The organism is Pseudarthrobacter defluvii (assembly GCF_030816725.1).
Lineage (GTDB): Bacteria > Actinomycetota > Actinomycetes > Actinomycetales > Micrococcaceae > Arthrobacter > Arthrobacter defluvii_A.
The window spans coordinates 2,057,178-2,114,848 of sequence record NZ_JAUSYG010000001.1 but is presented as its reverse complement, the minus strand read 5'-3'; the positions used below and the strand labels follow the sequence as shown (position 1 = coordinate 2,114,848).

Below are 57,671 nucleotides of genomic sequence, written 5' to 3'. Positions count from 1 at the left end.
GACGGCTACCCCGACGTCGCCCTGGAGCTGGTGGAAAGCCGGACGTTCGACGGGCGCCTTCAGCTGCTCGAGTACATCCCCCATGTGATTGGCGGTCCGCCGGGGACCAGGCCATGAAGCCTCCGGGCAAGACGGATCAGCGCAGTACCACCACTTCGGTTTCGTAGGCCTGGGAGGAGCGCATGCTGCCACGGAACCAGCAGACAGCGTGGACCGTGGCGTCTCCGGGCGCCACGATCGGCCGGAGGTTGTCCATCCTGGAACCGGAGGTCACTGCCTCCCACTCCCACGTGGCGCCGCCGTCCCCGGTCCGGCCGCGGTAGATCTCATAGTGGGCTGTGGCCTCACCGGACCGGGGATCAACAGGGGTGGAGACATACACCTGGTCCAGGTCGTTGGGGTCCACGGCACCCAGGCCGGTGTAGTCCTGTTCGTGCGGCAGCAGGGCAGGGCCGGCGACGGCGAGCGGGTTCAGCCTCCAGTGCGTCCCGTCAAAGCGGGCGTAGAGCAGGCGGTGATCATCGACGTCGAGCACCTGTTCGCGCCTCAGCACACCATTGGTGTCGTTCGCCCGGCAGCTGATAATGGCGGCCAGGTCCGTTCCCCGGCCCCGAAGGTCCACTGTCCAGCCGTGCGTGAGGACGTCCCCGTCCAGTTCCGCACCTGCCCGGAAGACGGTGGTCAGGGACGCCTGGTCGATGCCGGGCGAGCCGATCAACGGCTTGGAAACCACCTTCCCCTGGGAGTCATGCAGGGTGTTGTCCCGGATGTAGCCGTGATAGATGCTGTTGTTGAAGTCGCGGGGGTGGTGGTCCGTGGTGATGAGGTCGATCCGGTCCTGACCGTTGCCGGAGTAACGGGTGTAGCCGTTCACGTACCCCACCTTGGGCCGGGTGAAGAGTTTGCCGCCGTAGCGCCAGGAGGTGCCATCGTTGTCGGACACCATCAGGCTGGGGTCGTCGTTGATGGCACGGACAAAGTTATAAACCCGGCACTCGGCGTCCAGCCGGTGCAGGTTGGAGTAGGTTGCGCCGCGTCCGGCTGCAAGTTCCGTCCAGTCGAAACACTGTTCCGGTCCCCACTCTGAGGCGTCGTGGGGCCGGACCGAGATCCGCCAGCGCGAATAGTTGTCCGTCTTGTGCTTGGCATACATGGCCAGGTAGCGGCCGTCGGGCCTGATCAGCAGGGCAGGGGCATTGTGGTCATCGGCTTCCAGCTGCCGGTGCAGGACGTGAACCCTGCTGTTTCCGGTGGCCAGGTCCAGGACAGCGACTTCGATGTTGCCGCCCCTGCTGTCGCCGCCGGGGCCCTGCGGCGCGGCCACTGAACCGACCAGCAGTGTGTTGGCCACGGGATCGACCAGTGCACGCTCGTCCTGGAACCAGCACCATGCGCCGTTGTCATTGATGGTGATCGGCTCCGTGGGCATGGCACTCCTGGTGTGGGGGTAGGAAAGGGTATTCCCACATCCTCACCCATGCCTCTTCCGGGGTCAACGGTTAGGGGCCAGGTTGGCCGCATCCGATCAGCAGGCGCTTTATGCGCCGGACCCGCCTGCTGCTCGGATGACCCATTCCATGTCAGGATCAAGGTATGCCCCAGCGCCTCATGCTGCTCGACACTGCCTCCCTTTACTTCCGTGCCTTCTACGGTTTGCCGGACACCATCCGCCACCCGGACGGAACGCCGGTCAACGCCGTCCGCGGGCTGCTGGATATGATCGCCCGCCTCACCACCGACTACCAGGCCAGCCACCTGGTGGCATGCTGGGACGACGACTGGCGGCCCCAGTGGCGGGTGGACCTGCTCCCCACGTACAAGGCCCACCGCGTGGCCCAGGCAGTACCGGGCGGCACCGACGTGGAAGTGGTGCCGCAGGGCCTCGAAGCGCAGCTGCCCATGATCCGCCGCGTACTGGAGCTGGCCGGCATCGCCATAGTAGGCGCGGCAGAACACGAGGCCGACGACGTCGTGGGCACCTACGCGAGCCAGGCCGCCTTCCCCGTGGACGTCGTCACGGGCGACCGCGACCTTTTCCAGGTCTGCGATGACGGGCGCGGGGTCCGGGTGATTTACACAGCCCGCGGCATGAAGAACCTGGAAGTCATCACGGAGGAAACCGTGGTGGCCAAGTACAAGGTCCTGCCCCAGCAGTACGCCGACTATGCAACCCTGCGCGGGGATGCTTCCGACGGCCTTCCCGGTGTAGCCGGCATCGGCGAGAAAACCGCGGCCTCCCTGCTGCTGAAGTACGGCACCCTTGAGCGGCTGCTGGCGGCGGCGGAACAGCCGGGCGGCGGGGTGCCCGGACCTGTCCAGGCCAAGCTCGCCGCCGCCGCCGCGTACCTGGAAGCAGCCCCCGCCGTCGTCCGGTTGGTGCGGGACCTGGAGCTGCCCACCCTTGACCAGGCGGGCGCGCTGCTGCAACCGGTGACAGGTGACCGGCGCCGGGAACTGGAACAGCTGGCCACCGACTGGAACCTGGGCGGATCCGTACGCCGGCTGCTCGCCGCTTTGGACCAGCGGGTGTAGCCGGCGGGCCCAAGCGGCGCCGACGCACCCTTCCTAAGTCTTGCCTCAGGCCCATCAGGTAGTAAGCTTGCTGAGCATTACTAGTAAGCTTGCTGATTAAATGGGAATGGGAGCAGGAGCCATGGGCGCAATTTTCGGTACGGCCCTGTCACTGGTGCTGACCGTTGGCGGCGCGGCCGTCGCCACAGAGGGTGGCCCCGGCGCCGCACAGCACTATCTCGCCGGGCATGTGCTGCTCGGAGTGGGCATCGGCTTATTGATCGCCACCCTCATGCGGGCAGGAGTCCGGATGCTCCTGGCGCGGGCCTCCTCGCAGTCCCGGAAGCCCACGTCAGCGCAGCCGGAGGCCAGCCCGGCCACTGTCACCATGCTGCCCGTCCGCTCCACCGCCCCCGCGCCAATGAGGGGCAGGCATGCCGCATAGGGTTGAACCCACAAGGGCGCCGGGGTTGACCGCCGGGGCAGTGGCGGTGTCTCCGGCAGCCCCGCGCCGCCGGCGGGCCCATGCACTCATTGTCCTGTGCTGCACCCTCATTGCCGCTGCCCTCGTTGCCGGCGCCGCCGGTGTCCGTTCCACTGACGACGAAAACGTCCTCCGCGGCTTCCAGATCCGCGTATTGAGCATCAGCCAGGCCGCGGCCGAAAACAGGATGGACGGAGCACTGGCAGCCCTGCAGGCACTCGAGAAGGACCTGGGCGACGCCGCAGCAGCAGGCCGCCTTTCGGCAGCGCGGTACCGCGGCATCGAGACCGCGGTCTCGGCCGTGAAGTCCGACATCACCAGGCGGGTGGCCGCTGCCGCGGCGCCCGCCGCCCCAAAACCTGAACCCAGCGAGGCGGCGCCCGCCGTTGCCGGCACTGCCCAAACCCAACCCGTCCCCGCGCCGGTGGAACCGGCCGTTCCTGCTGCTGTCCCCGCCCCGGCGCCGGCCCCGGTCATGGAGGTTCCCGGATCACAGCGTGCAGATACTGCCAAGGACGCCAAGGACGCCAAGGACAAGAACAAGGGCAGGGACAAGGGCCAGGGGAAGCCCTGATCCCGTCCGGAAGGTGCCGCACCGTCAGGGCAGAATGGATGGATGAGTTCATCTGACGGCCCACCGGCTGTCGACGCCTTCAACCTGGCGGCCATCGGCGCCGGTCTCGCCTTCGCAGGTTCCCTTCCTGCTTTGCGGGACGCGCTGCTCAGCGGAAACCCGGCGGGCGCGGCGGTCGTGCAGGCGCCGCCGGGAACGGGCAAGACCACGCTGGTCCCGCCGCTGCTGGCGGATCTGTACGGCCGGCACGGGCGCGTCGTTGTCACGCAGCCGCGGCGGGTTGCCGCGCGGGCCGCTGCGCGCCGCTTGGCCGCACTGGACGGCGGCAGGCCGGGAGGCCGCGTGGGCTACACGGTGCGCGGGGAACGGCAGGCAGGCCCGGGGACCAAGGTCGAGTTTGTCACCCCGGGCATCCTGTTGAACCGCCTGCTGGCCGATCCCGGGCTCGGCGGGACCGCCGCCGTGGTGCTGGACGAAGTCCACGAACGCGGGCTGGAAACGGATCTCCTGGTCGGGATGCTCGCCGAGGTCCGTGCGCTCCGGAGCGACCTGGCCGTCGTCGCCATGTCCGCAACGCTGGATGCCCCGCGGTTCGCCGCCCTGCTGGGGGATTCCGACGGCGGCGGGCCGGCACCTGTCGTGGACTGTCCTTCCGTGAACCATCCCCTGGAAGTCCAGTGGCTCCCCGCGCCGGCCGCCCGGCTGGACGCCAGGGGAGTGGGCCGCTCCTTCCTGGACCATGTGGCCGCGGTCGCGGCGGACGCCCACACCCGCGCCGTTGCCGCGGACAACTCGGTGGATGCACTCGTTTTCCTCCCCGGCGCCAGGGAAGTGTCCTACGTTGCCGGGCTCCTCCGCACCCGGGCGGCCGGCGCCGTGGACGTCCTGGAACTTCACGGCCAAGTGGGCGCAGCGGAACAGGACAGGGCGGTGTCTGGGCGGACCCCCGGGGATCCGCCCCGGATCGTCGTCTCCACGGATCTTGCCGAGTCCTCCCTCACGGTGCCTGGCGTCCGGCTGGTCATCGACTCCGGGATGGCCCGGGAGCCGCGCCGGGATTCAGGCCGGGGCATGAGCGGGCTGGTGACCGTTTCCTGTTCCCGGGCGTCCGCCGACCAGCGGGCGGGCCGCGCCGCCCGGCAAGGACCGGGGACAGTGGTCCGCTGCTATCCGCAGCAGGCATACGGGGCCGCTCCGGCGCACCTGACGCCGGAAATAAGCGTCGCGGACCTGACCGGCGCCGCGCTCACCCTCGCCTGCTGGGGTGCGCCTGGTGGAAACGGGCTGGCTCTGCCCGATGCGCCGCCCCGCGTGGCCATGGAGGACGCCATCGAGGTGCTTCGGGAGTTGGGGGCCGTGTCCGGCGACGGCAAGGTGACGAAGACAGGACGCGCCCTTGCAGCGATACCCGCCGATCCACGGCTGGCCCGGGCCTTGCTCGACGGCGGCGCCTCCTTTGGCCAGGAGCTTCCCGCCGAGGTGGTCGCCGCACTGTCCGGGGACCACCGTGCTCCGGGAGCTGACCTGCCCCGCCTCCTGTCCCAGCTCCGTGCGGACCGTGGCCCGGCGGGACGCCGCTGGGCGGAGGAGGCCAGGCGGCTGGCCGCGCTTGCCCGGCGGCAAGAGGCCGGTGCGGGGGCCGGCTCCGTCCTGCCTGCTGCCGGCGGCGAAGCTGTAGGCGCCGTCGTCGCCCTCGCCTTTCCTGACCGGGTGGCCCGCCGCGTCCCCGGCAGCGGGGGCGCAGGGCAGTACCTGCTGACCTCCGGCACCAGGGCGGGGCCTGCCCTCGGGCAGCACCTTGTCCGGCGAGGAATGGCTGGCCGTGGCCGAGGTGTCCCGGGCGGAAGGCCGGGACGCCGCCGGCACCGGCGCCGTGATCCGCGCTGCGGCGCCGCTTTCCGCTGCGACGGCCGAAATGGCAGCGGCACACCTGCAGGCTGACACAGTGGACGCGGAATTCAGCGGGGGCCGGGTCAGCGCGCGGAGGACCAGGCGGCTGGGGGCCATCGTGCTGTCCGCCACGCCGGTCCGGCCAACGCCGGGTCAGGGCAGGAGGGCTGTGGCGGCGGCGCTGCAGTCCGGGGGGCTCGAGGCCCTGGCCTGGTCGACGGCGGCGTCCGCCTTCCGGCGACGGCTCGCTTTCCTGCATCGTGAGCTGGGAGCGCCCTGGCCTGATGTGTCGGACGCCGCCCTGCTGGCGCGGCTGGATGAGTGGTTGGGGCCTGAGCTGGAGGAGCTCGCCGCCGGCAAGCCCGTCACGTCGCTTGACCTTGGCCAGCCGCTGCGCCGCCTGCTGCCATGGCCCGAAGCGGTGCGGCTGGACGAGCTGGCTCCGGAAGTTCTTGAGGTGCCCAGCGGTTCCAGGGTGCGGATCGACTACCCGGAGCCCGGCGGCGGCGCCGCAGCTCCCGTGGTGGCGGTAAAACTGCAGGAGTGCTTCGGCCTGGCCGAATCCCCGCGTCTTGTTGGCGGCCGCGTACCGGTCCTGTTCCATCTGCTCTCCCCGGCCCGCCGCCCCCTCGCCGTCACCAATGACCTGACGTCATTCTGGTCCGGGCCGTACACCCAGGTCCGCGCCGAAATGCGGGGCCGCTACCCCAAGCATCCGTGGCCCGAGGATCCGTGGTCGGCCCCGGCTACCTCACGCACCAAGCAGCGCAAGTAACAGCAGCGCCCGGACGCGGCCCGGCGGTGGAGGCGTGCTGGGGATCAGGAGCGGGCAGCAATGAATTCGGCCACGGGGACGGACATTGATGCGCCCACCTCGTCGGCGGGCCGCTTCTTTCCTGCCACCGCAAACGAATGGTCGCCGCCCTCCACCCACTGCAGCACGGCATTGGGGCCGATCCGGGACACGACGTCCGCCAGGATGCCGGAAGTGGCAAACGTGTCCCGGGTTCCCTGCAGGAACAGCATGGGCACGGCAAGCCCGTACAGGTGTTCGTCCCGCAACTTCTCCGGCTTGCCGGGAGCATGCAGCGGGTAGCCCAGGTAAACAAGGCCTGCAGCATCCATGCCGTCCGCCACGGCCATGGACGCCATCCTTCCCCCGAACGACTTGCCTGCCGCCCACACGGGGCCGCGGTCATGATTGGCTGCCGCCTGTCCACGGGCAGTGTCCATGGCCGCCCGCCAGGCGGCAATGGCCCCGGGAGGGCGGTCAGGGAACTTCCGTCCTGCCTCCATATACGGGAAGTTGAAGCGCAGGGTGGCCAGGCCCAGGCTGTTCAAGGCATCGCTGAAACCGCGGAGGAACGGGTGCTCCCTGCCGGCCCCTGCGCCGTGCGCCACCACGACCGTTGCGGTGGGATCCGCGGGGCGGGCGTATACGGCGGAAAAGGCGGCGTCACCTGCGGTGACGGTGAGGAGTTGGTCGGATGCCGGCATGTGTCCATCATGCCCCAGCCCTGCCGGATGTTCCGGTCCCGGAAGGGTGCCGGGTGTAGGTTGTCCCCATGGCGAGTGAACAGACCACCATCACGGTCCAGGGTCCCCACGGACCGCGGGAGATGCGCATTTCCAGTCCCGGCCGCGTCCTCTGGCCGGACCTGGGCCTGACCAAGCTGGACCTGGCGAACTACATCTGCGACGTGGGGGAGGCGTTCATCGCCGCCAACGGCGAACGGCCCGTGTCACTCCAGCGGTATTCCGGCAACATCGAAGGTGAGATGTTCTTCTCCAAGAACCCGCCGAAAGGCACACCGGACTTCATCCGTTCCGTCAAAGTGGTCTACCCCAGCGCACGGTCCCACCCGCAACTGGTGTTCGACGAGCCGGCGGCCGCCGTCTGGGCCGTCCAGATGAACACGGTGGTGTTCCACCCCTGGCCGTCGCGCGCCGGGAACACGGACAACCCCGACCAGCTGCGCATCGACCTGGACCCTCAGCCAGGCACCGACTTCGACGACGCCGTCCCGGCCGCCCTGGTGCTGAAGGAGGTCCTCGCCGAGGCAGGGCTCACCTGCTTCATCAAGACCTCCGGAAACCGCGGGCTCCATGTCTACGCGCCCATCGAGCCCACCCGCGAATTCCTGGATGTGCGCCACGCCGTGATCGCCGCTGCAAGGGAGGTGGAACGCCGCATCCCGGACAAGGTGACCACCGCCTGGTGGAAGGAAGAACGGGGCAGTCGCGTGTTCCTGGACTTCAACCAGGCCAACCGGGACCGCACCATCGCCGGCGCATACAGCCCGCGGGCCCTCCCGCATGCCCCCGTCTCATGCCCCATCACCTGGGACGAGCTGGAGCAGGCGGATCCGACGAACTTCACCATCCTCACCGTCCCGGACCGGCTGAAAACCCTGGGGGACCCCTGGGCCGACTTCAATACCAGCCCCGGCACCATCGATACGCTGCTGGAGTGGTGGGACCGCGACTGCAAGGCCGGCCTGGGCGAGCTGCCCTTCCCGCCCGACTACCCCAAGATGCCGGGCGAACCGCCCCGGGTGCAGCCCAGCAGGGCGCGCAAGCAGGACTGAGCCGCAACGCCGCAAAGGGGCAGATCGACACGGACACGCCGGCCGCCGTCGTAATGCACGACGGCGGCCGGCGGCAAAGTGCCCCGCGACGGGCTGCGCGCGGGCCGCGGTTATTCGAACCTTGCCGGATCGCCCATGCCACGGCGGACAATTTCAGCCGTCCCGCTGGAGAAATCCACCACGGTGGTGGGCTCGGCGCCGCAGTCCCCGGCGTCAATCACGGCGTCCACCTGGTGGTCCAGCCGCTCCTTGATCTCCCAGCCCACGGTCAGCGGTTCCTCCTCATCCGGCAGCAGCAGCGTGCTGGACAGCAGCGGCTCGCCCAGTTCAGCCAACAGCGCCTGCACCACCCGGTTGTCCGGGATGCGCACCCCCACGGTCTTCTTCTTGGGATGGAGCAGCCGCTTGGGGACCTCCTTTGTGGCAGGCAGGATGAAGGTGTAGCTGCCGGGGGTGACGGCCTTGATGCTGCGGAAAACGTCATTGCCGATGTTCACGAACTGCCCCAGCTGCGCGAAGTCCCGGCAGACCAGGGTGAAGTGGTGCTTGCTGTCCAGGTGGCGGATGCTCCTGATCCGGTCCAGGGCCTCACGGTTGCCCATCTGCGCGCCCAGGGCGTAGCAGGAGTCCGTGGGGTAGGCGATCAGGCCGCCGTCGCGGATGATTTTCACTGCCTGCGCAATCGCGCGGGGCTGGGGGTCGTGGGGGTGGACATCAAAGAATCGGGCCATGCCCCGAGCCTACGTTCCCGTGGGCCGCACCGCACCCTGTTCCCAGGGGATGGGCAGGGGAGTGTCCCCCTACCGGGCCGGAGTCTCATGGGGCAGGATGTTGTCTGCCCCATTCCGGCCGGTGCGGTTCCGGCCCCTGAAAAGGAGACGCTGCATGCCAACAGTCCTCAATCCCTACATCAGCTTCCGCGACAATGCCCGTGAGGCAATGAATTTCTACCAGTCCGTGTTCGGCGGCGAACTGACGCTCAGCACCTTCGGCGAGTTCCAGGCCAGCGAGGACCCCGCGGAAGCGGAGAAGATCATGCACGCCATGCTGACCACCACACAGGGCCTGGTGCTCATGGGTGCCGACACCCCCAACGGCATGGAATACCATCCGGGCTCCTCCATTTCCATTTCCCTCAGCGGCGAGGTTGAGGTGGAGCTTCGCGGCTACTATCAGAAGCTGAGCGCCGACGGGGGAGCGGTGACTGTCCCCATGGAAAAGGCGCCGTGGGGCGATGTCTTTGGCATGTGCACCGACCGGTTTGGTGTTTCCTGGCTGGTCAATGTCAACGCCGCCCAGGCAACGCCGGCGACCTGACGTCCGGGGCCCCTGCCGGCCATGCTGCCGATCTTCGCTCGCTCCTTGAGGCCGGGCCCCGCCACTGCGAGGATTAACTGGTGAGCCCACTCATGGAGTTTCTCTCCGACAAATGGTGGATGGTATTTCCGCTGATGGCGGTGGCCGGCCGCTGGGCCGGGGGATGGCGGCTGGCCGGCGAACGCCGGCACCGGCGCCGGGTTGAACTGTACAAACTCAGGAACGAGGCGCGGGAAGCCGAGATGGCGTCCATAGCCGAGGTGCAGGCGCTGATGGCGACCCATGACGCCACCAATCGGCGGTGGCTGGACTATGAGCTCGATGTGGGCAAGCTCATCGACTTCCCCATGATGACCGACGTCCGCGAACCGCTCACTGTGGCCTTCCTTCGCGCCAAGCGGGAAGCGGACGGCCAGCGTCCTGCCTCCGCCGCAGACCTCCGGTCCGTGTCCGGCCTGAAGGCCTACCGGCAAGTGGTCAACAACTTCGCGGTGGCGCTTGACGTGGCCGAGCGCGAAGCCCGGCGCGTCAGGGACAGCAGGTTCAGCGGACCTGAACGCGAACGGCTGGCCACGGCCCGGAAGCTGCTCATGATCGCCGAGAACGACGCCGCCACCCCGGCCGAACGGCAGGCTGCCTACAAGCGGGCGCGGCGTGAACTGGACGGCCTCATCGTCCTGCCCGACGTCACCCTGGCGGTTCTAGAAGGGAAAATCGCGCCCGAACTGGACTCCGGACCGCGGCCGCCCCAGTTACACCAAGGCTGAACCCCTGCAGGGGCGGCATGGCACGCACGCTCTATTTGGACGTGGACGGGGTGGTTTGTCCGTTCGGACCGGAGGGAACCACCGGCTGGGGTTCGGCCTGGCAGCGCGCCGAGGCCGGACTGTTGCCCGTGGCCTTCGCAGCCGAGCTCGTGGCCGGGCTCAATGCCCTGGCCCGCACGCCCGGTCTCCGTTGTGTCTGGCTTACCAGCTGGGAGGAGCTGGCGCCCCAATACCTGTGCCCCGCCGTCGGCCTTGTCGGCACGGACTGGCCGTACCTCGCCGCGGTGGGCCCCGGTAGCGGGACCGGCTGGTGGAAGCTGCGTGCCATCCAGGCGGACGTCGAAAACACGGGGCCGGGCGCGTTCGCATGGGTGGACGACCAGCTGGCTTTCGAGGCTGAGGCGCAGCAGTGGGCACGGATCCTGGGCCGCCGGGTCCTTACCGTCTCACCACATCCCCGGCACGGAATAACGCCTGCGGAACTGAACCGGCTCCGGTCTTTCCTGGCCCAGCCCGTGTTTTGACCTCATGCCGGGGACGCGTACGATCGATAGGGTTTCCCGCCGGTTGTGCCGTCACCGTAAGTCATTCCACGCAAACAGCTGGTGAACTATGCTGTGCAAGGCAGCCTGGTAAGAGAAACTGCTGAACGTCGTCTCTGCAGATTGGGCAACAGGTGGATATCACCTTCATGGTGGCGCTGGTCATCGCACTGGCACTATTTTTCGACTTCACGAACGGTTTCCACGACACCGCGAACGCCATGGCAACGCCCATCGCGACGGGGGCCATCAAGCCCAAGACTGCGGTGGCATTGGCAGCAATCCTGAACCTCGTGGGCGCGTTCCTGTCCACCGAAGTGGCCAAGACAATCTCCGGCGGCATCATCCGGGAGGGATCCGACGGCGTACAGATTACCCCGGACATCATCTTCGCCGGGCTGATGGGAGCCGTCCTGTGGAACATGATCACCTGGCTGAAGGGTTTGCCGTCCAGTTCATCCCACGCACTTTTTGGCGGACTGATCGGCGCGGCAATCGTCGGCGCAGGATTCAGCTCAGTCAACCTTGAGACGCTGCTCCAGAAGGTCATTCTCCCGGCCGTCTTCGCACCGCTGATCGCGGGCGTTGCCGCCTATGTCTGCACCCGCCTGGCCTATGCCCTCACCTCCCGGCACGACCCCGAGACGGGCAGCAAGCTCACCCAGAAGCGCGGCGGCTTCCGCAACGGCCAGGTCTTCACGTCCAGCCTGGTGGCCCTGGCGCACGGGACCAACGACGCCCAGAAGACCATGGGCATCATCACGCTGGTCCTGATCGCCGCCGGAAGCCAGGCGCCCGGTTCCGGTCCCCAGTTCTGGGTCATCTCCGCCTGCGCCCTCGCCATCGCCATCGGCACTTATTCCGGCGGCTGGCGCATCATCCGCACCATGGGTTCGGGCCTGACGGAAGTCAAGCCGGCCCAGGGCTTCGCGGCCGAGACAAGCACTGCGTCCGCCATCCTCGCCTCTTCGCACCTTGGCTTCGCCCTGTCCACCACGCAGGTGGCGTCCGGTTCAGTGATCGGCTCCGGAATGGGACGCCGCGGGACCACCGTCCGCTGGAACATGGTGGGCAGGATCGCGCTGGGGTGGCTCTTTACCCTGCCGGCCGCCGGCGTTGTCGGCGCCCTGACAGCGCTCCTGGTGAAGACCGGCGCCGTGGGCATCCTCATTGCCGCCGTCGCAGGCAGCGCCGCCATCCTGTTCATGTTCTTCTACTCACGCAAGTCTTCCGTGAGCCACCAGAACGCCGTTGAGGTGGAGGAGGCGGGCCAGGCGGTCCGGTTCGCCAAGAAGAAGGCCCGGGCCGAGGCCAAGGCGAAAGCCAGGGCCGAGGCAAAAGCCAGAGCCGAAGCAAAAGCAAACAACACCAAGGAGAATCGGCGATGAAGTGGTTGGAACTCCTGACCGTTGCCGGCGCCACCCTCATATCCGCCGCCACAGTGGTGACCCTCTACTCACTTGGCGTCCGGCTGACGGCCATTGCCGCTGACGCGCAGCAGACGTCCCCCGGAGTGAAGCGGTCCCTCGCCTACATGTGTTTCGGCCTGTGCGGCGTCGCTGTCCTGGTGGGGCTGTACCTGATCATCCCCTACTTCTCCAAGTAGCACTCTCCCGCTGGCCGGGGTCTGGGCAGCGCGCAGGCCGATAGCTAGGCTAGGGCCATGCCGCGTATCCAATACTTTGTGGCCGCGTCCCTTGACGGCTTCATCGCCACCACCACTGACGACCTCGGCTGGCTGCTGCAGTTCGACGGCTTCGAGGGCGGGGCGGACAGCTACAACGACTTCATGTCCGGCGTGGGCTGCATCGTCATGGGCGGGGAAACGTTCGCCTGGCTGATGGAGCACGAGCCGGGCAAGTGGCCGTACCCGGGCACACCCAGCTACGTCTTCACCCACCACGAATACCGCGCCCCGGATGGTGCGGACATCACCTTCGTCCGCGGGGGCATCCAGGAATTCATTGCGGACTTCCGGCACGCCGCCGGGGACAGGAACATCTGGGTGGTGGGCGGCGGGAACCTGGCGGCACAGTTCGCCGACGCCGGCCTGCTGGATGAGATCATCCTCTCCGTCATCCCGGTGGTGCTGGGCGAGGGCAAGCGTCTGCTGCCGATGAAGGGCCCGACGCCGCCACTTGAGCTGGCTGGCTCGCGCACCCTGGGCAGGGGCATCGTCGAGTTGCGCTACCTGCTGCCCGCGGTCCCGGGCCCACAGCCCTGAGCCAGGCGTCCTGCCCGGCATACCTCAGCCGGAGTTGTCCCGGAGCATGTTGGTGATCCGGGCCGTGGAAAGGCGCCGTCCCCGGCTGTCGGTCATGACCACCTCGTGCGTGGTCAGGGTCCGCCCCAAATGGATGGCACTGCAGGTGCCGGTCACCATGCCCTCCGCGATGGACCGGTGGTGAGTGGCGTTGACCTCGATGCCCACGGCGTGCCGGCCAGGACCTGCGTGCATTCCTGCGGCGAAGGAACCCAGGGTTTCTGCCAGCACCACGTGCGCCCCGCCGTGCAGGATCCCCGCCACCTGGGTGTTGCCCTCGACGGGCATGGTGGCAACGGTGTGTTCCGGGCTCATTTCCAGGAAATGGATGCCCATCTTCACCACCAGGGCGCCGACGCCGAACCTGCCCAGCCAGCCGTGCATGTGGTCGGGAATTCCGGCAGCTGCCAGCTCTTCGGCGAAAGCGCCCGGCGTGAAATTGTCTGTCATGGCAACTAGGCTGGCACCTGTGAGTGAAACAACCAAACCGGCTCCCTTCCCGTCCCAGGCCATTGATGAGGGGGCCGCCGTGCAGCGCCCGTCCGCCGCCCCAAAGCCTGCTGCGAAGAGCGCCACCCCCGCCGCCGGTGGGTCTGTTTCAGCTACGGAAGCGCCCGTCATTCCCATTACCGGCCAGCCGCGGTTGCTGGTCCTGGACGGGCACTCCATGGCCTTCCGCGCATTCTTCGCCCTGCCGGCGGACAAGTTCTCCACCTCCAACGGCCAGCACACCAACGCCATCCACGGCTTCATCTCCATGCTGATCAACCTCATCAAGGAGCAGCAGCCCACGCACATCGCCGTGGCGTTCGACGTCTCCGATGAATCCACCCACCGGAAGACCGAGTACAGCGAGTACAAGGGCGGCCGGAACGAAACCCCCCGCGAGATGAGCGGCCAGATCGACCTCATCGGCCAGGTCATGGAGGCCTGGGGCATCAAGACCATCAAGATGCCCGGCTATGAGGCCGACGACATCCTGGCCACCCTTGCTGCCATGGGCGAGAAAGCCGGGTTCGAGGTCTTGCTCGTCTCCGGAGACCGGGACGCGTTCCAGCTCGTCACGGACAACGTCTTCGTGCTCTACCCCAAGAAGGGCGTCAGCGACATCCCGCGGATGGACGCAGCCGCCATCGAAGCGAAGTATTTCGTTCCCCCGTCCCGGTACTCCGACCTCGCGGCCCTCGTGGGGGAGACGGCGGACAATCTTCCCGGCGTGCCCGGCGTCGGTCCCAAGACGGCGGCGAAATGGATCAACCAGTACGGGGGCCTGGAAGGCGTCCTGGAGCACCTTGACTCCATCGGCGGCAAGGTGGGCGACGCCCTGCGGGAGAACGTCGACGCCGTCAAGCGCAACCGCCGGCTGAACCAGCTCCACACCGACCTCAGCCTCCCCGTCACGCTCGAGGACCTCTACCAGCCGCGCCCGGACCAGGCGGCCATTGAGGACCTGTTCGACCAGCTTGAGTTCAAGGCCATCCGTGGCCGCCTGTTCGCCCTCTACCGCGATGCTGACACCCCGGCCGCTGAACGCGAAAGCATCGACACCCCGCACTACGCCGCCCCGGCTGGTGCGGCCGAACTGGCCGCCTTCCTGGCTGCAGGCTCCGGCCAGCGGTCAGCCCTCGCCGTCGACCTCGTCCCGGGCCGGATCGGAGAGGACGCTGCCGCGCTGGCCATCGTCCGCAGTGACGCCGCGGTATTTCTGGACCTCGCAGGTCAGGACGCGGAAACCGAAAACGTGCTCGCCGCATGGCTGCGGGATCCCGAAGCGCCCAAGGTGATTCACGGCTTCAAAGGTGCACTTAAGGCACTGACGGCCCGCGGCCTGGAGTTGGAGGGCGTGGTGGACGACACCTCCATTTCCGGCTACCTGATCCAGCCGGACCGCCGCAGCTACGAACTTGCTGAGCTCGCCCAGCACCACCTCAACGTGGGAATCCCTGCCGCCACGGCGAAAGCGGGGCAGCTGGAGCTGTCCTTCGACGGCGAGGACACCGCTGCAGCCGATTCCCTGGTACAGGCCGGCGCCGTGGTGCTGGCCCTGAGCCGCTACTTCGAGGACGAACTCAAGGAGCGCAAGGCAGAGGAACTGCTGTCCACCCTTGAGCTGCCGGTCAGCCGCGTCCTGGCCGACATGGAGCTTGCGGGCATTGCCATCGACATGGACAAGATGGACGACCAGCTTTCCGACCTCGCCAGGGTGATCGACCAGGCCCAGGAACAGGCCTTCGCCGCCATTGGACACGAGGTCAACCTGGGCTCGCCAAAACAGCTGCAGACCGTGCTGTTCGACGAACTGCAGCTGCCCAAGACCAAGAAAATCAAGTCCGGCTACACCACTGACGCCGCCTCGCTGAAGAACCTCCTCGAAAAGACGGGGCACGAGTTCCTGGTCCAGCTCATGGCGCACCGCGAGGCCGCCAAGCTGCGCCAGATGATCGAGTCACTGAAGAAGTCCGTGGCGGAGGACGGCCGCATCCACACCACCTACGCCCAAAATGTCGCCGCCACCGGCCGGATCTCCTCCAACAACCCCAACCTGCAGAACATCCCGATCCGCAGTGAGGAAGGCCGCCGGGTCCGCGGCATCTTTGTGGTCAGCGACGGCTACGAATGCCTCCTGTCCGCCGACTACTCACAGATCGAAATGCGCATCATGGCGCATCTGTCCGGTGACGCGGGCCTGATCCAGGCGTACAAGGACGGCGAGGACCTGCACCGGTTCGTCGGCTCCAACATCTTCCACGTCCCCACGGACCAGGTCACCAGTGCCATGCGCTCGAAGGTCAAGGCCATGTCCTACGGCCTAGCGTACGGACTGACCTCCTTCGGCCTGTCCAAACAGCTGGAAATTTCCGTTGATGAGGCCCGCACCCTCATGAAGGACTACTTCGACCGCTTCGGGGCCGTCCGCGACTACCTCCGTGGTGTGGTGGACCAGGCCAGGGTTGATGGGTACACGGCCACCATCGAGGGACGGCGGCGCTACCTGCCGGACCTCACCAGCACCGACCGCCAGCTGCGTGAGAACGCCGAGCGCATTGCACTGAACAGCCCCATCCAGGGCTCGGCCGCTGACATCATCAAGCGGGCCATGCTCGGCGTCCACGCCGAGCTCCAGGCGCAGGGCCTGAAGTCGCGGATGCTGCTCCAGGTCCACGACGAACTGGTCCTGGAGGTGGCTGCGGGGGAGCGGGCTGCCGTAGAGAAGCTGGTGACCGACCAGATGGCTGCTGCGGCGGACCTCAGCGTCCCCCTGGAAGTCCAGATCGGCGTCGGGCCCAGCTGGTACGACGCCGGCCACTAGGCCCCCTGCGGAGCTGGCCGCCTCGCTGCAGCTTTTTGCTGGTCAGGCGCCGGATTCCTAACTAGGCTCGGGTAAATGGGTGATCTGAGCGGAAACTATGAAATCCGGCGCATTCCGGCCGTCTCCGAAGGCAGTGAGGGCTACGCCGAAGCGGCGGCCTGGGCCCGGGCGGTCGCCTTCGGGTTCCACGACTCCACGCGTACCCCCGAGCACGTGGCGCGTTCAATGGCCACCTACGCGGCGGATGGCAGGGTCTTCACGGGGGCCTACCAGACGGGAACGCCGGCGGAGCACTCACTCCCGGCCGAGGTGCCCGTGGCCACGTTCGGGACGTTGCGGAAAACCCTCAACATCGGCTACGGGCGGATGCTTGAAGCCCAGATGGTCACCGCGGTGACCGTCAGGACCTCCCACCGCCGGCGCGGCCTGCTGCGCCGGATGATGAGCGAGGACCTGGCGGCAGCCAGGGAAGACGGCATCGCAGTGGCCGCCCTCACCGCCTCCGAGGGAAGCATCTACGGACGGTTCGGCTACGGCGTCGCCAGCCTGGAGCGCACCGTCAAGGTGGACACCACGGCCAGGTTCAACCTGCGCCACCAGGCCACCGGGACCGTGGAGGTGGCGGACCCGAAAGTCCTGCTCGACGTTGCCCCCAAGGTCTTCGACCGGGTGCACCGCCACACGCCCGGCTCCCTCGGCCGCCAGGAATGGTACCGGCAGCTGGCGTCCGGCTCCATCGGCCGCGACGGCAAGGAGGATCCCGCCATCAAGGCGGCGCTCCACTACGGGCCGGACGGCCGCGTGGACGGTTACGTCTCCTACAAGTTCGCCGGCTGGGATACAACGCCCGCAACGGTGGAGGTGGTGGACCTCCTGGCAGCCACGGACCACGCCTACCTGGAACTCTGGCAATATCTCGCTGCCATCGACCTCGTCGAACGCGTGTCCTGGAACGAAGCCCCGGTGGACGATCCCCTGGCCTGGGCGCTGGCTGACCCCCGCTGCATCGACGCCTCGGACAGCCGGGACATGCTCTGGCTCCGGATCCTCGACGTTCCGCAGGCGCTGGCGGCCCGGCACTACCCGGCCGACGGGCGTCTGGTCTTCGAGGTGGGGGACCCGCTGGGCCTCACCGCTGGAAGGTTCGCGCTGGACGTCAAGGGCGGCCAGGCCGCCGTCGAACGCGTTCCAGCAGGGGAGGAAGCTGACCTGGCACTGGACGTCTCGGCACTGTCCTCCATCTACCTCGGCGGAATCAACCCCGTCACGCTCAAGGCGGCAGGTGCGGTCTGCGGGATGACTCCCGGCGCAGCCTTCAAAGCACAGCAGATGTTCGCTGTGGAGCGGCCCACGCACTGCCTGACCCACTTCTAAGCGGCCGCGGCCCTGGCCCGCTTCCGCTTTGACCCCCATTGCCGGCAGCGACTAGACTGAACGGGCGTGTACCACGTGCACGCGCTTGCAGTCCCCTAAAGACTGCATTGAAAGCAATCCACAAATCAGGATGACCCGGGGAATCCATCGGATTCACCGAGAATCGCGCCTGCCTTCCATAACGCGGGCGCGCCGGTTTGCCTGACCGACTAACTATCCACAACGGAGCCCCTACTACATGACCATCACCTCCACCGAGAAGCCCGGTACCCCCGTAGTCGCCATTAACGACATCGGTACCGCTGAGGACTTCCTCGCAGCTGTCGACGCGACCATCAAGTACTTCAACGACGGAGACCTCGTCGAAGGTACCGTCGTCAAGGTCGACCGCGATGAAGTCCTGCTCGACATCGGTTACAAGACCGAAGGTGTCATCCCCTCCCGCGAGCTGTCCATCAAGCACGACGTTGATCCCGGAGACGTCGTCTCCGTTGGCGATCAGGTCGAAGCCCTGGTGCTCACCAAGGAAGACAAAGAAGGCCGTCTGATCCTCTCCAAGAAGCGTGCTCAGTACGAGCGTGCCTGGGGCGACATCGAGAAGGTCAAGGAAGAAGACGGTGTCGTCACCGGTACCGTCATCGAGGTTGTCAAGGGTGGTCTTATCCTCGACATCGGCCTGCGCGGCTTCCTGCCCGCATCCCTCGTCGAGATGCGCCGTGTGCGCGACCTTGCTCCGTACATCGGCCAGCAGATCGAAGCCAAGATCATCGAGCTGGACAAGAACCGCAACAACGTGGTCCTGTCCCGCCGTGCATGGCTCGAGCAGACCCAGTCCGAGGTCCGCTCCACGTTCCTCAACAAGCTGGAAAAGGGCCAGGTCCGTCCCGGCGTCGTTTCCTCCATCGTCAACTTCGGTGCATTCGTGGACCTGGGCGGCGTAGACGGCCTCGTCCACGTTTCCGAGCTCTCCTGGAAGCACATCGACCACCCGTCCGAGGTTGTCGAAGTTGGCCAGGAAGTCACCGTCGAGGTTCTCGAGGTCGACCTGGACCGCGAGCGCGTCTCCCTGTCGCTCAAGGCTACGCAGGAAGATCCGTGGCAGACCTTCGCCCGCACCCACGCCCTGGGCCAGGTTGTTCCGGGTAAGGTCACCAAGCTGGTTCCGTTCGGTGCGTTCGTCCGCGTCGAAGACGGCATCGAAGGCCTGGTCCACATCTCCGAGCTCGCCGTGCGCCACGTTGAGCTGGCCGAGCAGGTTGTCTCCGTTGGCGACGAACTGTTCGTCAAGGTCATCGACATCGACCTGGAACGCCGCCGCATCTCGCTGTCCCTGAAGCAGGCCAACGAGGGCGTCGACGCCGACAGCACCGAATTCGATCCTGCTCTGTACGGCATGGCCGCAGAGTACGACGAAGAGGGCAACTACAAGTACCCCGAGGGCTTCGATCCCGAGTCCAACGAGTGGCTTGAGGGCTACGAGAACCAGCGTGCAGCCTGGGAGCAGCAGTACGCTGACGCCCAGACCCGTTGGGAAGCACACAAGAAGCAGGTTGCCCAGCACGCCGCCGACGACGCTGCAGCTGCAACGTCCGGTGACAGCGATTCGGGTACCACCAGCTACTCCTCCGAGCCTGCTGCCACCGATTCCGGTGCCGGCACCCTGGCTTCGGATGAGGCACTTGCTGCCCTCCGTGAGAAGCTGACCGGCAACTAATTGCCGCCGGCCCGGACTTCCCGGGCTGACGCAACGGGCCCCTGCGAAAGCAGGGGCCCGTTGTGCTTTAAGGCAACCAGGCAACAAGTGCCGGCCGTTGCGCCCTCCGCCCGGCGCTAAAGCTCGACGACGGCCAGGACCGTTCCGTCGCCGTCGTGCGTCAGTGCCGCTCCGGCTGCCGCGAGCAGCCGCTGGGCGCTATGGTTACCGGCCAGGGTACGGGCAGTGACGCGCTTCAGGCCAGCACGCCGGGCCTTGGCCAGCACCAGGTCCAGGGCGGCGCCGCCGACGCCCCGGGAACGAAAGCTGCGGCCAAGCCAGATGCCGGTTTCCGCCATAGGGATGCCAGCTTCAGTGCGGCGCTTGAGGCGCACGGAACCGGCGATCTCGCCGCCGCTGTAGACAGCCCAGGTCTTTTCCGCGGCCGGTCCGTCCAGGCCCTCCGCTGCCGCATGGTGGTAGCTGAAGAACCAGGCCGTGCGCTCCAGGTTCCAGCCGGGGCCGCCCAACGGGGGAGCAACCTCGTCGGGGGAGGCGTCGCGCTTGGCCAGTGCGAGCAGCAGGTCCGCCACTGCCTGGTCAACGTCCACGAGAGCCACATCAGGCAAGGGGTTCATCGACCCATTCCGTCCCGTCGGGAGTGAGGCTGGCGGAACCGGCCGTGAGCTGCAGGACGCGGTCCCTGGCGGCGGCAAGGGCGGCAGCGTCGTCGGGCACGGCAACCCGCAGCATGGTGTCCCGGTCCTGGTAGGTGGTGTCCGCCATGACCATGCCGGCGGCCCGCAGGTCGTTCTCCAGCCGCCCTGCCACGGCGTGCGGTACGGCGGTGTAGCAAATGCGCCGCCTGCTGCGCCGGACCAGCGGTGCACGGTCCAGGGCCGCCGAGACAGACTCGGAATACGCACGGACCAGCCCGCCGGCACCGAGCAGGACACCGCCGAAATAACGTACGACGACGGCGCTGACATCACTGAGGTCCGTCGCGCCGGGCACGGTTTCCCGCTTCAGGAGGGCTTCGAGCATGGGGATGCCGGCGGTCCCGGCGGGTTCGCCGTCGTCGCTGGAACGCTGGATGGTGCGGTCGGGCCCAAGGACGAACGCGGAGCAGTGATGGCGCGCATCATGGAACTCCCGGCGCAGGCCTGCCACCAGGTCGCGGGCTTCGTCCTCGGTGCCGGCGCGACGGAGGACGGTGATGAACCTGGACCGCTTGACCTCCAGCTCGTGCCGAAAATCCCGTCCCGCTGCCAGGGTGGTATAGGTCCTGGCCCGGCTGTCCCCGTCCTGTGGTGGTTCCGCCGGTTTAAACACCGCTTCAGTCTAAAGGAGCAGGGCCTCGGGGCTTAGGTCCCGTGACAGGGCCGGCAACGGCCCGGAGAATCGACCCATGTCAGTGCCACGCAATCTGAAGCGGATGGCCGCCCCCGCAGGGATGCTGGCCGGAGTGGCTTCGGCCGCCTGGTTCCGGAGGTCCTACCTGCGCTGGAACGCCTCCGATGCCGAAGTGGAAGACCGGCTGCCGGGCGACGATTTTCTGCAGGTCGCAGACCTGCAGGCAACCCGTGCCGTCACCATTAAGTCCCCGCCGGACGCAGTGTGGCCATGGTTGGCGCAAATGGGTCAGGGCCGCGGCGGCCTGTACAGCTACGACTTCCTGGAAAACCTCGCGGGCCTCGACATCCACAGCGCGGACCGCATCCATCCCGAGTGGCAGGACATCAAACCCGGCGACCGGTTCCACCTGGCACCTGATCCTTCCGCGGACCTGGAGGTGGGCCTCGTGGACCGCGGCAAAGCGCTTGTCCTGCGCGTTCGGCCGGATTCCCCTCCCGGTCCTTTCGACTTCAGCTGGGCGTTCGTCCTGCGGCCGCAGCCCGACGGCACCACAAGGCTGCTGGCGCGGGAGCGTTACGCCTATCGGAAATGGTGGACGCGGGTCATGGTCGAGGCAGTGGAGGTAGCGAGTTTCATCATGTCCCGGCGAATGCTGAAGGGGATCAAAACCCGCGCTGAGGGCACCGCCCAAATGCCGGATGAGCCCATCCGGGAGTTTCCCGGCTGATGGCCACGCCTTTGGCCCTAGGGTGGGAGGGTGCTGAAAATAGGGCTGACGGGCGGGATCGCCTCAGGGAAATCGGTGGTGGCCGCGCAACTGTTGGAACGCGGCGCCGTATTGGTGGACGCGGACGCGCTGGCCCGTGAGGTGGTCGAGCCGGGGACCGAGGGGCTGGAACGCATCGTGGCGGAGTTCGGCGCAGGGATGCTCGACGGCGGCGGGCGGCTTAATCGCCCCAGGCTGGGCGAGGCAGTGTTCGGCGACCCGGGACGGCTCGCCGCGCTGAACGCAATCGTCCACCCCCTGGTACGTGCCCGCGCCGCGGCCATCACTGCTGCGGCCTCCGCTGACGCTGTCGTGGTCCAGGACATTCCCCTCCTGGTGGAGACCGGGCAGGGGGCCAATTTCCATTTGGTGGCAGTGGTGGACGCGCCGGACGAAGTGCGGCTGCACCGCATGCAGGAGCTTCGCGGCATGACAGCTGAGGCAGCGCTTTCCCGCATGGCCGCGCAGGCGACGCGCGCCGAACGGCTGGCCGCTGCCGACGTGGTCCTGGATAACTCAGGCACCGTGCAGCAGTTGCTGGAGCAGGTGGACAGGCTGTGGGACGGCCGCCTGGTGCCGTTCGCCCGCAACCTGGCAGAAGGTAGGCGGGCACCGCGGCGCGGGGGAGTGGTCCTGGAGCCGCACCGGCCGGACTGGGCGCAGGAGGCGCAAAGGATAGCGGCAAGGATTACTGCGGCGGCGCCCGACCACATCCTCGCTGTGGACCACATCGGCTCCACCTCTGTGCCTGGCTTGGCCGCCAAGGACGTGATCGACCTGCAGGTCACGGTGCCGGACCTGGAGGCCGCGGCGGCGGTTGCGCCGCTCCTGGCCGCAGCCGGCTTTCCGGCCGTCCGGGGAGTGGAGGCGGACACCCCGAAGCCCGGCGATCCCGACCAGTCGGCGTGGTTGAAGCGGTTCCACGCCAACGCGGACCCTTGCCGTGCAGTGAACGTCCATGTCCGGGCGGCGGGTTCGGCCGGTTGGCGGTACGCCCTGATATTCCGGGACTGGCTCCGGAACGACCCCTCCGCGCTGCGGCTTTACGAGGCGCATAAGGCGGACCTCGCCGGGCGCTTTGCAGACCCGGCCGGCACCGGGGCCTATGCCGAGGCCAAGGAACCCTGGTTCACGGACGTAGCCTGGCCACGGATGTCCGCCTGGGCGGAGGCAACCGGGTGGGAACCGCCGTCGTACCCGTCCTGACCGGGAGCCGGGCACGGGTGGTTGTTCGCCTGTAACGGACGGGGCCGTTCAGTGTCGGTGCCCGGTTGTAAATTAGATCCATGAGCCTTGCGCAGGAAGTCAACCGTTTTGTAGCGCCCTTCGAAGTCATCAGCGAATTCCAGCCCGCGGGCGATCAGCCTGCCGCTATCGCTGAGCTGACGGAGCGCATCAATAACGGTGAGAAGGACGTGGTGCTGCTCGGTGCCACCGGTACCGGTAAGAGCGCCACCACCGCCTGGCTTATCGAACAGGTGCAGCGCCCCACCCTGGTGATGGTGCAGAACAAGACCCTCGCCGCGCAGCTGGCCAACGAGTTCCGCGAACTCCTGCCCAACAACGCGGTGGAATACTTCGTCTCCTACTACGACTATTACCAGCCCGAAGCCTACGTGGCCCAGACGGACACTTTCATCGAGAAGGACTCCTCCATCAACGAGGAAGTCGAGCGGCTCCGGCACTCGGCCACGAACGCGCTGCTGACCCGCCGCGACGTGGTGGTGGTGGCCACCGTCTCCTGCATTTACGGCCTGGGTACCCCGGAGGAGTACATCGCCGGGATGGTCACCCTGCGAAAGGGCGCCGAGATGAACCGGGACGACCTCCTGCGTAAGTTCGTCTCCATGCAGTACGCCCGGAACGACATGGACTTCCACCGCGGAACTTTCCGCGTCCGCGGCGACACGGTCGAAATCATCCCCATGTATGAGGAATTGGCCATCCGGATCGAGTTCTTCGGTGATGAAATCGAGAACATCCAGACGCTCCACCCGCTCACCGGCCAGGTGATCCGGGACGAAGAGGAGATGTACGTGTTCCCGGCCTCGCACTACGTTGCCGGGCCGGAGCGGATGGCGCGCGCCATCAAGCGGATCGAGGATGAACTGGCCGACCGGCTGAAGGTGCTGGAAAGCCAGAACAAGTTGGTGGAAGCACAGCGCCTGCGCATGCGCACCACGTACGACCTTGAAATGATGCAGCAGATGGGCTTCTGCAACGGCATCGAGAATTATTCTTCCCACATCGACGGGCGCGGGCCGGGCACCGCCCCTCACTGCCTCCTGGACTACTTCCCGGACGACTTCCTGCTGGTGGTTGATGAGTCCCACGTGACCATTCCCCAGATCGGCGCGATGTACGAAGGCGACATGTCGCGGAAGCGGAACCTGGTGGACTTTGGGTTTCGACTGCCGTCAGCCATGGACAACCGGCCGCTGAAGTGGGACGAGTTCCTGGAACGGGTAGGCCAGACTGTCTACCTTTCCGCCACACCCGGCAAATACGAGTTGGGGAAGGCGGACGGGTTCGTCCAGCAGATCATCCGGCCCACCGGCCTGGTCGATCCCGAGGTGGTGGTCAAGCCCACCAAGGGCCAGATCGATGACCTGCTCGGTGAAATCAAGACGAGGGTGGAGAAGAACGAACGGGTCCTGGTGACCACATTGACCAAACGCATGGCGGAGGACCTCACGGACTACCTGCTGGGCCACGGCGTCAAGGTCGAATACCTGCACTCGGACGTGGACACCTTGCGGCGCGTGGAGCTCCTGCGTGAACTGCGGATGGGATCCTTTGACGTCCTGGTGGGCATCAACCTCCTGCGTGAAGGACTGGACCTGCCCGAGGTATCCTTGGTCAGCATCCTGGATGCGGACAAGGAAGGCTTCCTGCGCTCGTCCACGTCCCTCATCCAAACCATCGGGCGCGCCGCCCGTAACGTGTCCGGCGAGGTGCATATGTACGCGGACCGCATTACGGACTCCATGGCCAACGCTATCGATGAGACCAACCGTCGGCGCGCCATCCAGGTTGCCTACAACAAGGAACACGGTGTCGACCCGCAGCCGCTGCGGAAGAAGATCGCCGACATCACGGACCAACTGGCCAAGGAAGACGCCGACACCAATGCACTGTTGGGCAGCTTCGACTACGGCAAGGGCAAGCGCGGCATCACCGGGGCAAACAAAGCTGGTGCCAAGAAGGGCGCGGCCCAGGTCCGTTCCGACGGCCTGGCGGCGGCCCCGGCCGAGGACCTGGTGGGCCTGATCGCGCAGCTGACCGAACAGATGCACGGCGCGGCCGCGGAACTGCAGTTCGAGGTGGCGGCGCGGATCCGCGACGAGGTCGGCGAGCTGAAGAAGGAACTGCGCCAAATGCAGGCGGCCGGACACGCCTAGGGCTGGGCCTCTGCCTCAGCAGCAACCCCGGTTGTGGGGAGCGGATTAAGCAGGAACGGCGGGCACCCCCTCCAGGGAGGTGCCCGCCGTTCTGGCAGTCCGGTCCGGTGCTGCCTCCTACTTCTTCCTGGCCGAGTCGATCAGGCCCTGTGCTTCCTGCATCAGGCCCTTGGCCGCGTCGGACGGTGACCGCCGGTCGAAAAGGACGTCGCTGCTGTACCGCTGGATCAGCGCCTGAACGCCGGAGGAACCGGTCGGAGGCACGGGCGGAACGCCCTGCAGATCGGGCTTGATGTCCTTGAGGAACGCCGCAGCCGCCTTGTCCGCGGGCGTCAGTTGCGGGTCAATCGCTGTCTGCACTTCGGAGTTGGTGGGGAAGCCGCGCTCCGTCAGGATGGTCTTGGCAGCGTCCAGGTTGTTCAGCAGGTAGTTGACAACTTCGGAAGCCTCCTTTGGATGCTTGCTGCGGGACGAGACGGACCAGAACATGGACGGCTTGTATGACATGCCGTTGTCCTTGGCGCTCCCGGTGGAGCTGGGTGCGCGCAGGATCTTCACCTCAGTCTTCAGCGCGGACTGCAGCGCGTTGACCTGGTTGGTCCACCACCACGACATGGCTGTCTTGCCCGTGGCGAAGAGTGTCTGCTCCACAGGGGCGCTGATGTCCTCGGTGGCGATGTTGGCCGGTGCGGCTGCCCCCTTGTTGCGCAGGTTCAGGATGTTTTCGAAAAAGGAAGTAGCGGTGGCCTCCTTGAAGCCGAGGCCGCCGTCGGCCGAGTACAGCGACTCGTCGTGCTGCATGGCCCAGGTGTTCAGATCGGAGTCGGTCAGTGAGTAGGAACTGCCGTAGTTGGTCTGGCCTGCCTTGGCCGCCGCGGCCGCGATCTGCGCGGCGGTCTTGGTGTAGTCGTCCCAGGTCCAGGTCTTGTCGTCCGGGATGGGCACCCCATAGTCCTGGAACATCTTGGTGTTGATCATCACGGCCTTGGCGTTCTGGCCGGTGCTCAGGCCGTACTGCTTGCCGTCCACCTGGCCGGATTTCAGGGCGTCCTGGTCAATCTTGGAGGTGTCGATGTTGTCCTGCTTGGACAGGTCCAGCAGTGCTCCGCGGCCGCCGTACTCAGCGATGTACGCCTGGTCCATCTGGATCACGTCCGGAGAATCATTGGCGGCGGTGGTGGTGGCCAGCTTGTCCCAGTAGCTGCTCCACACCCCGGGCTCCGCCTGGATCTTGATGTTGGGATGGGAGGCCTGGAAGGAGTCAATGACCTGCTGCGTCTGTTTGTTCCGCAGGTCGTTGCCCCACCAGGTAAAGCGGATGGTGACGTTGCCGCCGCTGTCGCTGGACGAGGCCGGGGAGCAGCCGGTAGCCAGCAGGGCCACGGCGGCGGCCGTTGCGAGGGCCTTGGCCACCTTGCTAGTGCGAAGAGGAGTCTTCATTGACCAACCTTGACTTTCTGGATGAACACTAGACGCGAGAAACCGTTTTCTCACTGCGTGTGATTATTACAAGCGGCACAGGCAGGGTCAATGCTTTTTCGGAAACCGTTATCCGGAAGAGCTGTGGGCTCCGCCGGGGCATCGCCGCGACGGTGCTGGGGTACAGTTAATGGCACGTAGGGGAGTATCCCAAAGCGCTACGATCGTCAACACGCAGGGCACAGTTGCCCCGCCGGGCGTAGCGGGCCGCCACTTCAGCACCAAGTGCACAGGCAGGCCGGAGAGACTTACACCATTTTTGTGTACCCTGCGAAAGGCTGCCCTGTGCTCGATTTGCCCCTATGGTTCGAGGTTGGCTCGTTTGTCGTCCTCGGCCTGATTCTCCTGATCGATCTCCTCCTGGTGGTTCGCCGGCCGCACGAGCCGTCCATGAAGGAAGCCGGTTTGTGGGTGGCCTTCTACATCACCCTGGCGCTGGTGTTCGCCGGTGCCATGTTCGCTTTCACCGGACCTGAGTTCGGAAGCCAGTTCATCGCCGGCTGGGTCACGGAGTACAGCCTCAGCATTGACAACCTGTTCGTGTTCATCATCATCATGGCCAGGTTCTCCGTCCCCCGGAAATACCAGCAGGAAGTGCTGATGGTGGGCATCATCATCGCGCTCATCCTTCGCGGCATCTTCATCATGCTTGGCGCCATTGTCATCGAACAGTTCAGCTGGGTGTTCTACATCTTCGGCGCGTTCCTGCTGTGGACCGCCTGGAAGCAGGCGCAGGACGAGGGCGAAGAGGAAGAAGATCGGGAGAACCCGCTGATCGCCAGGATCCGCAAGGTCATCCCCATGTCGGAGAAGTTCGACGGCGGCAAGCTGCGGACCACGCTCAACGGCAAGAAGGTGTTCACCCCCATGGTGATCGTCTTCATCACCATCGGCCTGACGGACCTGCTGTTCGCCGTGGACTCCATCCCCGCGATCTTCGGCCTGACCCAGAGCCCCTTCATTGTCTTCACCGCCAACCTCTTTGCCCTGATGGGCCTGCGGCAGCTGTACTTCCTCCTCGGTGGCCTGATGAACCGGCTGATCTACCTCAAGCATGCGCTGTCCGTCATCCTGGCGTTCATCGGCGTCAAGCTGGTCCTGCACGCCATGCACGTGAACGAGTTGCCGTTCATCAACGGCGGCCACCACATCGAGTGGGCGCCGGAGATCCCGACGTTCGTGTCGCTCGCCGTCATCGTCGGCACCATCATCATTGCCGTGGTCGCCAGCCTGCTCAGCTCCAAGGCCCAGGCCGCCGCGATTGATCCCCGGCTTGAAGAAGACGTCCGGAAGAGCCACAGCGACGCCGAATAGGCACACCCGACCCCAAGATTCCTCCCGGTAGTCCCGGCCGCCTGCGCGGCCGGGACTACGTCCTTTAAAGCGCCCTGCAGCAGTGTCGGGGCCCACCCCTGTGGCAGACCCCGGCGCAGGACTATGCTCGGAACATGGCCCGCACACTTGTGAAGGAACAGGGCGTGGCCCAGGTGCAGCGGCGCACCGTTGTACTCCTGAGTACGGCCCAGGTGTTCGGTGGACTCGGAACAGGATCAACGGTGTCCATCGGCTCCATCCTGGCCGTCGAACTTTCAGGCTCCAGCGCCTGGGCGGGATCCGTTGCCACCGTGATGACCCTCGGGGCAGCGGCCGCCGCACTGCCGCTGGCATCACTGGCCGAACGGCGCGGCCGCCGGGCGGGCCAGGTGGCCGGCCTCTCCGCCGCGCTGGCAGGTGCCGTGCTCATGGTGCTGGCCGTGACATCCGGTGCCTTCATCCTGCTGGTCCTGGGAGCGGCAGGCATCGGCGTGGGCACCGCCGCGAGCCTGCAGGCAAGGTTTGCCGCCGTCGATCTCGCTCCCGCCGAGCACCGTGGCCGGGCACTTTCCACCGTGGTCTGGGCGGTGACCGTTGGCGCCGTTGCCGGGCCGAACCTGATCCAGCCCGGCACTGCCGTTGGAGCGGCGCTGGGCCTGCCGCCCATCGCTGGCCCCTTCGTGATTTCCGGGGCCGGGCTCCTGATCGCTGCGGTGCTCCTGTTCGCCGGCCTACGCCCGGACCCGCTGCTGCTGGCACGCGAACTTGCCGCCGTCAACAGCGGGACCGACCAGGCCGGGGCGCACGAACCGTTGATCCCGGCGGTTGATAGCACGCGCGCCCGCGGCCCTGGGCCTGATGTCCCCGCATCCGATGTCACCGCGTCCGATCTTCCCGGGCCCGCTGTCCAGGCCGCCGCAGCGGCGGCCGGAGGCTCGCTGGGCCGCGGACTGCGGGCCATCCGCAGTTCACGGACTGCGCTGCTGGCGGTGACCGCCATCGTCGCCGCCCATGCTGTGATGGTGGGCGTGATGTCCATGACGCCGCTGCACTTGCAGCACCTTGTGGAGGGGACCGGCCCGCACGCAGGACATGGGGTCGAGGGCGACGTGCTGGTCATCATCGGCTTCACGATTTCGCTGCACATTGCCGGGATGTTCGCGCTGTCCCCGGTGATGGGGTGGCTGACGGACAGGGCAGGCAGGATCGAGACCATCATGATCGGCTTCACGGTGCTGGTCGCGGCTGTGGCCATCGCCGGGTTCGGACAGTCCTCAACCGCCGGTGTGGCCGTGGGCCTGGTCCTGCTCGGCGTGGGATGGTCCGCTGCCACCATCTCGGGGTCCACGCTGCTGGCCGAGAGCGTGGGGCGGGATGCAAGAGTGGCGGTGCAGGGAGTGTCCGACATGCTGATGGGTGCCGCCGGTGCCGTGGGCGGCGCATTGTCAGGGCTGGTGCTGGGTTTTGCCGGCTACCTGGGCTTGAATCTGCTGGGCGGCACCATCGGGGCGGTTGTCCTGGCCGCCGCGATCGTCGCCCGGACGTCGCACCGGCAGTCAGCGGCCGCCTGAGCGGGCCATGCCCAGCAGGCGCGCGAAGATCCTCTCACCGTCGTCGGCGATCCCGTCGTGATGGAAGTCTGCGGTCTCCCAGACCTGCAGGCCCCGCACGGCAGCCGCCGTGCGCAGGGAGAGGTCCCGGTCCACATAGATGTCGTTCCGCGTAGACTGCCGCGGCCACGGGAACATTGTTGGCCGCCAGCACCTGCGGGTCGTAAAGCGGCTTCCAGTCCTGCTTGCGGGCCAGCAGTTCAGCGACTTCCCGCAAAGCGTGCAGGGCAGGGTCCTGTTCGAAGTACCACGGGTACACCATCTCGCCGGTCAGCAGCAGGGGCTCGGCGTCGGGCCTGAACCACGGGTTCTCGGCAAGCATCCGCCGGGCTGACCAGTTGGTAGCCTGGCCCTGGCCGTAGATGGATTCGTGCATCAGGGCATAGAGCGGGTTGGAACGGCGGGAAACCACTCCCTGGAGCTGTTCCAGGAACGTGTCCGAAAGCCGCGGTCCGCCGGCCGTTTCCACGAAGGCGTCTTCCAGCAGGTAGTGCAGGCTGTCCACGCGGGTGTTGCCACCCAGGTATGCCCCGGCCATCTGGAACCGCTCCACGGTGAGGGGCGCGCCGTCGGGCAGGACCTCGGTGGTGGAGCGCAGGTGGCGGGCAATCCGTTCGACCGTAGTCCGGTCCTCGGGATACCAGCCGAAGTACTCGTCGTTTCGTGCCGCAACGCGCTGGTAGGTGGCCCGGTACACGTCGTCCGCGCTGCCGGCCAGCGGTGCAAGCCCGCCGGTGATGAGCACTTCGAGCAGTCCCTCCGGTGCGAAGGACAAATAGGTCAGAGCGCAGAAGCCCCCGTAGCTCTGGCCGTAGATGGTCCAGGGTCCGGACCCCAGGGCTGTGCGGATCAGTTCCGCGTCCGCCACGATCGAATCTGCACGGAAGTGTTCAAGGTAGGCGGCCTGGTCAGCCGCGGATCCGCGGCCGGGCAAGGTGTTGCGGTCAAGGGGAGTGGAGAGTCCGGTGCCGCGCTGGTCCAGCATCAGGATCCGGAAGTCCTGTGCCGCTGCCTTGCTCCAGCCGCCCAGGGAACTCCACCTGTTCCCACGTCCGCCGGGGCCGCCCTGAAGGAAGAGAAGCCACGGGAGCCGTGCGGCCGCTTCCTCGCTGTGCGCGGAGGAGACGTATTCGCGCGCGAAAACAGTGATGGTCTCGCCGTCGGGTTGTGAGTGGTCCAGCGGGACGGTGAAGTAGTGCTCCGCGGTGCGCATGCCGCGGAATTCGTGCCTGGCCCTGACGGCGTGCCCGACGGCGGGAACCGCACCCGCCTGTGTCCTAGCCACGGGCAGGAGCGGGGAGGGAGGCTGCCTTGGCGAACTCGTCCAGCGCCCCGCCGGTGAGCCGGAAGGTGGACCAGCCGTCCATGGGGCGGGCTCCTAGGCGCCGGTAGAAGTTGATGGAGGGTTCGTTCCAGTCCAGCACGCTCCACTCAACCCGGGCGTAGCCGTTCTCGACCGCGATTGCGGCAAGGTGCTGCAGCAGGGCCTTGCCGTGCCCTTCACCGCGGGCCTCCGGGCTGACGTAGAGGTCTTCCAGGTAGATCCCGTGCACGCCCTCCCAGGTGGAGTAGTTCAGGAACCACAGGGCGAAGCCCTGCACGTCGCCTGCATCGTCTTCGGCCATGGCAGCGAACACCCGGGGGTTCCCGCCGAACAGCACCTGCTCCAGCAGTTCGGGGGTGTTCCGGACGGCGTCGGGTTCCTTCTCGTAATGAGCCAGTTCATGGATCATGCGGAGGATGGCGGGGACGTCGTGCCGGGTTGCGGGGCGGATTACACTCATTGTTCGAGCTTACCGCCGGCCCGTCTCAGAGGCGGTTTACCTCGGTCACCCGGACCACGGCTGTTCCGGTCGCGTCCGACTCCGCCAGGTCCACCTCCGCCGAGATGCCCCAGTCGTGGTTGCCGGCGGGGTCGTCGAAGATCTGGCGCACCTTCCACTTCCCGGGTTCCTCGGTGATGATCAGGAGGCCGGGGCCGCGCGCATCAGGTCCTGTCCCGATGTCGTCGTGTTCGTCGAAGTAGTCGTCCAGCACGTCTTCCCAGCGGTCGGCACCCCACCCGGAGCCGCCGTCGAGGTCTCCGAGCGCCGTGGCGTCCTCCTCGGCGAACAATTCCACCCGCCGGAACATCTCGTTGCGCACCATCACCCGGAACGCGCGGATGTTCGAGGTGAGCGACGGCGGCGGGGGCGGCGGTGCGTCGTGCGGCGTGGGCGCGGCACCGGAGGCCAACTCCTCCCACTCGTCCAGGAGACTGGAATCCACCTGCCGCACCAGCTCGCCCAGCCAGGCAGTGAGGTCGGCGAGGTCTTCCCGGAGCATGTCCTGCGGGACGGTTTGGCGCAGCGCCTTGAAGGCGTCCGCAAGGTACCGCAGCACGATCCCCTCGGAGCGGGCCAGGCCATAGAACTGGACGAATTCGCCGAAGTTCATGGCCCGCTCAAACATGTCGCGGACCACCGACTTGGGTGCCAGCTCAAAGTCGCCCACCCACGGCGCAGCCTTCCGGTACACCTCGAACGCCTCACCCAGGATCTCCGCGAGCGGCTGCGGGTAGGTGACTTCGTCCAGCATGGCCATCCGCTGGTCGTAGTCGATGCCGTCGGCCTTCATGGCCGCCACCGCCTCGCCGCGGGCCTTCTTCTGCTGCGCCGATAGGATCTGCCGCGGTTTCTCCAGGGTCGCCTCGATGACAGACACCACGTCCAGGGCGTACGACGGCGACTCCGGGTCAAGGAGGTCCAGTGCGGCAAGTGCGAAGGGGGAGAGCGGCTGGTTCAGGGCGAAGTTGGGCTGCAGGTGCACGGTCAGGCGGACTGTGCGGCCATCTGGCCCCTGCTCCTCCGGCGGGATCCGCTCGATGACTTCGGCGGCGAGGAGTTCGCGGTAGATGCCCAGCGCCTTCTTCATGAGCCGCAGCTGGGAGGAGCGCGGCTCGTGGTTTTCGGTGAGCAGCCGCCTGGCCGCGGCGAAGGGGTCGCCGGGCCGTTCCATCAGGTTCATCAGCATGGCGTGCGTCACCGTAAAGCTTGACGTCAGGGGGTCGGGGACAGATTCCACCAGCCGCTTGAACGTGGGCTCACCCCAGGAAACAAAACCCTCCGGCGGCTTTTTCTTGACCACCTGGCGGAGTTTCTTCTGGTCGTCACCGAACTTGGCGGTGGCCTTCGCCATGGCCTTGACGTTCTCGACGACGTGCTCGGGTGCCTGCACCACCACCGTCCCGGCGGTGTCATAGCCCGCCCTGCCGGCCCGGCCCGCAATCTGGTGGAACTCACGTGAGTTAAGCAGGCGGGTGCGGACGCCGTCGTATTTGCTCAGAGCGGTCAGCAGCACCGTCCGGATGGGCACGTTGATGCCCACGCCCAGCGTGTCCGTGCCGCAGATGACCTTCAGCAGCCCTGCCTGCGCCAACTGTTCCACGAGGCGGCGGTACTTGGGCAGCATGCCGGCGTGGTGCACGCCGATGCCATGGCGGACCAAACGGTTGAGGGTCTTTCCAAAGCCCGCGGCGAAGCGGAAATTGGCGATCAACTCGGCGATCTTGTCCTTTTCCTCCCTGGTGCACACGTTGATGCTCATCAGGTTCTGGGCGCGGTCGATCGCCTCAAGCTGGCTGAAGTGCACCACATAGACCGGCACCTGACGGGTGGAGAGCAGTTCCTCCAGGGTCTCGTGGACGGGGGTCTGGTGGTAGTAGTAGTGCAGCGGAATGGGCCGCTCGGCTGAACTCACTGTGGTGGTGGCTCGGCCGGTCAGCGCCGTCAGGCCGTCCTCGAACCGGGTGACGTCGCCCAGGGTGGCGGACATCAGCAGGAACTGTGCCTGCGGAAGCTCCAGGAGGGGGACCTGCCAGGCCCAGCCGCGCTGCGGGTCGGAGTAGAAATGGAACTCGTCCATGATCACTGCGCCCAGTTCCGCTGCAGTGCCCTCGCGCAGGGCGATGTTGGCCAGAATCTCGGCGGTGCAGCAGATGATGGGGGCGTCCTGGTTGACGCCGGAGTCGCCGGTGATCATGCCCACGTTCTCAGCGCCGAAAATGTCACAGAGCGCAAAGAATTTCTCGGACACCAATGCCTTGATGGGTGCCGTGTAATAGCTCCGCCGGCCCTGGGCCATGGCCTGGAAGTGCGCGGCGACGGCCACCAGTGACTTCCCGGACCCCGTGGGCGTGGCCAGGATGACGTTGGCCCCCGTGGCCAGCTCCATGATGGCCTCGTCCTGCGCCGGGTACAGTGACAGGCCCCGGCTTTCGGTCCATTCCAGAAACCGGGTGTAAAGGGCGTCGGGGTCGACGGCGGCGGCCGGGTTGGGGGTGGACAGATCGCTCAGCTGGTCGACGAGTTTCATTGACTTCAACCTTAGTGCCACGTTGCGGACGGGGCAGGCGTACCGGGCGGGTTAGGCTACGGCTTGCCCGTGTGCACGTCAGAACTGGAGATAGTCATGAAATGGGACCCCGCAAAGTACGTCCAGTTTGGCGACTACCGGAACAGGCCGTTCTTCGACCTTGCGGCCCGGATCCAGGCGGAGGAACCCGCGCGGGTGGTGGACCTCGGCTGCGGGCCCGGGAACCTCACCGCAACCCTGGCCGAACGCTGGCCCGGCGCCCGGGTGGTTGGCCTGGACTCGTCCGCCGAGATGCTGGCGAAGGCCGCCCCGCTGTCGGCGGACCGTCCCGCCTTGATGTTTGAACAGGCGGACATTGCCGCCTGGATGCCCAGTCCCGGGACCGATGTGGTGGTGAGCAACGCGGCCCTGCAATGGGTCCCGGGCCACCAGGACTTGATGCGGAGCTGGCTCGAAGCCCTCCGGCCGGGCGCCTGGTTTGCCATGCAGGTACCTGGGAACTTCAACGCCCCGTCGCATGCCCTGATGCGGGAGCTGGCGGCCTCGGACCGGTGGGCGTCGAAACTGGGCGGGGTGCTGCGGGGCGGGGAGTCCGTGGGTGAGCCCGGGGACTATCTGGGCATCCTCCTCGACGCTGGCTTCGCGGCCGATGCGTGGGAAACCAGCTACCAGCAGGTTCTCACAGGGCAGGACCCGGTGCTGGAGTGGGTGAGGGGTACTGCCCTGGTGCCGGTGCTGGCGGCCCTTGATGAGGATGACGCCAAGCACTTCGAGACCGAGTACGCAGCCGCCCTTCGGGAGGCCTACCCGCAGGGCGTGCACGGCACGGTCTTTCCCTTCCGCCGGATCTTCGCCGTGGGCTGCAAGGCGGGCGGCTGACGGGTTTTCGGCAGCCGTCACAGCATGTGACAGCGCCGGAAAGTGATCTGGCTTACAATGGCCTCTGTGTTTCGGGGTCAAGCCGCTGGCCCCTTTTCTGGCCGTACGCATCTACAGGGGGTATTTTGCTGGTCGGACTCATGAGGCGGCAGCTCGCGGGCCAACACCGGCACGTATGGGCGATCGTCTTCCTCCAGTTGGTCCAGGCGGCCGCGAACCTGCTGCTGCCCACCGTGAACGCCGCCATCATTGATGACGGCATCGTCGCCGGAAGGCCTGAGGTCATCACGCGGCTCGGAGTGCTCATGGCCGCCATTGCCGTGGTGCAGGCAGCATCCGCCATTGCAGCGGGCTACCTTGGCGCGGTGGTGGCCATGAGGATCGGGCACCGCCTGCGGGCCCAGGTTTTCACCCGGATCCAGTCGCTGTCCTCCCAGGACGTGGCCTTGTTCGGAACCCAAAGCCTCACCACCCGCGCCACGAACGATGTCCAGCAAGTCCAGGCTTTCGCCGTCCTCGTCTTCACCATGCTTTTTGCCGGGCCGGCCATGGGCGTCGGAGGCATCGTGCTTGCCGTGCAGCAGGATGTGGCGCTGTCCGTCGTGGTGATCGTCATCGTGCCCCTGCTCCTGCTCATCATGTACCTGATCGTCCGCAGGCTGATTCCGCTCTACCGCGAAGGCCAGGACCTTCTGGACCGGTCCGGCGGCATTCTCCGCGAGCAGATCATTGGGGTGGATGTCATCCGCGCCTTCGTCCGCCAGGGCCATGAAGTGCGGCGGTTTGCCCAGACCAATGCCGGCCTGACTGCCAACAACCTGCAGTCGGCGCTCCTGGTGGCGGGGATGCTGCCGATGATCATGCTGGTGGTCAACACCAGTTCCGTTGCCCTCGTGTGGTTTGGCGGGCACCGTATCCAGGCAGGATTGATGAATGTCGGGGCGCTTACGGCGTTTATCGCGTACATCATGCAGATCCTGCTGGCCATCATGATGTCCATGTACGTCCTCATGACCGCGCCCCGCGCCGCCGTTTGCGCCGAACGGATCCAGGCAGTCCTGGACACCGAACCTTCGGTCAGCAGTGCCCCAAAGCGGCCCGCCCGCCTGGACCGGGCCCGCCTGGACCGTAACCATCCGGAACGTGCCCGTCTGGATACGGCGCAGCCGGCAAGGCTGACGTTCCAGGATGTTGGCTTCTCCTATCCCGGAGCGGAAGCCCCCGTTCTCGCCGGCCTCAGTTTCACAGCAGCCCCCGGTACCACCACCGCGATTGTCGGTTCCACCGGCAGTGGCAAGACCACGTTGCTGAACCTGGTTCCGCGTTTCCTCGACGCCACGGAGGGCCACATCACCCTTAACGGCCAGGACATCCGCGACCTGCCCCTGGATGAACTGCGCACGGCCATGGCCATCGTGCCCCAGCACTCCCACCTCTTCACCGGAACCATCGCCGACAACCTGAGGATGGCCGCGCCGGATGCCTCAGACGAAGAACTCTGGGCCGTCCTGGAGGCCGCGCAGGCCATGCGCTTCATGCGTGACCTCCCGCTTGGGCTTGCCACTCCCGTGGGCCAGGGAGGCGCCAGCCTGTCGGGCGGGCAGCGGCAACGGCTGTGTATCGCCAGGGCACTGTTGCGCAACGCGCCCCTGTATCTGTTTGATGACAGCTTTTCGGCGCTCGACTATGACACGGACACCAGGCTGCGGCAGGCGCTGGACCAGCAGCTCGCCGCCGCAACCATCATCCTGGTTGCCGAGCGCATTTCAGCCGTGGCGGATGCGGAGCTCATTTTGGTGCTCGACGGCGGCCGGCTCGTTGCGCAGGGAACGCACCAGGAGCTGTTGGAAACCTCGGCCACCTACCGGGAGATTGCCGAGTCGCAGCTCGCGTTGGACGGCACTCAGTGATGGCGGAGGAAGCCGGGGAAGCTGCGGAGAGGTTCTGGCCGACTGCCGGCAGGCTCCTGGGCCTCCTGCGCCCGTTCCGGCTGCAGATGCTGGGAGCTGTCGCAGCCACCTGCGTTTTCGCGGGCCTGAACGTTGCCGCCCCCAAATACCTTGGCGATGCCACCGACGTGGTGGTGGAGGGTGCCTTCCAGGGCACCCTCGACCAGCGCCTGGGAATCCTGCTGGCGGCCGTGGCCGTCATGTACGTCTTCGCCTCCCTGTTCAACTGGGTGCAGGGCGCGCTCACGGCCCACGCCGTGCAGGGGCTCATGTACGCGCTGCGCGCCTCGGTCGAGGACAAGCTCCACCGGCTTCCATCCACCTACTTCCGCGAACGCTCGCGCGGTGACGTTCTGAGCCGGGCCACCAATGACATCGACAACATTGCCCAGGCCCTGAACCAGGTCCTGACCCAGCTGATTGTGTCCGTCCTGATGCTGTGCGGTTCGCTGGCCATGATGCTCTGGATCTCACCACTGCTGGCAGCCATCGCCATCGCCAGCGTTCCAGTCTCCACCTGGATCACGGTCCTGGTGGCCAGGCGCTCGCAGGAGCATTTCGCCGGGCAATGGAAGGAGACCGGTGAACTCAACGCCCACGTGGAGGAATTCGTCAGCGGCCACGAAGTCATCAAGGCCTTCGGCCGGCAGGGACACGCGGTGGAAGTCTTCAGCCGCAGCAACGGACGCCTGGCGCGGGCAGCCGCCAAAGCGCAGTACTCCGCCGGGGTGGTCCAGCCGCTGATGGTGCTGATGGCGAACCTCAACTACATTGCCGTCGCGGTGGTGGGGGCCCTTCAGGTCATCGCAGGCGCCATGACCATCGGGGGCGTCCTGGCCTTCATCCAGTTCAGCCGGCTGTTCACCCAGCCGGTGGGCCAGATCGGGGGACTCCTCAACGTCATGCAGTCCTGTGCGGCGTCCGCGGCCAGGGTTTTCGTGCTCCTGGACGCGCGTGAGGACCCGCAGGAGCCTGGCGGGTCCGCTCCCGGCGCGCCGGCCGGGGGGTCCATCGTTTTTCACGACGTCACGTTCGGCTATCCAGGCTCCGTCCCAGCCGTCCGCAACCTCACCTTCACGGTGGAACCGGGGCGGTCGGTGGCAATCGTGGGCCACACGGGCGCGGGCAAGAGCACGGTGGTGAATCTGCTGATGCGGTTCCTCGAGCCCACGTCCGGGAGGATCACCATGGGCGGAAAGAACATCGCCGACATTCCCCGTGACCAATTGCGTGCCCGCTTTGGCGTGGTGCTGCAGGATTCCTGGCTTTTCGCCGGCACCATCCGCGAAAACATAGCCTATGGCCGGCCCGACGCCCCGGACGCTGCCGTTGTGGCCGCCGCAGAGGCCACCCACGCCGACCGCTTCATCAGGTCCCTGCCGCATGGCTACGACACCATGCTCGAGAACGGCGGGGAGCCGCTCAGCCAGGGCCAGCGGCAACTCCTCACCATCGCCAGGGCCCAGCTCGCCGCGCGCTCGGTACTGGTACTGGACGAGGCAACCAGTTCGGTGGATTCCAGGACCGAGCTGCTCATCCGCCAGGCGATGCAGCGGCTGCGGCACGGGCGGACCAGCTTCATGATCGCCCACCGTTTGTCCACCATCCGCAACGCTGATCTAATTCTCGTCATGGACCACGGACGCATCGTCGAACAAGGAACGCATGGAAGCCTCCTTGCCGCCAACGGCTACTACGCCAGGCTGTACAACGCCCAGTTTGCAGAAAGCGACGGCAAGGCCGGCGTCCTGGAGGGCGGCCTGTGAATGCTGCTGCCGACTTCCCGGGCTCTTGGCGGCCCAACCCTGCCAGCAGCGTAGCGCTCTTCGAGCAGCTGCGGCTGCAGGTCATCCACTTGGCGGACACCGGGGCGCTGGCCCCCGGCAGCAGGCTCCCCGCGGTCCGGGCCCTTGCAGAAAAACTCGACGTCGCACCCCACACCGTGGCCAGGGCCTATAAGGAGCTGGAGGCGGCCGGCGTCGTCGCCACCCGCGGGCGGAACGGGACCGTGGTTTGCGCCCGTGATGAGCGCCTGGGAGGCCTGTCCGACGCCGCAGCCGCCTATGCCGCCGTCGCAAAATCCCAGGGAGCCAGCTTTGCCGAAGCGGTAAAGCTGCTGGCCGCTGCCTACGATGTTCCCTGACGGCGGAACCGTCAGTGTTCGAAAAAGTTTTCGATTAGCATTATGGGGTGCCTAAAGCCTTAGCTGAAGAAACCCCTGCCCCCTCCACCGCCCTCGCCGTACCCGCTGCTGCGGCCGTCCAGCGTCCGGATCTCTCCCGCCTCGTGGTGAAGGGCGCGCGGGAGCACAACCTGCGCAACGTGGACCTCGATCTGCCGCGTGACGCCATGATCGTCTTCACCGGCCTCTCCGGGTCCGGCAAGTCCTCGCTGGCATTCGACACCATCTTCGCGGAGGGCCAGCGGCGCTACGTTGAATCGCTGTCCGCCTACGCACGCCAGTTCCTGGGCCAGGTGGACAAGCCCGACGTCGATTTCATCGAAGGCCTCTCACCGGCGGTCTCCATCGACCAGAAGTCCACCAGCAAGAACCCGCGGTCCACGGTGGGCACCATCACCGAAATCTATGACTACATGCGCCTGTTGTGGGCCCGCGTGGGCAGGCCCCACTGCCCGGTGTGCGGTGAGCCGGTGTCCAAGCAGACGCCGCAGCAGATCGTGGACCAGCTCCTTGAACTCGACGAGGGCACACGCTTCCAGGTACTGGCGCCGGTGGTGCGCGGCCGCAAGGGCGAGTTCGTTGACCTCTTCAAGGAATTGAGCGCCAAGGGATACTCCCGGGCCCGGGTGGACGGCAACCTGGTCCAGCTGAGCGATCCCCCCAAGCTGGGCAAGCAGTTCAAGCACACCATTGAAGTGGTGGTGGACCGCCTGGTGGTCAAGGAGGGCATCAGCCAGCGGCTTACCGACTCCATCGAAACAGCCCTCGGACTGTCCGAAGGGCGTGTCCTTGCCGAATTCGTGGACCTTGAAGCCGACGCGCCAGGACGCATCCGCGCGTTCTCGGAAAACCTCGCATGCCCCAATGAGCACCCCCTCGCCATTGATGAGATCGAGCCCCGCTCCTTCTCGTTCAACAACCCGTTCGGCGCCTGTGCCGCCTGCAGCGGAATCGGCACGCGGCTGGAGGTGGATGAGGAACTCATTGTTCCCAACCCGGAGCTTTCCCTGTCGGAGGGCGCCATCGCACCCTGGTCAATGGGCACCGCCACCACTGAGTACTGGAACCGGTTGCTGGAGGGCCTGGCCAAGGAAGTGGGCTTCTCCATGTCCACCCCGTGGGAGAAGCTGGGCAAGGACGTACGCCAGACCATCCTGCACGGCAAGGACCACAAGGTGGTGGTGCAGTACCGCAACCGGTTCGGCCGCGAACGCAAGTACAGCACTGGATTCGAAGGTGCCATCCAGTACGTGCACCGCAAGCACGGCGAGACTGATTCCGACTGGGCCCGCGACCGCTACGAGGAGTACATGCGGCAGGTTCCCTGCCCCGCCTGCAACGGCGCACGCCTCAACCCCGCATCCCTTTCGGTGTTGATCAACGGCAAGTCCATCGCCGAGGTGGCTGCGCTGCCCATGCGGGACTGCGCGGAGTTCCTGAACAACCTGGTGCTGACCGGACGCGAAGCCCAGATCGCCCACCAGGTCCTCAAGGAGATCCAGGCCCGCCTGACCTTCCTCCTGGACGTTGGCCTGGAGTACCTCAACCTTGAGCGCCCGTCCGCCACCCTCTCCGGCGGCGAAGCACAGCGCATCCGGCTCGCCACCCAGATCGGCTCCGGACTGGTGGGCGTCCTCTACGTCCTCGACGAACCCTCCATCGGCCTGCACCAGCGGGACAACCGCCGGCTGATCGAAACCCTCACCCGGCTCCGCGACATGGGAAACACCCTCATCGTCGTCGAGCACGACGAGGACACCATCCACGTTGCCGACTGGATCGTGGACATCGGACCGGGCGCCGGCGAGCACGGCGGCCAGGTGGTCCACTCCGGAACCTACAAGGATCTGCTGGAGAACAGGGAATCGCTGACGGGCGACTACCTGTCCGGCCGCAAGGCCATCGACGTGCCCAAAAAGCGCCGCAAGTACGACAAAAAGCGTGAGATCAAGGTGGTGGGCGCACGGGAGAACAACCTCGTGAACGTCGATGCCGCCTTCCCCTTGGGGCTTTTCACCGCGGTGACCGGCGTGAGCGGTTCGGGCAAGTCGACTCTCGTGAACGAGATCCTGTACAAGGTCCTGGCGAACAAGCTCAACGGCGCCAAGCAGGTGGCGGGCCGTCACAAGACGGTCCAGGGGCTGGAGCACCTGGACAAGGTGGTCCACGTGGACCAGAGCCCCATCGGCCGCACGCCGCGGTCCAACCCCGCCACCTACACCGGCGTCTTCGACAATATCCGCAAGCTCTTTGCCGAAACCACCGAAGCCAAGGTGCGCGGCTACCTTCCGGGCCGCTTCTCCTTCAACGTCAAGGGCGGCCGCTGCGAGGCGTGCTCCGGTGACGGCACGCTGAAGATCGAAATGAACTTCCTGCCTGACGTCTACGTTCCCTGCGAGGTGTGCCACGGAGCCCGCTACAACCGCGAGACCCTGGAAGTGCACTACAAGGGCAAGACCATCGCGGACGTCCTTAACATGCCCATCGAAGAGGCCGCCGAATTCTTCGCAGCGTTCTCACCCATCGCACGGCACCTGAACACCCTGGTGGACGTGGGACTGGGCTACGTCCGGCTGGGACAGCCTGCCACCACCCTGTCCGGCGGCGAAGCGCAACGGGTCAAGCTCGCGGCGGAACTCCAGAAGCGGTCCAACGGCCGCAGCATCTATGTACTGGACGAGCCCACCACCGGTTTGCACTTCGAAGACATCCGCAAGCTGTTGATGGTCCTGCAGGGCCTGGTGGACAAGGGCAACACCGTGATCACCATCGAGCACAACCTGGACGTCATCAAGAGCGCCGATTGGCTGGTGGACCTCGGGCCTGACGGCGGTTCGGGCGGAGGCCAGATTGTTGCGGCAGGAACGCCTGAGCAGGTGGCGAAGTCCACCACCAGCCACACAGGGAAGTTCCTGGCCGAGATCCTCGGCTAAAGGGGGCGGTAATCCGCCGAAGTATTCCTCAAGGGGAATGCGAGTTTCAGGCATTCCTGCTGTCGTGAGAAACTAACCCGGTGACTTCAACAACAGTGCCCGTGATCTTTGACCTGGACGGCACTCTTGTCGACCCTGCCGGCGGTATAACTGAGGGGATTGCAGCAGCGCTCCGCGGGCTGGGGCTCCCGGTTCCGGACCAGGACCTGCTTGATGCAATGATCGGCCCGAAGCTGAGCGACTCACTGCTCAACATCGCAGAAGTGCCGGCGGACCGGCTGAACGAAGTGGTCCGCCACTACCGCGAGTACTATGTGGCCACCGGGATCGGGCAGAGCCGGCTGTACCCGGGCGTCCGGGACATCCTGGAGTCGTTTGCGTCAGCGGGACGGCCTGTGGCTGTCGCCACCCAAAAGCCCCAGCGGCTCGCCCACAAAGTCCTGGCGCATCACGGCATCGACGGCTTCTTCCACGGGATCCACGGCTCGGGCGACGACGAAGCTGCGGTGGAGGGCGTTCCGCTGGGGAAGACGGAAATCATTGCCGCCGCCCTGCGCGACCTGGACACCCAGCACGCCATCATGGTGGGGGACCGGGCCCAGGACGTCTCAGGTGCGATCGCCAACGGACTGGACTGCATCGGTGTCGCCTGGGGGTTCGCTCCGGACGGCGAGCTGGAGGAAGCCGGCTCTGTCGCCGTCGTCAGCACGGGCGGAGAACTGGTGGCGGTCATCGAGCGGCTGCAGGCTGTCCACACAGCGGCGATGAGCGGGGTGGGCAACAATGGAAATGTTTGATGCCGTCCGCTGGACCACCCGCAACCTGATCTCGGGCACGTGCCGGCCGACCGTCGTCGGGCTCGACAATGTCCCCTCTGACGGCCCCTTCATTGTGGCACCCAACCATCTGTCCTTTTTCGACAGCGTGATCGTCCAGGCGCTGATGCCCCGTCCGGTCGCCTTCTTCGCAAAGGCTGAGTACTTCACCACGGGCGGCGTCAAGGGCAAGGTCATGAAAGCCTTTTTCGAATCCGTCGGTTCCATCCCGGTGGAGCGCGGCGAACAGGCTGCCAGCGTGCAGGCGCTCAAGACCCTGCTGGACATCCTGGAGGCCGGGCGAGGCATCGGCATCTACCCGGAAGGCACCCGCTCCCGTGACGGCATCCTCTACCGGGGGCGTACGGGCGTCGGCTGGCTGGCGCTCACCACCGGGGCCCCAGTGATTCCAGTGGGCCTGATCGGCACCGAGAAGCTCCAGCGTGCCGGCGAAAAAGGGGTCAGGCCGCAGCACTTCACCGTGAAGGTGGGGGAGCCCCTGTACTTCGACAAGACCGGCCCGGACCACTCCCTGCCCGCCCGCCGTGAGGTCACGGACCGGATCATGGACTCGATTGCTGAACTCAGCGGCCAAAAGCGTTCCGCCAGCTACAACCAGAGCAAGTCGGCCGAATAGCAGGCCCCGGGCCTTCCCGGGTTGGCGGGTTACGTCCGGCTGGCAAGGAGGCAGGGCGGAACTCAGTAGACTTGATAGGTGGCAAATCCAGCAAGTTACCGGCCCAAAACCGGTGAAATCCCCACCAACCCGGGTGTTTACCGGTTCCGCGATCCGCACGGGCGGGTCATTTACGTGGGCAAGGCGAAAAGCCTCCGGTCCCGGCTGAATTCCTATTTCGCCAACCCGGCCGGTCTGCTGCCCAAAACCTACGCGATGGTCCATGCGGCCAGCAGCGTCGAGTGGACCGTGGTGGGCAGCGAGCTGGAGTCCCTGCAGCTGGAATACACCTGGATCAAGGAATTCAAACCACGGTTCAACGTGGTGTTCCGCGATGACAAGACCTATCCCTACCTCGCCGTGACCATGAGCGAGAAATATCCCCGGGTGCAGGTGATGCGCGGGGATAAGCGGAAGGGGACGCGCTACTTCGGCCCTTACACCGCCGGTGCCATCCGGGAAACCATGGACACCCTGCTCCGCGTTTTTCCCGTACGGAGCTGCAGCGCCGGCGTCTTCAAGCGGGCCGAAGCCAGCGGCCGGCCCTGCCTGCTGGGGTACATCGACAAGTGCTCGGCGCCCTGCGTTGGGCGGATCTCCCCGGAGGACCACAAGGCGCTGGCCGATGATTTCTGCGCTTTCATGGGCGGCGAGGCGAAGAGGTTCATCAACAAGCTGGAAAAGCAGATGGCAAACGCCGTGGCGAAACTCGACTACGAGCACGCCGCCCGGCTGCGCGACGACATCACCGCCCTGCGGAAGGTCTTCGAGCGAAACGCCGTGGTGCTGGCCGAGGACACTGACGCTGACGTCTTTGCCCTTCACGAAGACGAGCTGGAAGCGGCCGTCCAGGTGTTCCACGTCCGGGGCGGAAGGATCCGCGGCCAGCGCGGCTGGGTGGTGGAAAAAGTTGAGGACTTCAGCACCCCTGACCTGGTGGAGCACCTGCTGCAGCAGGTTTACGGCGAGGACGGCGAAACGCACGGCCGGCTGCCCCGGGAAGTCCTGGTGCCGGTAGCGCCCAGCAACGCGGAAGACCTGGCCAAGTGGCTTGGGGGGATCCGTGGGGCCAAAGTCGACATCCGTGTGCCGCAGCGAGGCGACAAGGCGGCCCTGATGTCAACGGTGCGTGAGAACGCCGAGCACGCGCTGAAGCTCCACAAGACCCGGCGGGCGGGGGACATCACCGTCAGGTCCCAGGCCCTCCAGGAGCTCCAGGAAGCCCTGGACCTGCCCGTACCGCTGCTGCGGATCGAGTGCTTCGACGTTTCCCACGTGCAGGGCACCAACGTGGTGGCCTCCATGGTGGTGGTGGAGGACGGGCTCCCCAAGAAGTCCGACTACCGCAAGTTCTCCATCACGGGCCCCGCGGCCGCCGATGACACGGCCGCCATGCATGACGTCCTGACCCGCCGGTTCCGCCACTACCTGCAGGACAAGTCCGCGCAGGTGGATGAATCCGTCCTTGCCGCCGACCCCACCGATGCGATTGCTCCCGCTGTTCCCGCAGCCGGAGACATGGTGCTGGACACCACCACGCCTGCACCGAAGGCCAAGTTCGCCTATCCGCCGAACCTGGTGGTGGTGGACGGCGGGCAGCCGCAGGTCAACGCTGCGGCCCGCGCCCTGCGGGACCTTGGCATCGATGATGTGTACGTGGTGGGGCTGGCCAAGCGCCTGGAGGAAGTATGGCTTCCTGACAGCGACTTTCCGGTCGTCCTGCCCCGAACGTCCCAGGGGCTGTACCTGCTGCAGCGCATCCGTGACGAGGCCCACCGCTTCGCCATCACGTTCCACCGGCAAAAGCGCGGCAAGGCCATGACGGTCTCCGCGCTGGACGCCGTTCCGGGGCTGGGCGCCTCCAAGCGCAAGGCTCTGCTGGCCCACTTCGGCTCGGTCAAGGGCGTGAAGGCGGCCAGCGCCGACGAGCTTGCCCAGGCGAAAGGTATTGGGCCGGCACTTGCCGGTGCCATCGTGAACCACTTCGCGTCCGACGGGCCCGAAGCCGCAGCCGTGCCGGCAATCAACATGGCCACCGGCGAAATCATTGAATCTTAGCTAGGGTAAAGGTCGGGGCAGCGCCATCGCGGCCGCCCAGGGGACAACGAGGAAACGGGGCAGGGTTCATGGCAGACACGACGGCGGATTCCGGGGCCGGTCACGACGGGCTGGAGCCCGTCAAGCCGCTCGAAGCGGAGCTGCTGGTGGTCACCGGAATGTCCGGCGCGGGGCGAAGCACCGCAGCTGACGCCCTGGAGGACCACGGCTGGTATGTCGTGGAGAACCTTCCGCCGCAGATGCTGGGCACGCTCGCGGAGCTGGTATCGCACGCACCCCAGTCCATTCCACGGCTGGCTGTGGTCATCGACGTGCGCAGCAAGGGCCTCTTCGCAGACATCCGCGCCGCCCTGCACGCATTGGCCGCAAGCGGTGTGACCTTCCGGGTCCTGTTCCTTGACGCCAGTGACAACGTCCTGGTCCGCCGGTTTGAACAGGGCCGCCGCCCGCACCCGCTGCAGGGCGGCGGACGGATCCTTGACGGAATCGCTGCCGAACGTGAGCTGCTGCAGGAACTGCGCGACAGCTCCGACGTCGTCCTGGATACCTCCAACTACAACGTCCACGGGCTGGCTACCGCCATCACGGAACTTTTCAGCGAAACCGGGCCGGTGGCTCTGCGGCTCAACGTCATGAGCTTCGGCTTCAAGTACGGGCTGCCGGTGGATGCCAACTACGTGGCGGACGTCCGGTTTATTCCCAATCCGCACTGGGTCCCGCAGCTGCGCCCGCAGACCGGCCTGGACAAGGACGTCAGCGACTACGTGCTGGAAGCCGAAGGCGTCAAGAACTTCGTGGACCGCTACGTCCTGGCCCTGGAACCCGTCCTGGAGGGGTACCGCAGGGAAAACAAGCACTACGCCACCATCGCGGTCGGCTGTACCGGCGGCAAGCACCGCTCCGTTGCCGTTGCCGTTGAACTTTCCAAGAAACTCGCGCAGTACCCGCGGGTCACGGTGACCACAGCGCACCGGGATCTGGGCCGCGAGTAATGGCCCTGTTCACCGGAGCCCTGCCCCTGGTGCCGCCGGCCGCTGGCAAGGGCTCGGGCCAGCAGGACAAGGGCCCCAACGTGGTGGCCCTGGGCGGCGGCCACGGCCTGGCGGCCTCGCTGTCGGCACTGCGGCTGCTCACCTCCGAGCTCACCGCAGTGGTCACGGTAGCGGACGACGGCGGCTCCTCCGGGCGCCTGCGCGAGGAGTACGGCGTCCTTCCGCCGGGAGACCTCCGGATGGCACTGTCCGCTCTCTGCGACGACACGGACTGGGGACGCACCTGGCGCGACGTCATGCAGCACCGGTTCCACGCCGGGAAGGGCCCCGGCGGATCCCTGGACGAGCATGCCATGGGCAACCTGCTGATCGTCACCCTCTGGGAGCTGCTGGGCGACGCCGTCGCAGGGCTCAAGTGGGCCGGGGCCCTGCTGGGTGCCCGGGGGCAGGTCCTGCCCATGTCCACCGTCCCGCTCACCATCGAAGGCGACGTGCGGGTGGCTGCCCCCGACGGTGGCACCAGACTGCAGACCATCCGTGGCCAGGCGCGGTGCGCCGTGGCCGGTTCACTGGAGGAAGTCCGGCTCCTGCCCGCGGCAGCCCCGGCCTGCACCGACGCCCTGACCGCCATCGAACTGGCCGACTGGGTGGTCCTGGGCCCGGGCTCCTGGTACACGTCCGTCCTGCCGCACCTGCTCCTGCCGGAAATGCGGCAGGCCCTGTGCAGCACCCCCGCCAAGCGCTGCCTGACCATGAATCTGGCCACGGACACCAAGGAAACCACCGGCATGACGGCCGCGGACCATTTGCACGTCCTCCGGCGCTACGCCCCGGAGTTCAGCGTGGACGTGGTCCTGGCCGATCCAGCGTCGGTACCGGACCGGCAGGAGTTCGAGAAGGCCGCCGGCATGCTCGGAGCGGAAGTCGTCTTGGGTAAAGTAGGGGCGTCGGGTCGCCGCCCCGTCCACGAGCCGCTCAGGCTGGCCACGGCGTACCAGGACATTTTTGGGAACAGTTAGGAAGGTGCCATGGCACTGACAGCATCAGTCAAGGAAGAACTGTCCCGTCTGGACATCAAGAAGTCATCAGTGCGCAAGGCTGAAGTCTCCGCAATGCTCCGGTTCGCCGGGGGACTGCACATCATTTCCGGCAGGATCGTCATCGAGGCGGAAGTGGACCTGGCATCCACTGCCCGCCGGCTCCGGGCCGCCATCGCGGAGGTGTACGGCCACCAAAGCGAAATCATCGTGGTCTCCGCCGGCGGGCTGCGGCGCGCCAGCCGCTACGTGGTGCGGGTGGTCCGCGACGGCGAGGCGCTGGCACGCCAGACCGGCCTCCTGGATGGGCGGGGCCGCCCCGTGCGCGGGCTGCCATCCGCAGTCGTCAACGGTTCCGCGGCGGATGCCGAGGCCGTGTGGCGCGGGGCGTTCCTGGCCCACGGCTCGCTCACGGAACCGGGCCGCTCGTCATCACTGGAGGTCACCTGCCCGGGGCCCGAATCCGCCCTGGCGCTGGTGGGCGCCGCCCGCCGGCTGGATATCCAGGCCAAGGCCCGGGAGGTCAGGGGAGTGGACCGCGTGGTCATCCGCGACGGCGACACCATCGCCGCGCTCCTGACGCGCATGGGCGCCCACGACGCGCTGATGGTGTGGGAGGAGCGCCGCATGCGCAAGGAGGTCAGGGCCACCGCCAACCGCCTTGCCAACTTTGACGACGCCAACCTGCGCCGCTCCGCCCAGGCAGCAGTAGCCGCCGGGGCCCGCGTTGAGCGGGCGCTCGAGATCCTGGGCGACGACGTTCCGGACCACCTGAAATACGCGGGCGAGCTGCGGGTGGCGCACAAGCAGGCCAGCCTCGACGAGCTGGGCCGGCTGGCCGACCCCGTCATGACCAAGGACGCCATTGCGGGACGGATCCGGCGCTTGCTGGCCATGGCCGACAAACGGGCCCTTGATCTCGGCGTTCCCGGAACGGACGCCAATGTGACGCCTGAAATGCTGGACGAGTAAGCCGCCCCTAGAATCAGAAAGAATTCCGGGCACGAGCTGCCCGGATGCACAATCCGAGAGTTACCAACCGGACCTCCTGGTCCACGATATTGGAGGATTTTGTGACCGAGTACGTATTGCCGGAACTCAGCTACGACTACGCCGCCCTTGAACCGCACATCTCCGCGCGGATCATGGAGCTGCACCACAGCAAGCACCACGCCGCCTACGTTGCGGGCGCCAACAATGCCCTGGCCCAGCTGGCCGAGGCACGTGACAAGGGCGACTTCGCCAACATCAACCGGCTCTCCAAGGACCTCGCGTTCCACACCGGCGGCCACGTCAACCACTCCGTGTTCTGGAAGAACCTCTCCCCGGACGGCGGCGACAAGCCCGAAGGTGAGTTGGCTGCCGCCATCGACGACGCCTTCGGCTCCTTCGATGCCTTCCGCGCCCAGTTCTCCGCCGCAGCCCTTGGACTGCAGGGATCCGGCTGGGGCTTCCTGGCCTACGAGCCCATCGGTGGAAACCTGGTCATCGAGCAGCTCTACGACCAGCAGGGAAACACGGCACTGGGAACCATCCCGCTGCTGATGCTGGACATGTGGGAGCACGCCTTCTACCTGGACTACGTCAACGTGAAGGCTGATTACGTCAAGGCGTTCTGGAACATCGTCAACTGGGCAGACGTTGCCCAGCGCTTCGAGGCGGCACGCACCAACGCCACCGGACTGATCACCCTTCCGTAGTGGCCGGCGGTTTTACATCGCTGTAACGAACTTCACATTCTGACCTAAACGGGTCGGGATGTGGACCGTCCGCCCCCGCACTTGCGGGGGCGGACCCAGTTAAACGTAAGATAGGTCACGGAAGGCGGTTAGCCTTCAGCAATGAGGCTGGTCGCCCTCCGTGTAAATCATCTCTGCCCAATGGCGTGCGGGATCTGTTAGTTGGCTTCAACGCCCGCTCAACTAGTAGTGCTTTTCAAAGCACCAAGGAGACTGTAAAAGTGACGACCCGTATTGGTATCAACGGCTTTGGCCGCATTGGCCGCAACTACTTCCGCGCAGCGCTTGCCCAAGGCGCGGACCTGGAGATCGTTGCAGTCAACGACCTCACCAGCCCCGAAGCCCTGGCACACCTGTTCAAGTACGATTCGGTCGGCGGACGCCTGCAGGAAACCATCGAGGTCAAGGACGGCAACATCGTCGTCAACGGCAACGTGGTCAAGGTCCTCGCCGAGCGTGACCCGGCCAACCTCCCGTGGGGTGAGCTTGGCGTTGACATCGTCATCGAGTCCACCGGGTTCTTCACCAAGGCAGCCGACGCGCAGAAGCACATCGCCGCCGGTGCCAAGAAGGTCCTGATCTCCGCTCCGGCATCGGATGAGGACATCACCATCGTGATGGGCGTCAACCACAACCTCTACGACAACGCCAAGCACAACATCATTTCCAACGCGTCCTGCACAACCAACTGCCTGGGCCCGCTGGCCAAGGTGGTCAACGATGAGTTCGGCATCGAGCGAGGCCTCATGACCACCGTCCACGCGTACACGGCCGACCAGAACCTCCAGGATGGACCGCACAAGGACCTGCGCCGGGCCCGCGCTGCAGCCATCAACATGGTTCCCACGTCCACCGGTGCCGCCAAGGCCATCGGCCTGGTCCTGCCGGAGCTCAAGGGCAAGCTGGACGGCTACGCCATCCGCGTCCCGGTCCCCACCGGTTCCGCCACCGACCTCACCGTCACCGTGTCCCGCGAGACCACGGTTGAGGAAGTCAACGCCGCCCTCAAGCGTGCTGCCGAATCCGAAGAACTGCAGGGTTTCCTGACCTACACGGACGAGCCCATCGTCTCCTCGGACATCGTTGGCGATCCCGCGTCGTCCATCTTCGACTCCGGACTGACCAAGGTGATCGGCAACCAGGTCAAGGTTGTTTCCTGGTATGACAACGAATGGGGCTACTCCAACCGCCTCGTCGACCTCACGGAGCTTGTGGCATCCAAGCTGGGCTAGGGTTAGACACATGACATCTCACACCCTCAACGAACTGATCGCTGAAGGTGTCCGCGGGCGGTACATTCTGGTTCGAAGCGACCTGAATGTGCCGCTCGACGGCTCTACAGTCACTGATGACGGCCGCATCAAGGCCTCACTCCCAGTGCTGGCAAAGCTCACGGACGCCGGTGCCCGCGTGCTGGTAACAGCCCACCTTGGACGCCCCAAGGGCGCTCCGGAGGACAAGTACTCCCTGCGGCCCGCAGTGGACCGCCTCGCCGAGCTGGCCGGCTTCAAGGTCACCCTTGCAGCCGACACCGTCGGTGACGCCGCCGAGGCAGCGGCCGGGTCCCTGCAGGACGGGGAAGCCCTGGTCCTGGAAAACGTCCGTTTCGACGCGCGTGAAACCAGCAAGGACGACGCCCAGCGCGGCGCCTTCGCCGACGAGCTGGTGGCCCTGACGGGCAGCAACGGCGCCTACGTGGACGATGCCTTCGGTGCCGTGCACCGCAAGCACGCCAGTGTCTACGACGTCGCCACCCGGCTTCCGTCGTACCAGGGCGACCTGGTGCACACCGAGGTGGAGGTCCTCCGGAAGCTGACCACCGACACCCAGCGCCCCTACGTGGTGGTGCTCGGCGGCTCCAAGGTCTCGGACAAGCTTGCGGTCATCGACAACCTGATCGGCAAGGCTGACACCATCCTGGTGGGCGGCGGCATGCTCTTCACATTCCTGGCGGCCCAGGGCCACAAGGTGGGCTCGAGCCTGCTCGAGGAAGACCAGATCCCGGTTGTCCAGGACTACCTGAAGCGCGCCGCGGACGCGGGAACTGAATTCGTGGTTCCCACGGACGTCGTCGTGGCGGAGAAGTTTGCCGCCGACGCCGCCCACGAAACGGTTGCCGCCGACGCCATTGAAGGCAGCAGCTTCGGCGCCCAGGGTATCGGCCTGGACATCGGACCCGATACCGCCGCGGCTTTTGCTGAGCGGATCAAGAGCGCACGCACCGTCTTCTGGAACGGCCCCATGGGCGTTTTTGAATTCGAGGCGTTCTCGGCAGGTACCCGCGCCATTGCCCAGGCCCTGACCGAGACCGGCGGCTTCACCGTGGTGGGCGGCGGCGATTCCGCTGCAGCAGTACGCACCCTGGGGTTCGCCGACGACCAGTTCGGCCACATTTCCACGGGCGGCGGCGCAAGCCTGGAATACCTTGAAGGCAAGGAACTTCCCGGCCTCAGCGTCCTGGACAGGTAGTACAGGCCCCGCAGTCCTCCGGCCGGCAGGTTGCCCGCGGCAGCCTGCCGGCAGAACCCTTATCAAGAACTTTTTGGAGATTAAGTGACTACGTCAACGAACGGCGCCTTTGACCGCAAGCCCTTCATCGCGGGCAACTGGAAAATGAACATGGACCACGTACAGGGCATCACCCTGCTGCAGAAGCTGGCATGGACCCTCTCCGACGCCAAGCACGATTACAGCCGCGTTGAGGTTGCCGTCTTCCCGCCGTTCACCGACCTCCGTGGCGTGCAGACCCTGGTCCAGGGGGACGACCTGCAGGTCGCCTATGGCGGCCAGGACCTGTCGCAGTTCGATTCCGGCGCCTACACGGGCGACATTTCGGGGCAGTTCCTGAACAAGCTCGGCTGCAAGTACGTCCTGGTGGGCCACAGCGAACGCCGCACAATCCACAACGAATCCGATGATGTCCTTAACGCCAAGGTCAAGGCAGCCTTCAAGCACGGTGTTGTCCCCGTTCTCTGCGTGGGGGAAGGCCTGGAGATCCGCCAGGCCGGGACACACGTTGACCACACGCTGCAGCAGCTCAGGGCCGGCGTGGCCGGGCTGACCGGTGAACAGGCGGCCGAACTGGTGGTTGCCTACGAGCCCGTGTGGGCCATCGGCACGGGCGAGGTCGCCGGTCCGGAGGATGCGCAGGAAATGTGCGCCGCCATCCGGGCAGAACTCGAAAGCCTCTTCGGGGCCGAGGTGTCCGCCAGGACCCGCCTGCTGTACGGCGGTTCGGTCAAGGCGAACAACGCTGCGGCCATTCTGCAGGAGCGCGACGTGGACGGCCTCCTGGTGGGTGGCGCCAGCCTGGACCCGGCCGAGTTTGCTAATATTGTCAGGTTCGAGAGTCACCTGGTCACGGACTAGTCCGCAACCAGCGCACACTCCCGTAAATCCAACTTCTGAAAGGCCGTCGTGGACGTTCTTCATGTCATTCTGCAGATCCTCCTGGGTATCACCAGCCTCCTGCTGACGCTGCTGATCCTCCTGCACAAGGGACGCGGCGGCGGCTTGTCCGATATGTTCGGCGGCGGCATGAGCTCAGGCCTCAGCTCTTCAGGGGTGGCGGAACGGAACCTTAACCGCTTCACCGTCATCCTGGGGGTCACCTGGGGCGTGGTGATCATCGCGCTCGGCCTGATCATGCGGTTCAGCGGCGGCGACTCCTAAGGCCTTCTTCTGCATAGAGGCCTGCGGCACTCCCGCCGCCCGGCCCGGGCATCTAAACTGTGGCTGTCGGTTATCCGGCGGCCACAGTTTTGTTTAAGCTGCAGGTTCCCGGCTCCCCTTCGAGGCAGGAGTTCCCATGGTCCATCCAGCATCAGGCTTCCGCGGTACCCGCGCCGGGGTGACTGCGGGCTCCGGGTCCAGCCTGCAGTCCAACGACGATTCTTCCGCGCGGCCGCTGCCGCGGATCCAAGTGTCCTACTGGTGCCCGCAGGGGCATGAGACTAAACCCGTGTTCCTGAAGATGCCGGAGGACCAGATCCCCCGGACATGGGACTGCCGGCGCTGTGGCGGACCTGCTTCCCGGGACGGCCAGTTGGCGGCTGCTGATGATCTGTTTGACGACGGCTACAAGAGCCATCTGGAATACGTTAAAGAGCGGCGCTCCGGCCAGGACGCGGAAGACGTCCTGGCCGGAGCGCTGGAAAAACTACGCGCCCGCGGCGTCCTTCCGGACCAGCTGATGCGGGACACGTGAGGCCGCGTTCTCATCAATCAGCCACAGGGTGCGGGATGTTCCGCGGGGTCCTGACGCGGGTACCTGCACGGGGTTGGCCCCCGCCAGGGCAAGGCCCACCGCTCCTGCCTTGTCCTCGCCGGCCACGACCATCCAGACCTCCGCCGCGGTGTTGATGGCGGGCAGGGTGAGGGAGATCCGCAACGGCGGCGGCTTGGGGGAGTTCCGGACGCCCACGACGGCGCGGTCCTTTTCCCGGATTCCGGCCTGCTCCGGGAACAGCGACGCAATATGCGCATCGGGCCCCACCCCAAGCAGCACCACGTCAAGGCGGGGGAGCGACGAGGGTTCCTCGGGCCGGTCGTCGCTCATGTCTGCGGCATGCTCGGCAGCTGCCGCCTCCCTCAGCCGGCGGGCATAGTCCTCGGCGGCTTCCTCAGGAGTGCCGAATTCGTCCGACGAGCCGGGCGAGTGGACCCGTTCCGGATCCACCGGAATGTGCGAGAGCAACGCGTCAAACGCCTGCTTGGTGTTCCGGTCCGGATCGTCGGTACCAACAAAGCGTTCGTCCCCCCACCAGAAGTTGACTTTCGACCAGTCGACGGCGGGGGCCGCCGGTGAGTCCGCAACAGCCTTCAAGGTGCCGATCCCCACGGTTCCCCCGGTGAGCACCACGGTGGCTTCGCCGTACTTGTCCTGGACATCAACGAGCTTGGTGATCAGGCGTGCCGCGATGGCGGCCATGAGGACGGACGAATCAGGATGGATGCTTACGCGTGGGTCAACGCTCACTGGGTCGGACGCTCCTTAGATTGGTTCGTGGCAGTCCAATAGTAATCACTTCACCAAACACTTCGTCCGGGTCCAGGCGGCGGAGTTCCTCGGCGAGGCAGTCACGCAGGCTCCGCCGCGGCAGGGAGATCCGCTGGGCGGGCTGGCCCGGCTGGGTCAGTTCCGCGACGGACAGTCCCGGACGGAAGAGCTGCACGTCGCCGCCGGGGCGGGTGAGCCGGACGCGGCGGATTCCCGTTCCGGCCGGGTCCGCCACGATGGTGACAGGGGCGTCCAGCGTCAGGGTGAGCCAGGCTGCAAGCAGGATCGTGGAGGGCGAGTCCGAGGCGCCTTCCACCGCCACGGCCGTCACGGGGGAGGAGTCCACCTCGTCCAGGGCGGCGGCGAGCTGGATGCGCCAGTTGGTGAGGCGAGTCCAGGCGAGGTCGGTGTCACCGGCCTTGTAGGTATGGTGGATCCGTTCCAGTGCGACTTGGGGGTCGGGCTCGTTGGCGGAGTCGGTGATCCGGCGGTGCGCGATGGCGCCGATGGAGGTCTCGCAGGCGTTCTCCGGCGCCCCGTGCGGCCACCAGGCCACAATCGGGGCGTCCGGGAGCAGCAGCGCGGCCACCAGCGACTCGGACTCATGCGAAAGCTGGCCGTAGCCGCGCAGCACGATGACCTCGGACGCGCCGGCGTCCCCGCCGACCCGGATCTGGGCGTCGAGACGGTCCTTGGCCTCTTTACCGGCGTCGGCCAGCACAATGATCCGGCAGGGGTGTTCCCTGCTGGCGTCGTTTGCCGCCTCGATCGCTTCCTCTTCGAGCCCGGACTTGGTGACCACCACCAGGGTGAGCACCCGTCCCAGGGCGATCACGCCGCCCTGCTCACGCAGGGCCATGAGTTTCTTGGACACCTTGGAAGTGGTGGTGTCCGGCAGGTTAACGATCATGGCCTTCTCCAGGTTCGTCCGTCACGGGCCAGCAGCTCATCAGCACTGGCCGGGCCCCAGGAACCGGGGGCATAGGGTTCGGGCTGTTCGTTCAGGGACGCCCAGTACTCCTCGAACGGGTCGAGGATCTTCCAAGACAGCTCCACTTCCTCATGCCGCGGGAACAAGGGTGGCTCACCGAGCAGCACGTCCAGGATCAACCGCTCGTAGGCTTCCGGGGAGGATTCGGTGAACGAGTGCCCGTAGCCGAAGTCCATGGTCACGTCCCGCACTTCCATCTGCGTGCCGGGGACCTTGGACCCGAACCGGATTGTGACGCCCTCGTCGGGCTGGACCCGGATCACCACCGCGTTCTGCCCGAAGTCGTCCTCACCATGATCGCGGAACAGCAGGTTGGGGGCGCGTTTGAACACCACCGCGATCTCGGTCACCCGGCGGCCCAGGCGCTTGCCCGCGCGCAGGTAGAACGGCACGCCGGACCAGCGGCGGGTGTGGATATCCACCCGGACCGCAGCGTACGTTTCCGTGGTGGAATCGGCCGGGATGCCTTCTTCCTCCAGGTAGCCCTGGACCTGCTCGCCGCCCTGCCAGCCGCCGGTGAACTGGCCCCGCGCTGAGTGCGTGGACAGGTCGTCCGGGAGCTTGACCGCGGCCAGGACTTTTTCCTTTTCCGCGCGCAGGTCGTCGGCGTTGAAGGAGATGGGTTCCTCCATCGCGGTCAGCGCGAGCAGCTGCAGCAGGTGGTTCTGGATCACATCGCGGGCCGCACCCACGCCGTCGTAATACCCTGCACGGCCGCCGGTGCCGATGTCCTCGGCCATGGTGATCTGGACGTGGTCCACGTAGTTCGCGTTCCACAGGGGCTCGAACAACTGGTTGGCGAACCGCAGAGCCAGGATGTTCTGCACCGTTTCCTTGCCCAGGTAGTGGTCGATCCGGAACACCGCGTCCGGCGGGAACACGGACTCCACAATGTCGTTGAGCTTCCGGGCTGACTCGAGGTCGTGCCCGAACGGCTTCTCGATGACCACCCGCCGCCACTTGTCCCCTTCAGCCTGGGCCAGGCCGTGCTTGGACAACTGGCGGCAGACCTGCTCAAAGGCCTTGGGCGGTATGGACAGGTAGAACGCGTGGTTCCCGCGGGTACCGCGGACGTCGTCGAGTTCCTTGATGGTCTCGCCCAGCCGCTCGAAGGCCGCGTCGTCGTCGAACTCACCCTGGACAAACCGGATGCCCTCGGAGAGCTGGTTCCATACCGCCTCATCAAACGGCGTGCGGGCGTGTGCCTGCACCGAGGCCTTCACCTCCGCGGCGAAGTCCTCCTTGTCCCACTCCCGGCGGGCAAATCCCACCAGCGCGAAACTCGGCGGCAACAGGCCACGGTTGGCCAAATCGTAGACGGCCGGCATCAACTTTTTCCGGGCGAGGTCGCCGGTTACCCCGAAGAGCACCAACGACGACGGACCGGCGATCCGGTTCAAACGACGGTCACGGGGATCGCGCAACGGGTTGCGCGCGCGGCCCGCGCCCTTCCTGCCGTATTCAGTTTCTGGCATTGTGCTGATGTGCCTTAGCTTTCGGTTGCGGATGCGCGGGTGGACAGGGCAGCGACAACGTCCTGCAGCTGTGCCACACCGGCGGCACGGTCGGTGAGGTGGAGGCGCAACACGGGACGGCCGTGCCCTTCCAGGACCTGGGCGTCGCCCGCGGCCTGCGCGGCGATGAGCTCGCCGAAGGTGAAGGGCCGGTCCGGAATCGACAGGTCCTCCGCGGGTGCGGCAGTGACCTGGAGGAACACGCCGATCGCGGGACCGCCCTTGTGGAACTGCCCTGTGGAGTGCAGGAAGCGTGGGCCCCACCCGAAGGTCACCGGACGGCCGGTCGCAGCAGCCAGCTCATCACGGATGCCTTCCAGTTCGGCGAACGCCAACCGGTCGAAATAGGCCTGTACGCTCAGGTAGCTGTCCGCGGCCAGCGTGCCCAGCAGCGCCTTCACGGCACCTTCCGCCGTGGCAGCATCGCCGAGCCAGTCGCCGCCACGGACCTCAATGGCGCCGTCAACGAACGCGGCCGGAGTGGGCTCGGGCTGGGCGTCCAGCAGTCCGCGTGCAGCCACCTTGGCGGCTTCGACGTCCGGCTGATCGAAAGGATTGATGCCGAGGAGACGGCCGGCTACGGCAGTGGCGAACTCCCACACCATCATCTGGGTGGCGAGACCACCGGCGATGGCCATCTGGTTTTCACCGAGTTCGACGTCGGCGTCCGCGGCCACCAGCCGAACCACCAGAACATCCGGCGCACTCGACGTAACCTCGGGGGCCTCCGGGCCTGCCACCACAGGGAGGATGCCGGTGCCCAGCTTGCCAGTTGATTCGGCGATGAGCTGCTCGGCCCAGTCGGCGAAGCCGACAATCCCGGAGCCGTCCTCGGCGATGACAATCTTGTTGCGGAGCGGATTGGTGCCACCGAGGGCGGCGCCCAGGGCGAGGCCGATGTTTTCAGGGGCATCATCGTTGAGGATTTCGGCAGCTTCCTCAGCCTCGTCCAGGAAAGCCTGGATGTCCACGCCGGCCAGGCCCGAGGGGACCAGGCCGAACGCGGTCAGGGCGGAATAGCGGCCGCCGACGTTGGGGTCGGCGTTGAAGACGGCGCGGTACCCGGCCTCCCTCGAAGCCTTGTCCAGCGGCGAGCCCGGGTCCGTCACGATGATGATCCGGCTCTTGGCGTCCACGCCGGCCTCTGTGAAGGCCTGCTCGAAAATACGCCGCTGGGAATCGGTCTCCAGGGTGGAGCCGGACTTGGACGAGACCACGATGGCTGTCTCGGCCAGCCGGTCCGCCAGGGCGGCCCTGACCTGGTCCGGGTCGGTACTGTCGAGCACTGTCAGCTCGACGCCACCGGTCCCTGCGA

At 66.4% G+C, this 57,671-nt stretch carries 49 protein-coding genes and 2 pseudogenes (2 of these 51 cut by a window edge); 37 read left to right on the top strand and 14 right to left on the bottom strand.

Annotated features, from left to right (window positions below; genetic code table 11):
• Positions 1-117, top strand: partial view of a dihydrofolate reductase family protein gene (locus QF031_RS09895; RefSeq protein ID WP_307427305.1) — the final stretch only. 489 nt of this gene lie to the left of the window's left edge; the window shows 117 of its 606 coding nt (coding positions 490-606); the start codon falls outside the window, past its left edge; the stop codon is at positions 115-117.
• Between the two features lie 19 nt (positions 118-136).
• On the opposite strand, the gene QF031_RS09890 is transcribed toward QF031_RS09895, so the two are convergent.
• Positions 137-1,429, bottom strand: a complete 1,293-nt coding sequence (locus QF031_RS09890; RefSeq protein WP_307427303.1) for a BNR-4 repeat-containing protein — start codon at positions 1,427-1,429, stop codon at positions 137-139.
• Between the two features lie 164 nt (positions 1,430-1,593).
• Between QF031_RS09890 and QF031_RS09885 the strand changes: the two genes are divergently transcribed.
• The 4 genes and pseudogenes from QF031_RS09885 (at position 1,594) to hrpB (ending at position 6,234) form a co-directional block, all read left to right on the top strand.
• Entirely contained in the window at positions 1,594-2,532 is a 939-nt protein-coding gene (locus tag QF031_RS09885; protein WP_307427300.1) for a 5'-3' exonuclease, read from the top strand.
• A 121-nt stretch (positions 2,533-2,653) separates the two neighbouring features.
• Positions 2,654-2,956 (top strand): hypothetical protein, encoded by a 303-nt coding sequence (locus QF031_RS09880; protein WP_307427295.1) that lies wholly within the window; start codon positions 2,654-2,656, stop codon positions 2,954-2,956.
• Positions 2,957-2,981: 25 nt separating this feature from the next.
• The gene (locus QF031_RS09875) at positions 2,982-3,569 is read left to right on the top strand and encodes a hypothetical protein (protein WP_307427291.1); all 588 of its coding nucleotides are present in this window, start codon (positions 2,982-2,984) and stop codon (positions 3,567-3,569) included.
• A 42-nt stretch (positions 3,570-3,611) separates the two neighbouring features.
• Positions 3,612-6,234, top strand: a pseudogene (hrpB, locus tag QF031_RS09870) (ATP-dependent helicase HrpB).
• A gap of 44 nt (positions 6,235-6,278) precedes the next feature.
• Here hrpB and QF031_RS09865 read toward each other — a convergent pair.
• Entirely contained in the window at positions 6,279-6,956 is a 678-nt protein-coding gene (locus tag QF031_RS09865; RefSeq protein WP_307427288.1) for an alpha/beta hydrolase family protein, read from the bottom strand.
• 68 nt (positions 6,957-7,024) lie between these two features.
• Between QF031_RS09865 and ligD the strand changes: the two genes are divergently transcribed.
• Entirely contained in the window at positions 7,025-8,047 is a 1,023-nt protein-coding gene (gene ligD, locus QF031_RS09860; RefSeq protein WP_307427283.1) for a non-homologous end-joining DNA ligase, read from the top strand.
• Positions 8,048-8,157: 110 nt separating this feature from the next.
• On the opposite strand, the gene QF031_RS09855 is transcribed toward ligD, so the two are convergent.
• On the bottom strand, positions 8,158-8,778 hold the full coding sequence (locus QF031_RS09855; protein ID WP_307427280.1) for an L-threonylcarbamoyladenylate synthase: 621 nt from the start codon (positions 8,776-8,778) through the stop codon (positions 8,158-8,160).
• A 154-nt stretch (positions 8,779-8,932) separates the two neighbouring features.
• Here QF031_RS09855 and QF031_RS09850 point away from each other — a divergent pair, with 154 nt between their 5' ends.
• The 6 genes from QF031_RS09850 (at position 8,933) to QF031_RS09825 (ending at position 12,897) form a co-directional block, all read left to right on the top strand.
• Entirely contained in the window at positions 8,933-9,364 is a 432-nt protein-coding gene (locus QF031_RS09850) for a VOC family protein (RefSeq protein WP_307427277.1), read from the top strand.
• Between the two features lie 80 nt (positions 9,365-9,444).
• Complete coding sequence (locus tag QF031_RS09845; protein ID WP_307427274.1) at positions 9,445-10,131, top strand: hypothetical protein; 687 nt, start codon at positions 9,445-9,447, stop codon at positions 10,129-10,131.
• Positions 10,132-10,148: 17 nt separating this feature from the next.
• The gene (locus QF031_RS09840) at positions 10,149-10,655 is read left to right on the top strand and encodes an HAD domain-containing protein (protein WP_307427270.1); all 507 of its coding nucleotides are present in this window, start codon (positions 10,149-10,151) and stop codon (positions 10,653-10,655) included.
• Between the two features lie 152 nt (positions 10,656-10,807).
• The gene (locus QF031_RS09835; RefSeq protein ID WP_307427267.1) at positions 10,808-12,061 is read left to right on the top strand and encodes an inorganic phosphate transporter; all 1,254 of its coding nucleotides are present in this window, start codon (positions 10,808-10,810) and stop codon (positions 12,059-12,061) included.
• Positions 12,058-12,279 carry a hypothetical protein gene (locus QF031_RS09830; protein WP_307427264.1) on the top strand — a complete coding sequence of 74 codons (222 nt, stop codon included), beginning with the start codon at positions 12,058-12,060 and terminating at the stop codon, positions 12,277-12,279. Before QF031_RS09835 ends, QF031_RS09830 begins: the two co-directional genes overlap by 4 nt.
• Before the next feature lie 57 nt (positions 12,280-12,336).
• Complete coding sequence (locus QF031_RS09825; protein WP_307427261.1) at positions 12,337-12,897, top strand: dihydrofolate reductase family protein; 561 nt, start codon at positions 12,337-12,339, stop codon at positions 12,895-12,897.
• 24 nt (positions 12,898-12,921) lie between these two features.
• Here QF031_RS09825 and QF031_RS09820 read toward each other — a convergent pair whose 3' ends face one another.
• Entirely contained in the window at positions 12,922-13,386 is a 465-nt protein-coding gene (locus QF031_RS09820; RefSeq protein ID WP_307427258.1) for a hotdog fold thioesterase, read from the bottom strand.
• A gap of 217 nt (positions 13,387-13,603) precedes the next feature.
• On the opposite strand from QF031_RS09820, the gene polA reads away from it, so the two are divergent.
• From polA to rpsA, 3 genes are all read left to right on the top strand, one after another.
• A complete protein-coding gene (polA, locus tag QF031_RS09815; RefSeq protein WP_307433273.1) occupies positions 13,604-16,246 on the top strand; it encodes a DNA polymerase I in 2,643 nt (880 codons plus the stop codon).
• Positions 16,247-16,321: 75 nt separating this feature from the next.
• Positions 16,322-17,620 (top strand): GNAT family N-acetyltransferase, encoded by a 1,299-nt coding sequence (locus QF031_RS09810; RefSeq protein WP_307427254.1) that lies wholly within the window; start codon positions 16,322-16,324, stop codon positions 17,618-17,620.
• A 238-nt stretch (positions 17,621-17,858) separates the two neighbouring features.
• The gene (rpsA, locus tag QF031_RS09805) at positions 17,859-19,334 is read left to right on the top strand and encodes a 30S ribosomal protein S1 (protein ID WP_159632080.1); all 1,476 of its coding nucleotides are present in this window, start codon (positions 17,859-17,861) and stop codon (positions 19,332-19,334) included.
• A gap of 116 nt (positions 19,335-19,450) precedes the next feature.
• Here the strand turns inward: rpsA and QF031_RS09800 are convergent, their stop codons facing one another.
• A complete protein-coding gene (locus QF031_RS09800) occupies positions 19,451-19,951 on the bottom strand; it encodes a GNAT family N-acetyltransferase (protein ID WP_307427251.1) in 501 nt (166 codons plus the stop codon).
• Complete coding sequence (locus tag QF031_RS09795; RefSeq protein WP_307427248.1) at positions 19,935-20,645, bottom strand: IMPACT family protein; 711 nt, start codon at positions 20,643-20,645, stop codon at positions 19,935-19,937. Before QF031_RS09795 ends, QF031_RS09800 begins: the two co-directional genes overlap by 17 nt.
• A gap of 76 nt (positions 20,646-20,721) precedes the next feature.
• Here QF031_RS09795 and QF031_RS09790 point away from each other — a divergent pair, with 76 nt between their 5' ends.
• The 3 genes from QF031_RS09790 (at position 20,722) to uvrB (ending at position 24,836) form a co-directional block, all read left to right on the top strand.
• Positions 20,722-21,396, top strand: a complete 675-nt coding sequence (locus tag QF031_RS09790) for an SRPBCC family protein (protein ID WP_307427245.1) — start codon at positions 20,722-20,724, stop codon at positions 21,394-21,396.
• Between the two features lie 30 nt (positions 21,397-21,426).
• On the top strand, positions 21,427-22,641 hold the full coding sequence (coaE, locus tag QF031_RS09785; protein ID WP_307427241.1) for a dephospho-CoA kinase: 1,215 nt from the start codon (positions 21,427-21,429) through the stop codon (positions 22,639-22,641).
• Positions 22,642-22,721: 80 nt separating this feature from the next.
• Positions 22,722-24,836: an excinuclease ABC subunit UvrB gene (uvrB, locus tag QF031_RS09780; RefSeq protein WP_307427239.1), complete on the top strand. Its 2,115-nt coding sequence runs from the start codon at positions 22,722-22,724 to the stop codon at positions 24,834-24,836.
• Between the two features lie 117 nt (positions 24,837-24,953).
• On the opposite strand, the gene QF031_RS09775 is transcribed toward uvrB, so the two are convergent.
• A complete protein-coding gene (locus QF031_RS09775; RefSeq protein ID WP_307427236.1) occupies positions 24,954-26,276 on the bottom strand; it encodes an ABC transporter substrate-binding protein in 1,323 nt (440 codons plus the stop codon).
• A 324-nt stretch (positions 26,277-26,600) separates the two neighbouring features.
• On the opposite strand from QF031_RS09775, the gene QF031_RS09770 reads away from it, so the two are divergent.
• Positions 26,601-27,629: a TerC family protein gene (locus QF031_RS09770; protein WP_307427234.1), complete on the top strand. Its 1,029-nt coding sequence runs from the start codon at positions 26,601-26,603 to the stop codon at positions 27,627-27,629.
• 134 nt (positions 27,630-27,763) lie between these two features.
• The gene (locus tag QF031_RS09765) at positions 27,764-29,200 is read left to right on the top strand and encodes an MFS transporter (RefSeq protein WP_307427231.1); all 1,437 of its coding nucleotides are present in this window, start codon (positions 27,764-27,766) and stop codon (positions 29,198-29,200) included.
• Here the strand turns inward: QF031_RS09765 and QF031_RS09760 are convergent.
• The 3 genes and pseudogenes from QF031_RS09760 to QF031_RS09750 form a co-directional block, all read right to left on the bottom strand.
• Positions 29,186-30,452, bottom strand: a pseudogene (locus QF031_RS09760) (alpha/beta fold hydrolase). The gene QF031_RS09765 and the pseudogene QF031_RS09760 overlap by 15 nt on opposite strands.
• 64 nt (positions 30,453-30,516) lie before the next feature.
• Positions 30,517-31,023, bottom strand: coding sequence for a GNAT family N-acetyltransferase (locus tag QF031_RS09755; RefSeq protein WP_307427229.1), 507 nt, complete (start codon positions 31,021-31,023; stop codon positions 30,517-30,519).
• Positions 31,024-31,048: 25 nt separating this feature from the next.
• Complete coding sequence (locus QF031_RS09750) at positions 31,049-33,592, bottom strand: DEAD/DEAH box helicase (RefSeq protein ID WP_307427226.1); 2,544 nt, start codon at positions 33,590-33,592, stop codon at positions 31,049-31,051.
• Positions 33,593-33,688: 96 nt separating this feature from the next.
• On the opposite strand from QF031_RS09750, the gene QF031_RS09745 reads away from it, so the two are divergent.
• The 17 genes from QF031_RS09745 (at position 33,689) to QF031_RS09665 (ending at position 53,059) form a co-directional block, all read left to right on the top strand.
• Positions 33,689-34,471 (top strand): trans-aconitate 2-methyltransferase, encoded by a 783-nt coding sequence (locus QF031_RS09745; protein WP_307427222.1) that lies wholly within the window; start codon positions 33,689-33,691, stop codon positions 34,469-34,471.
• Positions 34,472-34,611: 140 nt separating this feature from the next.
• Positions 34,612-36,381, top strand: a complete 1,770-nt coding sequence (locus tag QF031_RS09740; protein ID WP_307427219.1) for an ABC transporter ATP-binding protein — start codon at positions 34,612-34,614, stop codon at positions 36,379-36,381.
• Positions 36,381-38,186 (top strand): ABC transporter ATP-binding protein, encoded by a 1,806-nt coding sequence (locus QF031_RS09735; RefSeq protein WP_307427215.1) that lies wholly within the window; start codon positions 36,381-36,383, stop codon positions 38,184-38,186. Before QF031_RS09740 ends, QF031_RS09735 begins: the two co-directional genes overlap by 1 nt.
• Positions 38,183-38,563 (top strand): GntR family transcriptional regulator, encoded by a 381-nt coding sequence (locus QF031_RS09730; protein WP_307427212.1) that lies wholly within the window; start codon positions 38,183-38,185, stop codon positions 38,561-38,563. Before QF031_RS09735 ends, QF031_RS09730 begins: the two co-directional genes overlap by 4 nt.
• Positions 38,564-38,610: 47 nt before the next feature.
• Entirely contained in the window at positions 38,611-41,535 is a 2,925-nt protein-coding gene (gene uvrA / locus QF031_RS09725) for an excinuclease ABC subunit UvrA (RefSeq protein ID WP_307427208.1), read from the top strand.
• Between the two features lie 80 nt (positions 41,536-41,615).
• Complete coding sequence (locus tag QF031_RS09720) at positions 41,616-42,332, top strand: HAD hydrolase-like protein (RefSeq protein WP_307427205.1); 717 nt, start codon at positions 41,616-41,618, stop codon at positions 42,330-42,332.
• Positions 42,319-42,987 carry a lysophospholipid acyltransferase family protein gene (locus QF031_RS09715; protein WP_307427202.1) on the top strand — a complete coding sequence of 223 codons (669 nt, stop codon included), beginning with the start codon at positions 42,319-42,321 and terminating at the stop codon, positions 42,985-42,987. Before QF031_RS09720 ends, QF031_RS09715 begins: the two co-directional genes overlap by 14 nt.
• Before the next feature lie 78 nt (positions 42,988-43,065).
• A complete protein-coding gene (gene uvrC / locus QF031_RS09710) occupies positions 43,066-45,084 on the top strand; it encodes an excinuclease ABC subunit UvrC (protein ID WP_307427199.1) in 2,019 nt (672 codons plus the stop codon).
• Between the two features lie 68 nt (positions 45,085-45,152).
• Positions 45,153-46,076 carry an RNase adapter RapZ gene (rapZ, locus tag QF031_RS09705; RefSeq protein ID WP_307427196.1) on the top strand — a complete coding sequence of 308 codons (924 nt, stop codon included), beginning with the start codon at positions 45,153-45,155 and terminating at the stop codon, positions 46,074-46,076.
• Positions 46,076-47,095 (top strand): gluconeogenesis factor YvcK family protein, encoded by a 1,020-nt coding sequence (locus QF031_RS09700; RefSeq protein ID WP_307427192.1) that lies wholly within the window; start codon positions 46,076-46,078, stop codon positions 47,093-47,095. The genes rapZ and QF031_RS09700 overlap by 1 nt, the downstream gene beginning before the upstream one ends.
• Before the next feature lie 9 nt (positions 47,096-47,104).
• Positions 47,105-48,085 (top strand): DNA-binding protein WhiA, encoded by a 981-nt coding sequence (gene whiA / locus QF031_RS09695; RefSeq protein WP_142133916.1) that lies wholly within the window; start codon positions 47,105-47,107, stop codon positions 48,083-48,085.
• A gap of 101 nt (positions 48,086-48,186) precedes the next feature.
• Complete coding sequence (locus tag QF031_RS09690) at positions 48,187-48,813, top strand: superoxide dismutase (protein ID WP_307427188.1); 627 nt, start codon at positions 48,187-48,189, stop codon at positions 48,811-48,813.
• A gap of 260 nt (positions 48,814-49,073) precedes the next feature.
• Positions 49,074-50,084, top strand: a complete 1,011-nt coding sequence (gap, locus tag QF031_RS09685; protein WP_307427185.1) for a type I glyceraldehyde-3-phosphate dehydrogenase — start codon at positions 49,074-49,076, stop codon at positions 50,082-50,084.
• A gap of 10 nt (positions 50,085-50,094) precedes the next feature.
• Positions 50,095-51,321 carry a phosphoglycerate kinase gene (locus QF031_RS09680; protein WP_307427182.1) on the top strand — a complete coding sequence of 409 codons (1,227 nt, stop codon included), beginning with the start codon at positions 50,095-50,097 and terminating at the stop codon, positions 51,319-51,321.
• Positions 51,322-51,405: 84 nt separating this feature from the next.
• A complete protein-coding gene (gene tpiA, locus QF031_RS09675; protein WP_307427179.1) occupies positions 51,406-52,221 on the top strand; it encodes a triose-phosphate isomerase in 816 nt (271 codons plus the stop codon).
• 48 nt (positions 52,222-52,269) lie between these two features.
• Entirely contained in the window at positions 52,270-52,524 is a 255-nt protein-coding gene (gene secG / locus QF031_RS09670; protein WP_079596044.1) for a preprotein translocase subunit SecG, read from the top strand.
• Positions 52,525-52,660: 136 nt separating this feature from the next.
• Positions 52,661-53,059, top strand: coding sequence for an RNA polymerase-binding protein RbpA (locus QF031_RS09665; RefSeq protein WP_307427176.1), 399 nt, complete (start codon positions 52,661-52,663; stop codon positions 53,057-53,059).
• On the opposite strand, the gene pgl is transcribed toward QF031_RS09665, so the two are convergent.
• The 4 genes in view from pgl to QF031_RS09645 are tightly spaced (at most 14 nt apart) and all read right to left on the bottom strand, a layout consistent with a single transcriptional unit that may run on beyond the window.
• Positions 53,012-53,830, bottom strand: coding sequence for a 6-phosphogluconolactonase (gene pgl, locus QF031_RS09660; RefSeq protein WP_307427173.1), 819 nt, complete (start codon positions 53,828-53,830; stop codon positions 53,012-53,014). The genes QF031_RS09665 and pgl overlap by 48 nt on opposite strands.
• Positions 53,820-54,761: a glucose-6-phosphate dehydrogenase assembly protein OpcA gene (locus QF031_RS09655; RefSeq protein WP_307427171.1), complete on the bottom strand. Its 942-nt coding sequence runs from the start codon at positions 54,759-54,761 to the stop codon at positions 53,820-53,822. Before QF031_RS09655 ends, pgl begins: the two co-directional genes overlap by 11 nt.
• Complete coding sequence (gene zwf, locus QF031_RS09650; protein WP_307427168.1) at positions 54,758-56,317, bottom strand: glucose-6-phosphate dehydrogenase; 1,560 nt, start codon at positions 56,315-56,317, stop codon at positions 54,758-54,760. The genes QF031_RS09655 and zwf overlap by 4 nt, the downstream gene beginning before the upstream one ends.
• A gap of 14 nt (positions 56,318-56,331) precedes the next feature.
• Positions 56,332-57,671: the 3' portion of a glucose-6-phosphate isomerase gene (locus QF031_RS09645; protein WP_307427165.1), read on the bottom strand. Its footprint extends 292 nt past the window's final position; only the last 1,340 of its 1,632 coding nucleotides appear in the window; the start codon falls outside the window, past its right edge — the gene reads right to left on this strand; its stop codon occupies positions 56,332-56,334.

Bases quoted from the DNA above. Each gene is read 5' to 3' on its own strand.
- QF031_RS09890 (WP_307427303.1), bottom strand. From the start codon at position 1,429: ATGCCCACGGAGCCGATCACCATCAATGACAACGGCGCATGGTGCTGG.
- QF031_RS09885 (WP_307427300.1), top strand. From the start codon at position 1,594: ATGCCCCAGCGCCTCATGCTGCTCGACACTGCCTCCCTTTACTTCCGT.
- QF031_RS09880 (WP_307427295.1), top strand. From the start codon at position 2,654: ATGGGCGCAATTTTCGGTACGGCCCTGTCACTGGTGCTGACCGTTGGC.
- QF031_RS09865 (WP_307427288.1), bottom strand. From the start codon at position 6,956: ATGCCGGCATCCGACCAACTCCTCACCGTCACCGCAGGTGACGCCGCC.
- ligD (WP_307427283.1), top strand. From the start codon at position 7,025: ATGGCGAGTGAACAGACCACCATCACGGTCCAGGGTCCCCACGGACCG.
- QF031_RS09855 (WP_307427280.1), bottom strand. From the start codon at position 8,778: ATGGCCCGATTCTTTGATGTCCACCCCCACGACCCCCAGCCCCGCGCG.
- QF031_RS09850 (WP_307427277.1), top strand. From the start codon at position 8,933: ATGCCAACAGTCCTCAATCCCTACATCAGCTTCCGCGACAATGCCCGT.
- QF031_RS09840 (WP_307427270.1), top strand. From the start codon at position 10,149: ATGGCACGCACGCTCTATTTGGACGTGGACGGGGTGGTTTGTCCGTTC.
- QF031_RS09830 (WP_307427264.1), top strand. From the start codon at position 12,058: ATGAAGTGGTTGGAACTCCTGACCGTTGCCGGCGCCACCCTCATATCC.
- QF031_RS09825 (WP_307427261.1), top strand. From the start codon at position 12,337: ATGCCGCGTATCCAATACTTTGTGGCCGCGTCCCTTGACGGCTTCATC.
- QF031_RS09820 (WP_307427258.1), bottom strand. From the start codon at position 13,386: ATGACAGACAATTTCACGCCGGGCGCTTTCGCCGAAGAGCTGGCAGCT.
- polA (WP_307433273.1), top strand. From the start codon at position 13,604: ATGGCCTTCCGCGCATTCTTCGCCCTGCCGGCGGACAAGTTCTCCACC.
- QF031_RS09810 (WP_307427254.1), top strand. From the start codon at position 16,322: ATGGGTGATCTGAGCGGAAACTATGAAATCCGGCGCATTCCGGCCGTC.
- rpsA (WP_159632080.1), top strand. From the start codon at position 17,859: ATGACCATCACCTCCACCGAGAAGCCCGGTACCCCCGTAGTCGCCATT.
- QF031_RS09800 (WP_307427251.1), bottom strand. From the start codon at position 19,951: ATGAACCCCTTGCCTGATGTGGCTCTCGTGGACGTTGACCAGGCAGTG.
- QF031_RS09790 (WP_307427245.1), top strand. From the start codon at position 20,722: ATGTCAGTGCCACGCAATCTGAAGCGGATGGCCGCCCCCGCAGGGATG.
- uvrB (WP_307427239.1), top strand. From the start codon at position 22,722: ATGAGCCTTGCGCAGGAAGTCAACCGTTTTGTAGCGCCCTTCGAAGTC.
- QF031_RS09775 (WP_307427236.1), bottom strand. From the start codon at position 26,276: ATGAAGACTCCTCTTCGCACTAGCAAGGTGGCCAAGGCCCTCGCAACG.
- QF031_RS09765 (WP_307427231.1), top strand. From the start codon at position 27,764: ATGGCCCGCACACTTGTGAAGGAACAGGGCGTGGCCCAGGTGCAGCGG.
- QF031_RS09755 (WP_307427229.1), bottom strand. From the start codon at position 31,023: ATGAGTGTAATCCGCCCCGCAACCCGGCACGACGTCCCCGCCATCCTC.
- QF031_RS09750 (WP_307427226.1), bottom strand. From the start codon at position 33,592: ATGAAACTCGTCGACCAGCTGAGCGATCTGTCCACCCCCAACCCGGCC.
- QF031_RS09745 (WP_307427222.1), top strand. From the start codon at position 33,689: ATGAAATGGGACCCCGCAAAGTACGTCCAGTTTGGCGACTACCGGAAC.
- QF031_RS09740 (WP_307427219.1), top strand. From the start codon at position 34,612: ATGAGGCGGCAGCTCGCGGGCCAACACCGGCACGTATGGGCGATCGTC.
- QF031_RS09735 (WP_307427215.1), top strand. From the start codon at position 36,381: ATGGCGGAGGAAGCCGGGGAAGCTGCGGAGAGGTTCTGGCCGACTGCC.
- QF031_RS09715 (WP_307427202.1), top strand. From the start codon at position 42,319: ATGGAAATGTTTGATGCCGTCCGCTGGACCACCCGCAACCTGATCTCG.
- rapZ (WP_307427196.1), top strand. From the start codon at position 45,153: ATGGCAGACACGACGGCGGATTCCGGGGCCGGTCACGACGGGCTGGAG.
- QF031_RS09700 (WP_307427192.1), top strand. From the start codon at position 46,076: ATGGCCCTGTTCACCGGAGCCCTGCCCCTGGTGCCGCCGGCCGCTGGC.
- whiA (WP_142133916.1), top strand. From the start codon at position 47,105: ATGGCACTGACAGCATCAGTCAAGGAAGAACTGTCCCGTCTGGACATC.
- QF031_RS09680 (WP_307427182.1), top strand. From the start codon at position 50,095: ATGACATCTCACACCCTCAACGAACTGATCGCTGAAGGTGTCCGCGGG.
- QF031_RS09665 (WP_307427176.1), top strand. From the start codon at position 52,661: ATGGTCCATCCAGCATCAGGCTTCCGCGGTACCCGCGCCGGGGTGACT.
- QF031_RS09655 (WP_307427171.1), bottom strand. From the start codon at position 54,761: ATGATCGTTAACCTGCCGGACACCACCACTTCCAAGGTGTCCAAGAAA.
- zwf (WP_307427168.1), bottom strand. From the start codon at position 56,317: ATGCCAGAAACTGAATACGGCAGGAAGGGCGCGGGCCGCGCGCGCAAC.